Origin of the sequence: Clostridium sp. UBA6640, assembly GCF_002455975.1 — a bacterium.
Classification (GTDB): domain Bacteria; phylum Bacillota; class Clostridia; order Clostridiales; family Clostridiaceae; genus Clostridium_J.
Genome location: NZ_DKLM01000171.1, coordinates 1 through 57,671 on the forward strand (window position 1 = coordinate 1; position 57,671 = coordinate 57,671).

Sequence of the window (57,671 nt, forward strand, 5' to 3'; positions counted from 1 at the left end):
CTTAATTTCTAAGGATTTAAGTCATTTTTTAGAAAAATTATTTTCCAAAATATATTTTAAGTTTTCATATTAGTTCCATATCATAAATAGGTATGCTAAAAACATTATGTAAAAAACCATGAAAATTCATGGTTTTTATCATTTACTTTGGAAGTTCTATTTTAGGTTTTTTAGCTGATTTTCTGTATATAACTAGTTTACTTCCTATAGCTTGAATGCCTTCGCATCCTAATTCTTCACATAAAATATCAGATGCTTCTCTAGGGGTCATTCCACTGTTATTTAATGTTTTAATTTTAATAAGTTCTCTTGCTTCTAAAGCTTGATCTACTTGTTTTAAGAAATTCTCTTCTATTCCACCTTTTCCTACTTGAAATATAGGATCTATATTATTCGCTAAGCTCCTTAAATAGCTTCTTTGTTTTGTACTTATCATAAAACTCCTCCTATAATAAAAATTCAAATTCAAAATCATTAAGTCTTATAGTATCACCATCTTGTACTCCCATAGCTTTAAGTTCTTCTAATACACCTTTATTTCTTAAAACCTTATGGAAGTATCTTAAAGAATCTGGGTCATTTACATTAACACTATTAAGTAATCTATCAACAAAGCTTCCTTCTACAACAAATATACCTTCTTCTTCTTCACGTATTGTATAAGTAAATCTCTTTTCCTCAGGCACAAATCTTTCATCATTACTGATTTCAAGCTCTTGAACCGGAATATGACTCAGCATCTCCGCAGCTTCCTTCATAAGCTCATCTAACCCTTGATTTGTAGCTGCTGAAATTTTAAATACTTTATTATATCCCATTTCATTTAGTTGTTTCTTAAAGCTTTCAAATACTTCTTCATCAAATAACATATCTGTCTTATTAGCAGCTATTATCTGTGGTCTATCCCATAATTTAATACTATACTTTTTAAGTTCTTCATTTATTTTCTTAAAATCTTCAATTGGATCTCTGCCCTCTACTCCTGATATATCTACAACATGTATAAGTAACCTTGTTCTTTCAATATGTCTTAAAAAGTCTAAACCTAAGCCTACTCCTTCTGCAGCCCCCTCTATTATTCCTGGAATATCTGCAATTACAAAGTTTTGTATTCCTTTTAAGCTCACTACGCCTAGATTAGGCTTTAATGTAGTAAAATGATAGTTTGCAATTTTAGGCCTTGCTTTAGAAACTACTGAAAGCAATGTGGATTTTCCTACATTAGGGAAACCTAGAAGCCCTACATCCGCAAGTAATTTAAGTTCAAGCTTTACCCATCTTTCCTCACCAGGCATACCTGGTTCTGCAAAACTTGGGGCCTGCCTTGTTGGAGTACAGAATTTAGCATTTCCCTTTCCACCTTCTCCACCTCTGCAAACTACATATGTATCACCAGCATGAGATAAATCACACATTATTTTATCTGTTTCTACATCTCTTATTACTGTACCCATTGGCACATCTATTATAAGATCTTCACCATCTTTACCATAACATTTTGATCCTTGGCCTTTGCCTCCATCATCAGCTATGAATTTTCTATTATAGGAAAAGTCCAGTAATGTAGTCATATTAGGCTCTACTCTTAATATAACACTTCCACCATTACCTCCATCTCCTCCATCAGGACCTCCAAGCGGCACGTATTTTTCTCTTCTAAAGGAAATAGATCCATTTCCACCATTACCAGATTTAACAAAAATTTTGGCTGTATCTATAAACATACTTTTTCACCTTACCTTAAATAAAAATTATTCTAACATACATAACTATATTATTTACTAAATTCAATTTTTTATGGATAGTTTATATCACATAGATATATTACCTTAAAAATTAATTTATAGCTAGATGTGGCTGCTCTTAAATATCTCAATTTGCAACTTTAATCAATGGAGAATTGAGAATGGACAATTCTTCATTATATAAGGTAAAAATTTCAATAATTTAGTAACACAATTATATAAATCTATAAATTAAGCTTGTAAGCAGTACACCTGTATTGATAGAGTTTTTTCTATCTATATTATAATATAGCAAAAGTAATTTATTATAAAGTATCTTCTTAATTAAGAATTAAGATTTAAGAATTTTAGATACTTCTTCTCTTATATAGCTTATAATGCACATTATATATACTTCTCCCTTATGAAAGAAGCTTTGAAATGATGTCTTTTCCTATTTCATAGTTTAAAATGCTTTTAAATCATTTCTTTATATCCATAGACAGTTATAGGGATACAAGCTCGAATTTCAACTTATTCATGAACCTTAAAAATATTTCCATGCAAAATAAAGCATTGATTTTTAGATGCTCACGAGCATGCATCACTATTTTAGGTTCCGAAATTTTAAATGTATAAGTTAAACTGTGATTTTAGAACCCTATAGTCCATAATTCAATTCTCAATTCTTAATTCTCAATTTATCAGTTTAATTCATAAGTTTCTATTCTATAGATTAAAAAAGCACCCTAGCAGGGTGCTTTATCAACTATTCAGCTATTGCAACTTCTACATCGATTGGGTAAACGCTAGCTTTTTTTCTGTTTTTGCCCATTCTTTCGAATTTTACAACTCCATCTATTTTAGCGAAAAGAGTATCATCTCCACCTATTCCAACGTTGTTTCCTGGATGGATTTTTGTTCCTCTTTGTCTAACTAGGATGTTTCCTGCAAGCACAAATTGTCCATCTGCACGTTTAACACCAAGTCTTTTAGATTCACTGTCTCTTCCGTTCTTTGAGCTACCTACTCCTTTTTTATGAGCAAATAACTGAAGGTTCATAATTAGCATAATACTACACCTCCTCTATATCTATCTTTATATAATCACCGTACGTAAATGCCATACTTTGTAATCCAACATGCATAGTTTTAATCAAAACTTGACACTTTTCAATGTCTTCACTTGTTAGATTTTTTAACGTTAAATTTATAATACCATCATTTATTTCATATTCTGGCTTTAACTTTAAAACCTCTTCCATACCAAGTATGGTGGTTTGTGATATTACTGATATACCACAACAAACTAAATCTATATCTAGATTTTCAGATTGTGGAGCAGCATGACCACTAACAGTAAACCCAATATATGTATCACAGTCTTTGTAAAATTTAACCTTAGTCATAATTAAGCTTCTATCTTTTCAATTACTATCTTTGTAAAAGGTTGTCTGTGTCCTTGTTTTTTTCTGTAGTCTTTTTTTCTCTTGTATTTGAATACTATAACTTTTTTAGCTTTTCCTTGTGCTACTACTTTAGCAACAACTTTAGCTCCTTCAACTACAGGTTTTCCAATTACTAACCCTTCTTCTTTTCCAACTGCTAAAACATTATCAAATTCTACAGTTGAATCAACGTCAGCTTCAAGTTTTTCAACGAATACTACGTCTCCCTCTTGAACTCTGTATTGCTTTCCTCCAGTAAGTAAAACTGCGTACATTAAAATACACCTCCTCAATCCAGTCTCGCCATTTAAGGTACATTTAATAAAATTAAATGATTTAATAAAACCTATTCTGTGCGGTCTACAAAAGCCATTGTAGCATATCTAAATTTATTTGTAAAGGAATTTTATTCTTTTTATGACAAAGATATAAATCATAAAATAAGTTATAAAATATTAATGATTATTCATATACTTTACAATTTTCTAGATTTCTTATTTGATTTGCAAATATCAATGGTTCTATTTTAAAAGTATCTAATCCATTAATATAATTTATATATATACGTTTATCCAATGCATTTATATTTTTTATAAAAGCTATTAAATCTCTTTGGATTTCATTTTTATAGAACTCATCTACCTCAATATATATATCCTTGACATTTTGCTCACTATTTAGTCTCTTAATACTATTTCTAATCATATTTTCAATATAAGATAATTTTATTCTTACCCCTTTGCCTTTACATGATACACATTCTTCAAAAATATACTCATATATAGATCTCCCAGTTCTTCTTCTTGCAATTTGCACTAAGTTTAGCTCGGTAAAATTATATATAGTAGTCTTGTTTTTATCATCTTTAAAATATCTTTTCAGAGTATTAATAACATCTCTTTTTTCATTATCTTCTATTAAATCTATGAAATCGATTAATATTATTCCACTTAAATTTCTTAATTTTATTTGTTCAGCTATAGTTTTTGCTGCTTCAATATTTGTAACTAATGCTGTTTTTCTAAGAGATGAGCTTTTTATATTTTTAGCTGAGTTAACATCTATTACATACATTGCTTCTGTTTTTTCAATAACAATATTTCCTCCACTAGGAAGAACTACTTTATTATTTCTAAGACCTAATATTTCTTTCTCAATACCATAATAATCAAAAAGCCCTATTGACCCATCATAAATTTTTATTTCACCTTCATGGTATTCAGAATTTAAAATTTCCTTACAATAATTAAAATCTGCATTATTATTTACAATAATATTATAGTCATCACCTGATGTTTCTCTCAGTATATTCCCTAAGATTCCTTCACTTCCATACAATAAGCCTATATTTTGATAATAAGTAAATTTCTTAGCTATATTTTCATATATATTATATAGATTAGATAACTCTTCTTTCAATATAGATAAGTCTACATTTTGTCCTTTAGTTCTTATGACTACCCCTATATCTTTAGGCTTATCTAAATTATCTTCTATATATTTTATAAAATTCTTATCTTTTATTTTAGGCGAAAATTGTATTGTATTGTGACTATTAGTTACAACAATATAACTTCCTGGCACACTAATTGAATTTATAACTTTAGGACCTTTCTTACCAATTTCTTCTTTTATAACCTCAACTAATACTTCATCACCTTTTTTTATACTTTTCATATTATCATTTAAATACATGTAAGCATTTTTCTTATAGCCTATATCTATAAAAGCACATTTAATAGCAGGTACAATATTTTTAACTACACCTTTGTAAATATCAGAGATTTTAGGAAGGTGATTTTGTTCTTCTATGTAGCATCCTTTTAATACATTATCTTCTTTCACAGCAATTTTAAGAAAATCCTCTTGTCTTTCAATAAATATTTCTTTCAAAAAAACACTCCTAAAATTTATTAAAAGTACTGATTTAGAGGGAGAATCTTTTTCTCTTTATATGCATACATATCGATTCTCTCTATATCTACAAAAGAATCTTCTTCTATAGATTCTACTTTTTCTTTTATGTAATCACTAAGTAGGCTAGCAGAAAGATTTTCTCTACTACCACAAGCTAATAATGTATTTAATACTACTCTATTGGTTTCAGTGCTATAGCTAATTTCTTTTATTAATGGCTTTATATCAACTTCTTTTTCACCTTTTTTACTCTTTTTTACTATACTCCATTGGCCTTCTTTATTTAAATCCTTTATATCTTCTAATGCTTTATTCACATCTTTAGCTTTTAGCTTTATTATGTATTTAGCAGCATCAATTATAGCCATCGCTTGAGGTGCCTTAGAGTTTTCCTTGCTCTCAACCTTCTTTACATCTAGAAATCCAACACCTCTAGGCGTATTTTCGTTCAAATTCTTTAATATTTGTTTTTCATCCATTTCCTCTGCAAATACAACATCCATATACTCTCCTTTGGAATATGTACCTACTGATAAAGGTTGAGCTATAGATATAGTCATATGCGGATTAAATCCCTTAGAATATTCTATAGGCAATTTAGCTCTTCTTATAACTCTTTGAATTGTCCTCATTAAATCTAAATGAGATATAAATTTTATTTCACTTTCCTTAGTGTATTTTATTAAGTATCGCACCTTCAAAGCACTTTCCCTCCTTAAAGCTCATGTTTATACCACATTTTTCACATATTCCTCTACAATCTGGTGTAACAATGGCTTCCTTAGCTTTATTGTTTTCCTTTATTAAGAATTCTTTAGTAACACCTATATCTATAAAATCCCATGGAAGTATCTCTTCATAATCTCTTTCTCTGTAAGCATAGAAATCTCCATCTACATTACAGTCACTCATTGATTCATTCCATGTATCAAAACTAAAGTACTCTCCCCAGCCATCAAAACGAGCACCTTTTTCAAATGCCTTTATTAATACATCACAAAGCCTTCTATCTCCTCTTGCAAATACAGCCTCCATATAACTTACAGGAGACTCATGCCAATTATATACTATGGCCTTACTTTTAATTGAGTTTCTTAAAGTATAAATTTTTTCTTTAACATTAGACATAGTATCCATTGGTGCCCATTGGAAAGGAGTAAAAGGTTTAGGTACAAATATAGATGTGCTCATTGTAACTCTTAACCCTCTTTTTCTTATATGTTTTGGAACATTAAAGTATTGTTCTACTACCTTTTCACCTAGGTCTGCTATACCTATAACATCTTCCATAGTTTCATATGGCAATCCTATCATGAAGTATAATTTTAACGTTGACCATCCTGCTTCAAAAGCGTTTCTACTAGACTCTAATAAATTTTCTTCATTAACACCTTTATTTATGATATCCCTCATTCTTTGACTTCCTGCTTCTGGAGCAAAGGTAAGACCTGTCTTTCTGACCTTTTGAATTTCATTAATTAAATCTACAGAGAAAGAATCTATTCTTATAGACGGTAGAGAAACACCTATTTTTTCTCCTTCATATTTTTTAACTAAAGAAAATATTAAATTTTGAATATCTGAATAATCACAAATACTTAATGAAGTTAGTGAAACCTCTTCATATCCAGTTTTCTTGATAATTTCATCTACTTGATTTATAAGTGTATCTGTCTTCTTCTCTCTAACTGGTCTATAAATCATACCTGCCTGACAAAATCTGCACCCTCTTGTACAACCTCTAAAAGTTTCTAAGGTAATTCTGTCATGGACTATTTCTGTATATGGAACTATAAGTTTATCTGGATATACATTTTCATCAAAGTTATTTATAATTCTTTTCTTAACAGTTTTAGGTACATCATCATAAATAGGTTTAAACTCTTTAATTGTATTATCATCTTTATAAGTTACCTCATAAAGACTTGGAACATATACTCCTTCAATTTTGCATACTGCTCTTAAATAATCTTTCTTAGATTTATTTTTATATTCTTTATATAAATCTAATATTTCATGAATTACAATTTCACTTTCCCCTAAAACAAAAATATCAGCAATATCATATAATGGTTCAGGATTGTAAGCACATGGTCCTCCCATCATAATTATTGGACTTTTTTCATCCCTTTGAGATGCTCTAAGAGGTATTCCTGCCATATCAAGCATATTTAATATATTTGTATAGCTCATTTCATATTGTAATGTAAATCCTAAAAAATCAAACTCTGATAGTGAATCTTTACTTTCTAATGCATATAATGGAATATTATTTTCTCTTAATTGCACTTCCATATCAGGCCATGGAGCAAAGGATCTTTCACAAAAAGTATCTTCTCTTTCATTAAGCACATAATATAATATTTTGCTTCCTAAATGAGACATTCCTACCTCATAAACATCAGGAAAGCAAAAAGCATAACGTATATCAATTGCACTTTTATCTTTATTATAAGAATTAAATTCTCCACCTACATATCTAGCTGGTTTTTCAACTTTATATAGTATATCATCGGAAATTTTATTCATTCAAATTCCTCCTTAAGTTAATTACAATACTTTATTTTATCATAAGCTAAGAATATTTCAAAATAAATGTTGATTATATAAAAATTACTTTAATATTTAAAGTATAAGTTATTTATTCTCAAAATATTGTGCTTACTTTGGATATTAAGTTACGGTCTTGGTTCTCTATAAATATCAAAATCTCTATTGATTATAAATTGCTCTAAAGTCATGTTCCCTTGATCCTTTAATCCATTTATTACTTCTTCTTCATAAATAATCTCTAAAACATCCATATTATCGTCTAATACAGTAAAAATATTATATTTATTTTTATCCACTAAATCTAAGAGTTGAAGTAATGTTAATTTATAATGTACAGATATACTTTTATTTTCTATATAACCTCTTTTAATTAATTTTTCCCTTTTCTTTATTATATAACCCATAATTACATATACTATCCTTTCTTTTTCCTTTTTAGAAATAACTAAAATAAAAATAGCTATTAAGGCTAAGTTAATATTGGATATACCATAAAGCAAAGCAATAAAGTAAATTATGAGCAATATGTATCCTAAAATTATACTTATCCTTAAGGCTATTTCATTAGCTTTTTTATATAAAAATTTTGTTGTAAGTATATCTCTTAAAACTCTACCTCCATCTAGCGGGAAGGCGGGGAACAGATTAAATATTCCAATCGCCATATTATATCGTAAGAACAAAAGTATATAACTATTATTTATATATTTATAGACAATGTAGCTTATAAGAGCAATTATAAAATTTCCAATGGGGCCACTTAATGAAATTATTATATCCTCCATAGGAGAAGCCTCATCTAAGTCTTTTAATTTTAAGGCAGCGCCAATGGGTAATATTTCTATACAAAATCCACTATAACCTAAAATTCTAGCAGTAATGTAATGAATCATTTCATGAATTATAACTATAATAAATCCTAATAAAAGCTTATAGTTTATTCCTATAACAATTAAAAACAATAAATAGGGTATAAAGTATTTACTAAACCGTATCAACCCACTCCTCCTCCAAATTTTTAGGTTACCATATAACTATATACATCTTGCGTTTTTCCCATATATAAAATTTCAAAATAAAAGGTCTTAGGTTCTACAGCATCTCCCTTTATCTCACCTATAGTTTCATCCTTTTCTACTGATTGGCCTACATTCACATAAATATCAGATAAATTATAGTATTTACTTTCTATTCCTCTTCCATGATCTATCAATATATAATTACCAAGCTTATCATTATCTATCTTTTTAACTCTTCCATTATTACAACTTTTGATATCCATATTCTCATTAACTTGAAGTTTTAAAGCTTCATCTATACTTTTATCCCATTTATTATTACCATAAACTTTTTTTGATGACACTGGTAAAGAGTAATCACTTTGAATTTCTTCATCAATGGTTCTTCCACCTACAAAGCCTATTTTAATTTTTTCTATTACTTTTATACTCATATTTTCTATATCTTGAATATCTACACTCTTTACTTTTTCAAAAATAGATTTATAATCATAACTTTTGTTTATCATAGTTTTACTTAAATTATAAAATTTAATTGTATATTGATTTTTATATATCTTACATCCTAAAAATACTATGATTAAAAAAATTACTACAGATAGTTGCATTATAATTCTATTACCATAATTTTTACGGGACCATGCCCATATGAATCCACTTCTATTGGTCTCCTTATTAATCCTATTTTTTGGGTAATATGCAGATTTATTTCTAGTTAATGCTGAATAATATTTTTCATATTGTTCACTATAACCTCCCATTTTTCCTCCTTTATAACTTCTTGCTTTTCTATTTTATATATATTAAAATACTTGAATTTTATGAATAAAGTTTAAAAAAATCTTAACTTAGAAATAAAAAATCTTCGCCAATACTTGCATCGTCCTATTTTCATAAGAAAAGTAAATAATAAAAATAGCATATAACTTAAATTATNNATAATTTAAGTTATATGCTATTGGGTTTCTATTTTAACTCATCTATATATTTAAAATTTAAAATACTTTTTATCTGCTCTTTAAAGCCTTCATAACTACTTCAGCTGTGCCTAGGTTTGTAGCAAGAGGTATACAATGAACATCACATAATCTAATAAGAGCGGTTACATCTGGCTCATGTGGTTGAGCTGTAAGAGGATCTCTTAAAAAAATTATAAAATCCAGTTCTCCCTGTGCAAGTTTTGCACCTATTTGCTGATCTCCACCTAAAGGTCCAGATAAAAATCTATGCACTTCAAGATCTACTAAATCAGTTAATAGTTTTCCTGTAGTACCGGTAGCATAAAGTTCATGTTCACTTAATATATATTTGTATCTTCTTGCAAACTCTATCATATCATCTTTTTTCTTATCGTGGGCAATTAAAGCTATTCTCATAAAAATTCCCCCTAGAAATTTATTTTCTTTCTTCTCATACCAACATTTAATATTAAACCTAAAGATATAAAGTTAGTTAACATTGAACTACCACCATAACTAACAAAAGGAAGAGTAATTCCAGTTATAGGCATTAACCCAATGGTCATACCTATATTTTGAATTATAGAAAACATTAGCGCCCCTATTATTCCTGTACAAATTATACTTCCAGCTACATCCTTTGAAGTTTTTGCTATCTTTATTGATTTATACAGAATAATACCATATAAAATTAATAGTATTAACGCTCCCATAAGACCCCATTCTTCTCCAATTACTGAGAAAATAAAATCTGTATGGTTTTCAGGAACAAATTTGTACTGCTTACCATTTAAAAACCCAAGGCCAAAAACTCCTCCAGATCCTATAGCAATTTTTGATTGTATTAGCTGTAAGCCATGACTTAGCTCAAATTGCTCTGGATTTAAAAAAGCTACGAATCTCGATTTCCAATAAGGTTTCATAAGAGGTGAATTCCACAAGGCAACTACGGCTAAGAATATACCACCTAACCCTCCTACAATAGCTTTCCAATTCAAATTTGTTACAACAACTATTCCTAAAACCATAAAGAAGCATACCATAGTCATACCCATATCCGGTGCTATAACTATAAGCAACATTGGTATAGCTGCATATATACCAAGCTTAATAACGCTTTTTACGTTATTTACATCTCCATCCATATCTTGAATTTGCTTAGCAAGCATTAATATCATACCAAGCTTGGCAAACTCTGAAGGCTGAATTGCCCTATTTCCAATACTTATCCACCCTGTTGCTCCATTTACTTCGCTACCTAGTACAAACTCCGTTAAAATTAATAATACAACACCTGCCCAGTAAAAAAGAGGTGCATAATTTAAAATTAAAGTATAGTCAATTAACAGTATAAAATATATAGTAACAAGTCCAACTATAAGCCATGCAAATTGCAATTTTGCATAATAGCTTCCTATTGCACTATATATATTCGCAACAGAAAAAAGAACTATAATTACCACAGCTACAATTATGCCGTAGTCTATTCTTTTTAACAATTTATTATTCAGCTTTAGATTCTTTAGCATATGTATCCCTCCAACATAAATATGATTATAACATATTTGATAAAAGAACAAAAGTAATGATCCGCCTGTAAATAGCTGGTTAAACTAAAAATATTTAGAGGATGTTTTTCAATTATTACTGAGAATTTTTAATTGATTCTTTTTTGAAGTTACAATGCAACTTCAAAAAAGAACTAGCAATTGCATTGTTTATCTCCATGATGCTAGTAAAGTTCACTAATTTTCTTTCGAACTATGCCGCAGGGGAACCCTAAAGAACTTCCTGCTGTTCCCCATGGTTGTTTAATTCACAATTGTGAAATTATAAAAAAAGCTATGCATATAAATAATGCACAGCTAAAAGTTATCTATTTTTAATTTTTTTAATAGGTATACTAGCAATTAATGCTGGAGAAGCACCTTCAATTTCTTCGGCCTTTGTAAATTTAACATCCACATCGCTATCATCAATTTCTGCGTAATTAGATATAACCTTTAATAGATCTCCCTTTATCATTTCTAAAAAATCTGGGGAAAAATCAGCCCTATCATGAATTAATATCAATTTTAATCTATCTGTAGCAATATCCTTAGAAGACAATTTACTTGAAAACATTTTAAACAAATCCATATCTTCCTCCTATTTGTTACCAAAGAATTTTTTTACTGTAGCCCAGAAGCCACCTTGAGAAGAAGTTTGATCTAATTCTACAAAAGGAACCTCTTCACCTGTAATTCTTCTTGCAATATTTTTAAAGGCTTGTCCTGCATCTGCAGTATTATCTAGTACTATTGGTTCACCTTTATTTGTTGATATAGTTACCTTTCTATCATCAGGTACTACACCTATTAATTTAATAGCTAGACACTCTTTTATATCCTCGATATCTAACATATCTCCATTCTTTGTCATCTCAAAATTGATTCTATTAACTATAAGTTCACTTTCTTCAAGTCCCTTTGCGCAAAGTTTTCCTATAACTCTATCAGCATCTCTAACTGAAGTTATTTCTGGATTGACAACAACCATTGATCTGTCAGCTCCTACTACTGCATTCTCAAAACCTTGTTCAATTCCTGCTGGGCAATCTATTATAACATAATCGAAATCCCCTTTAAGTTCATTAACCACTCTTAACATCTCTTTTATATCTACGTCGTTTTTATCTCTTGTCTGCGCTGTTGGAAGTAAAAATAAGTTATTAAATCTTTTATCTTTTATTAGAGCTTGTTTTAATCTACATCTTTCTTCAATTACATCTAATAATGTAAATACTACTCTGTTTTCAAGCCCCATAAGCACATCTNNCCATTTTTAACCCTTGCAACCTCTGGATAAGCTGGTTTTATACCATCCTCTGGTGCTCTTGTCATTATATCCGCAATTCTTATAATTTGAGGTTCTAGTGAAAATGCTGCTATAAATGATTTATCATTTCCTGTGCAGCCTGCATGTACACTTCCCCTAATAGCTCCTACAACTACAATATTTCCCGCGGCATATACCTCTGCTCCTGAGTTTATATCTCCTATTATAACTAGGTTACCTGAATATTCATATACTTGTCCACTTCTTATGGTTTTCTTTAAATATTTAGTACGACCTTCATAAATGCCATTAAAAACCTTACTTTGTTTTTCATCTATATCTTGAAAAATACAATCTCTTATTAAAAATTCTTCAAATAAAAGCTCTCTTAAATTTCTTAATTCTCTATCTGTAAATTCTTTTAATTGAGTTGTAATTTTCAAAGTACATCCTCTATAAAATCTTTTTCCTTTTGATAGTTTTTCAATTAATGCATTGGTCATATCTAGAGAGTTTTTAAATTTTTTCATGTCTATAACTACATTTAATCCCTCTTTATTACCTTTTATTATTATATTGTCTGCATACATAAATACCCTCCAAAATCGAGCTATTTGATATATTTCAACACTTCTAACTAAAATCCTTCTATAATAAGGATATTTTTAAGTAAACTTTAATAATTATAAGTTTATTTTACTCTATTTTCCACATATAATCTAGAATTTTGGAATAATGTATAGAATTTATTTAGTCTATGAAAGTAAAGCTTAAAATAATGGAGAACTAATAATTATAGTTAAAATTAATTTACTATAAATTAATTTCTTAAATATATGTCATAAAAGACTTTAATTTTTAAAATAGCCTTTATGCTAAATTAGCATAAAGGCTATTCCATTATTATTGATTATCGTTATTTTGATCTAAAGCATCTTCTTGAGGATTATTCTCTTCAGCTTCATTATTTGTTGCGTTATTTTTATTAGAATTATTTTGTGTTTCAGGATACATAAACTGATAGCCTGGATTTACTTTCAATAATTCTTCTTTAAAGTATTCTTCATATATAGCTCTTACTACTGGTCCTGCATATCCTCCATGTCCTCCATCAAATATTATAACACAAGTTACTATTTCTGGGTCATCCAAAGGTGCAAATCCTAAATATACAGCATAAGAAGTTCTTCCTAATGCATCCTCTTTTTTCGGATCAGATGTAAAATTAGAAGAACCGGTTTTACCACCATGTGGTAATGGATAGTTCTCAAAAGCAGTAGCACCTGTACCTTCTGTTGAGCTAACAACGTCCTTCATACCTTCTTTCATAGCTTGTAAGTATTCTGGATTAATGTCAAATTTTTCCAGTAGTTGTGGTTCAATTACTGTCTCTTCTTCTGTTACTGGATCAATAATACTATCCACAAGATGCATTTCATATCTAGATCCACCATTAACTAAGGTTGCCATGTAATTCGTCAATTGCAGTGGAGTAAATTGATTCATTCCTTGACCAATAGCTGCATCATAAGCGTTAGCAGCAGATTTTCTATTAGATACAGCATCTGATATGGAATAGTTAATTGCTATCGCCATATTACTTATGTCTTTATCTGTATAGTTCTTTTCTTTAAATTCTGGAAAGGAATCAATCAAATCTCTAAGCAGTTTTTCCATTTTAGGAACTATATCTTGTTCTTTTCCTTTTACTTCTTTTTGCATTTCTTCCTTAATAGCATCAATTAATACAGTTTTCTTCTCATTAACTTTAGCTATTTCACTTTTTTCTTTATCACTACCAACTTCATCTTTTCTTCTTATATTAATTGGTTTATAGTGTGGTACAGTATTTATAGAATCCGTACCTTGATTTAAAAAGTCAGCTAATTGATCTATATACTCATTAGTGAACTTATTTTTACTTGATTCATAGTTATAAACTTGCCCAAAATTTTCTGGTATTTCTATACCAGTTTTAGGTTCTTTATTAGAATTTTTATCTACTCCTAATCCAAATTTCCATGCATACTTAGCTATGTAATCAAGCCCACTTGATTTTTCTCCACCCTTTGCAAAAAGTCTATCTGCTACATCATAGAAGAAATAGTTACAGGATACTTTAAGTGCCTCTCTAATATCTATACTGCCATGAGAACCTCCATTTTGGTTATATATCCAGCAAGCTCCCTGATAACTAGGGTACCTTTTATTATATTCTCCATCATCATAGATTGTAGTTGTTAAATCTATAACTCCTTCTTCAAGTCCTGCAAGCCCTGTTAGCGGTTTAAATACAGATCCTGGAGGGATTAAAGATAAGGTAGCATAGTTATATAATGATTTAGGAAATATATCATAGCTATCTTCTCTATATTTAGTATTTCCTTCTATTCTTTTATCCAATGGGAACATTATATTAACTAATTTATTTACCCTTTGTTCATAAGAAAGATTGGCTAAATCATCATCACTTAATATTCCTGACATAGAAGCAAGTCCTCTTTTTTCAATATATTCTTTACCCATCTTTTCTAAATCAGAATTATAATATTTAGCTGTAAGCTCAGGAGTAAGTGTAAATATATTAGGATCATATCCCGGTCTACTTGTTAATGCAAGTAGTTTACCAGTCTTAGCTTCCATAACTATAGCTAATCCTCTTGTGGCATTGGTAGTATCAACATCATTTACTCTACCTTTCTTTTGAAGATCCTCCATAGTGTCATCTAACGCTTTTTCAGCAACAGATTGTATATTTTTATCAATATTAAGTTTTAAAGTTTTTCCTGGATAAGCCTCAACTTCTCCAAGGGTTTTAACTTTTCTTCCCTGCTTATTAACTTCTATACTTTCTTGCCCTTTAGTACCTTTTAAAATACTTTCAAAGCTAAACTCTAAACCTGCTTTTCCTACTTTATCAGAACTTATATCATATCCCTTTTCTTCAAACTTTTCTTGTTCCCAAGAATCTATTTTTGCAGTATATCCTAGAAAAGCTGATCCAAGTTCACCATTTGGATAAGATCTAATAGGCTGAGTTTCTACCATTATACCTGGTAAATCTGGTTGAAGCTGTTCAAAGATAAATGCAACATCTTTATTTAAACTGTTAGATATAACCACTGGTTTATATCCTGAGTAACTTTGCATCTTAATACTATCTAGCACTATAATGAATCTTCTTTTATCAGCTAAACTGTAATTTTTCTTATCAATATCAATATCATAATTTTTCTTAAATTGTTCTTTATATTCGTCAAAAAGTTTATTAAAAGCCTCTTCTGCGGTAATCTTTAATAATTCTTCCTCTATGTTTTGTAATTCTGCTTTAGAAAGCTGATCTTCACTTTTTCCTTTGTAAAGCTTCTTGATTTCATCATCATCTTGAAATCCCTTGTCTTTCTTAAATCTAAGCTCCATCCATCTTCTACTTGCTTCGTCGGCAGCATTAAATTTAAATTCAAATTTTGGTTCAACAGTTATAGGAAATTCATCCACTATAGGAGTTTTATTTTCATCTAAAACTTTAAAAACTTTCTCCATAGTGTCAAAAAAAACTTCCTTACTTTCAGTAGTTTCTGTAAACATCAACGCATAACTTTGCTTGCTTGTAGCTAATATCTGTCCATTTCTATCTTTGATATCACCTCTTGGTGCTACCTTAGAAACATTTTTATAGTGCTTTTTACTTGCTTCTTCCCTATATTCTTCTACCATAACTACTTGAAGAAATAGGAGTCTTGCTACTAAAATTGTAAATATAACAGCCATAGCAATAAAAAACACCGTATATCTTGAAAATTTTTTTTCTTTTTTATTGTTTTTTACCATAATATCACTATCCTAAAATCTCCAATCTTTCTTCATAAATTTTGTTTCAGAAAGTTTGTAAACATATCTATATAAAATTATAGATAAAATCATATTATATATGCTTACATATAGTGCTGTTTGTATATTAACTTTTATCTTTAATAAATAAAACAAGCTAAACATCATAACTCCTTTTAATATACTAAGAGATAAAGTTGAAATTATTGGAACAAAGGACTTTTCCTTAAATATACTTTTACCAATTTGTGCTGCAATATAGCAAGTAAGCATATTAGTAAGCATATTAATTCCTAATCCATTAAATAAATAAAGATCTTGCAATGCACCAGCAAATATACCTAAAATAATTGCCTCTACCGGACCATTTATTATTGAGTAGGAAATTATAAAAACAAATAAAATGCTAGGATAAATAGAGTTAATAGCAATAAATGTGCTTAATGTATTATCCAACATAGTAAGTCCAATACATATAAAAAATAGTGTTGCTACTTTCTTCATTTTAATCACCTAATATCTATATTTAACTTCTGGTATAATGTCATTAGTGTCAGTTGGTACTACTATTAATACTTCTTCTAAAGTATTAAAATCTACAGTTGGCTTTATTATTGCACTTTTCATTACGGCAACTTTATCTTCCTTTACCTCTAGCACAGTGCCTATTTTTATTCCTTTAGGATAAACTAATCCTAAGTTTGAAGTTAAAATAGTATCTCCTTCTTTTATCTTAGAGCCAATTGAAAGTCTTGTAATTTCTGCAAGAAACTTTTCATCATTTCCTCTGTATCCTTTTACAATTCCATCACTTTCTTTAGTTGATAATACATGCCCTGCAACAGCTATATTTTCATTACAAAAAGACTGCACTATTGATCGGTTACTTCCTACAGAAGTGACTTGCCCTACTAATCCTTCTGCTGTAATTGCTACCATGCCTTTTTCAATCCCATCTTTGCTACCTCTATTTATAACAAATCCATCTAAAAAGTTTCCACCGCTTAATCCTCTAATATCAGCACCTACGTACTTATACTCACTTTTAGAATTAGTGAAATTTAACATATTTCTTAATCTTTCATTTTCACTAATGAGAATTTCATTTTCTGTTGACTTTTGAGATAGCTCAATATTTTCCTCTTTTAACTTCTCATTTTCTTCTTTTATATTATTTATATTAGTAATAAAACTAAAGGAGTTTTTTACTTTATTTCCTATATTATAAACTACACTTTGGATACTATCTAGGGTGTATCCAACACCATTTTCCACGAAAGACATTTTTTCTCTTTGAACACTATATCCAATAAGAAACAAAAAGCATACTGACAGTAGTATAACTATTACTGCCAGTTTATTCTTGAACTTCTTCAAAATTATCCTCTTTTATACATTATGTCTATATTATCTAGTGCTTTTCCAGCTCCTATAGCTACACAATCCAGTGGAATGTCAGCTATATTTACTGGCATATTAGTTTCGTGGTAAATTAGTGCGTCTATCCCTCTTAACATTGCGCCTCCACCAGTTAGCATTATACCTTTGTCCATAATATCCGCTGCAAGTTCTGGTGGTGTTTTTTCAAGTGTAGTTTTTATTGAATCAATTATAGAGTATACGGGTTCTTTTAATGCTTCTCTAACTTCACTTTCATTAATTTTTGCTACTTTTGGAAGTCCTGAAATTAAGTCTCTTCCTTTAATCTCCATAGTTCTTTCCTCTTCACCTAAATCGAAGGCAGAACCTAATTCTATTTTTATTGCTTCCGCTGTACGTTCACCTATCATTAAGCTATATTGTTTTTTTATGTAAGCTATTATTGCTTTATCTAACTCATCTCCAGCAACTCTTAAAGATTTACTAGTTACTATTCCGCCAAGAGAAATAATAGCTACTTCTGTAGTTCCTCCACCAATATCTACAATCATACTACCTGTTGGTTCATCAACTGGAAGTCCAGCACCTATAGCTGCCGCCATTGGTTCTTCTAAAAGACAAGCAAATCTGGCACCTGCGCTTTTTGTTGCTTCTTCTATAGCTCTTTTTTCTACTTCAGTTACTCCTGAAGGAAAAGAAACCACTATTCTTGGGCTTTTGAATCCATTCTTTGCCCCTGCTTTTTCAATAAAGCTTCTTAGCATTTTTTCAGTAACGTCAAAGTCAGCAATAACTCCATCTCGCATTGGTCTTATAGCTACAATGTTACCTGGAGTCCTTCCGATCATTTGTTTAGCCTCATTTCCTACAGCTAAAACCCTATTTGTCTTTTTATTTATAGCCACAACTGATGGCTCTCTTAACACTATTCCTTTTCCTTTTACATAAACTAATGTATTAGCAGTTCCTAAATCTATTCCCATATCTCTTGATTTGCCAAAAAATCCCATATACTTTTTTCTCCTTTCGTTTCTATAAAAATGCTCTTTCTTTTAAGCTAACATAAATACCATTCCCAATTATAATATGGTCTAAAACCTCTATGCCTAGTATCTTTCCACATTCTTTAAGTCTATTTGTAATATTGATATCTTCTTTACTTGGAGTAGGATCTCCCGATGGATGGTTATGGCAAATAATTACTGAAGCACTACTATTTTTTATAGCTTCTAAAAATACTTCTCTAGGATGAACAATAGAGCTATTTAAGCTACCAACAGATATATGCTTTACTGCTATAACTACATTTTTGCTATTAAGCATTATTAACTTGAGATATTCTTTTTTCAAATATCTCATATCTTCCATAACATATTCTGCTGCTGATCTAGCACTGGTTATTCTATATTCATCACCAGACTTAAAAGCCTTAAAACGCTTTGAAATTTCTGATAGCGCTATAAGTTGTGCTGCCTTAGCTTCCCCTATACCACACAAACTTAAAAAGTCTTGAGTATCACAGCTAAGAAGTCCATTCAATCCATTACAGTCTGATATTATTCTATTGCATAAGCTTAAAACATCTTCTTTTTGACTTCCTGTTCTCAAAATAATTGCTAAAAGTTCTGCATTAGATAGTGCATATGCACCATATCTAAAAAGCCTCTCACGAGGTCTTTCATTTTTAGGTAAATCCGTAAGTTTAAAATTGTTCAAACATAACACTTCCTTATTAAAGATTTACCCCCATCTCCATAAGTAAAGTATTTAGCCTATTTAAAGGTAAGCCTACCACATTATAACAACAGCCATTAATACCTTCTACAAATGTTGCTGCTCTACCTTGTATACCATAAGCCCCTGCCTTATCTAAAGGCTCTCCAGTTTTTACATATTTCTCTATAGTTTCATTACTAAGTTCTGAAAATTTAACCTCTGTACAAACAGCATCAAATTTCATATTATTAGTTTTTGTATCTAAAACTAATATTCCGGAGTATACTTTATGAGTTTTGTTACTAAGCATTTTAAGCATAATAATAGCATCCTCTTCATTTTTGGGTTTTCCCAATACCTTGCCTTCACTATACACTATAGTGTCACAAGCAATTACAAGAGAATGTTCATTTAGCTTTTCAAGTATATTAAAAGCTTTTCCCTTTGCTAAGTTAATAACATACTCTTCGCAATTATTATCAAAGCTTATAGTGCTTTCATCAAAGTCGCTAACAATCACTTCAAAATTCTCTGTAATTCTAGCTAAAAGTTCTTTTCTTCTTTCTGAAGCTGATGCCAGTATAATCTTCATAATTGTTCACTCCTAATATTTTCTAAATAATATTATTGCCAATATTACACAAATAATAGACATTAAGTTAATATTGAAATAGATACCAAAAGTTATCCCTATCACTTTTAAGTTTAACAAAAAAGGATCACTTAATCCAATGGAATAAGATCTTCCTAATATATCTAAAAAGCTAACGCTTTTAGATAACACTTCCCCAATGAAACTACCAGAAATGGCTGCCAGTAGTATAACAAAAATGTATTCTCTGGTTTTCCTTTCTGAATTTTTCAATTTATATCCCCCATTTATTTCTTTTTCTTATATAGTGTATCATTTAATAAAATGATTAACAAGTCTATAATATGGTTTTTTAAAAAAATTCCCGTTCCACAATTTGGATTTTAAGGTGTCAAATAGGCAAATTTTAAATGACTAAAAGCCATGTTCTCTCAATTCATGAATTCAGTCATAAAGTCACAATCATGGATTTTTTTCCCTCATAAGAAGATTTAAAACTAATTTATTTTTAAATCAATGGAGTTACTTGTTATAGAATCTAGTAATGAATTTATTAGTAAAAAAGTATACTTTAAAATTTAGTTTATAAAGAGCTAATTTCAGCTATAATTACCATTAAAATGTCTAAAAAGTTACCTATATTAAGTTTTACATTAAAATTCACATTTTTTATATTTATAAATATACAAATAGAACAGGCTATACCTGTTCTACTACTTAACTAGTTATTTTTAAATTTTATTAATTTATTATATATATATATATTCATTTCTTCTGATTTTTTCTTATCCACTTCCTCTGGAAGAGAAGCTATATAACTTTTTATTTCTTTAACATCATTATATGAATGAGTATCCTCCTTTAAATTTTCTAAAGAAGACACCCACTTTTTTAACTCAGTAGTTTTTATAGATTGAACTTGTGTATCTGATGTTTTATTTACTACCTTTAATTTAGCTTCTATGATTTTACTTAGTTCAACTATAGATAAATCTTCATAAGGCAAGGTTATTGCTATTTTATTATTAGGAATCTTATTTCCATTCAATTTTTCTATAATTTTATCACAATCATTTCCAGTATATATACCTTGATATACTTTATAAGTATTATCTTGTTCTACAATAAAAGGGCTACCAAAAGAATTTAGCTGGTTTTTTAGCTTATCAGCATTTTCTTTTACTTTAAATACACCACATTGAATTAGTATAAAATCGCTACTTTTAACATTTTTCTCTGCACCTTTAGTTTCTTCATTTTTCTTTTCTTTTTTTGTTTCTGTAATCTCTTTATTATCTTTTTTTAAATCATCATTAGAAGAAAACTTGTTAAAGAGCATAATAGTTAATAACAATGCAATTAACATTATAATTAAAAGATAAATCAAACTATTATTTTTTTTCTTAGGTTTTATATTATATCTTGTGTATTTCATTTTGTCCCCCTCCTATAACCTATAAATACTTGCTTGTCCTTAATTTATATTCATAGTTTAAGAGAATTATGATAAAAAAGGAGTTCGTTGAACTCCTTTTTCTAATTTACAATGCACAATGCTCAATTCACAATTGTGGACATTTCTCAGTAGTAACTGAGAAATTTATAATTGATTCTTTTTTGAAGTTACAAAGTAACTTTATATAAAAAACTAGCAATTATATTGCTAGTCAAAAAAATTCATTCAAATAAATTATTTTCCTAAAAAATAATTTTCTCCTTAACTGTGAATTGTGAACTGTGCATTGTGCATTATTTAAGATTGTGTATTGTTCAAAGTTATCCACAAACTTAACTTTTTATAATTTCTCATAGAATAAAAAATTGACATCACTGCCGGTTTAAATTCTAGAATATTCTTCTTGCACCTACATACCTAGTGGAATAATAGTCTTCTCCTAAATCACTTATCATTACTCTTCCATTTCCTGAAGCTGCGTGTATAAATTGACTGTTACCCATATATATTCCTACATGGGATACAGAGTATCCATCAGTATTAAAAAATATTAAATCTCCCGGCTCTAAGTCTGCTCTTGAAACTCCCTTACCATATCTTATCTGTGAACCGGTGTAATGCGGTAAATCTATACCATGATTTCCAAAAACATACTTTGTAAATCCTGAGCAATCAAAAACCTCTGGTCCAGTTGCTGCCCAAACATATGGACTTCCAAGCTTAGTACAAGCTAAATCTACTATATCATAAGCAACCTCTGGCGTAGATTCACTTCCACCTCTAGATAGCCTCTTGTTTTCCAATGTTCTATTTGGAACTTTTATTGTTTTATCTGTTGATAAATTAGCTGAACGCAATATTATTTCATTTTTCTTTTTAGGTGCTTCAGTAGCTTGTACACTTTTGCAATTTATTAAAGTAACTGCAAATATAAACAACATTAAATTTAACAGCAACCCGCAGGCTTTCTTCATATTTAACATAAACTTTCCCCCTAAAGACTAATAGCTATACATGTTAATAACCTTAAAATAATTGCCTCCAAATTAATATATAACGTTATCATATAATGTTCTAAGGTTAATTACTGTATAATATATATTATATTTAGTAAATTTTAACTTAAAGACATTATAAATTATTAAACCATATCTAGTCAACTTTTTTATTAAGACAAATATTCCTAAATAAGTATATATTTCAAAATAATGTTGTTATATTTCGCCCTATAAAAGCATATATTTATAAGTTTATTATTTTCAAACTTAATCTATAAATTCATAAAATCGTACTATTAAATTATTTAACTTTACATTAATATAAAGTTAAAAAGTAGCAATTGTATTTCTAGTTAAAAAATCCATTAAAGAAATTGTTTTGATTAAAAATAATTTCCACCACAATTGTGCATTAAAATACCACCCTCAATTTATCGTGTTATAAATTGAAATACTCAAGGATACAGCTACACTTTTAAATATGTAAAAAAATAATGAGTAGCATAATGCTACTCATTATTTTAACTATACATAAGAGTTAATCTTACAATTCTTCTCACAAAATTTCTCGCTCTCATGTATGGAACTCCTTTAGACTCTAAAAATCTAAATATACCTGGATTATTTCTTTCTATCCTGTTAACTATTCTATCAACTTTTAAATAATTATATCCAGGATATCCCTGTGCTGTTTTTATATCATCATCCAAAAGCGCTAAATCTTCATTTGCGTTTCCTCTTAAATCTTCTTCTTCGTCAAAAACTTTAAATTCATTATCTTCTTCATCCATAATCCATGGCATAGGTGTTATAAATCCCATAGGATTACCTCTTTGCATAGGCATAATTCCCATCATACAATACATAGCAATAAACTCTTCCATCTCTTTAGACATGTTCCTACTATTCATCGGCTCTATAGGAACAAACTCATATTCCTGAACTCCATCTCCATCAAGATTTCTTTCATTATCTGAATACATTATAATACCCCCATATTTATATTGGAGATCAAAAATAAATAACTAGCAAATATACCATTCCATTTTGCGAGTAGTGCCAAAACAAAACTTGTTAATATCAAGGCTATTAAGGATGCTTCCCCACATATTGATATAAAACATAATTTTATGTTCTTTCGCTAGTTATTTTATTTTAGACTCCTTACATTAAAATCTATGCAGAATCTTATAAATTAATTCAGCATTTTTCTTAATGCAACCAGCCTATTATTTACAACTCTCCAATCAATATTATTCATAAAAACCTCAATATATTTTTTTCTATCAATTCCAAAATCAATCATATATGCATGCTCATAAACATCTAAAACAAGTAATGGATAAGCATTCCATATAGGTCCACAATCATGACTATCAAGTCCATACACATGAAGTTTTTTATCTATAGGTTCATATGCAAGTACTACCCATCCTCTCATTGCTAAACCTGCATTTTTAAATAATTCTTCAAAAAAATTATAGCTACCAAAGCTTTCAACTATAGCTTCATAAACACCTGAGGATATACCCTTTCCCTCTCCATTCATGTTTTCAAAATAAAGCTCATGAAGCTTAACTCCATCTAATGCAAAACTTTGACCTAATAAAAGACTTCTATAGGGACTGAAAGTAGCATTTGTTCCTTCAAAATCCCTTTGTTCCCTTATACCACTCCATATTTTGTTAACATTTGTTACATATCCTTCGTATAATTTATAATGCTGCTCTAGTTGATTTAGGCTTATTCCTTTAATACTTTTAAAATTAAAAGTTTTAGGGGTTAATTTCTCATCCATTACACACTCTCCTAAATTATTACTTTATGCGTCAACAAGTAAATAATCAATCATTAATATTATTTAATTTTCCATATGATTAATTACTCCACTTTAGACGCTTCAATACATTATATTTAATTTATTCCTTTAAAATTCATAAAATTTACTTCTATTAGAATTGTGCTATAATTTTAATTTTTTTTATTAATAAAGAGAAAGAATTTATCATATCATTTTTATATAATTAAAGCTAATATACTTTAATTGTATATTAGCTTTAAAGAATATCTATAATATCGCCTGCATTATTTTTTAATTTATCTATAGAGTGAACATATCTATTTGTAGTTGCTAAATTTTTGTGTCCTGCAAATTCTCTTACTTTTTCTATAGTTGCTCCCTCCGTTATAGCTAGTGTTATAGCAGTATGTCTAGTAGAATGGACTTTTAAATCTTTGTTTAGATTCGCCTTTTTGCAAATTTGTTTAATTATATAATTTAAGCTACTAGGATCTAATTTTTCCTTTTTTAAGCTATTTTTCGAATGACCTAAGAATAGATATTCATCCCAATTTTTTTTAAAATCTCTATTACTCTTTTCGACATATTGTTTTATTAGATTTAATACTCCTTTTTGAATTTTTATTACATCTTTAATATTACCTTTTCTAGTTATATTAATAATATCATAGCCTCCATATGTAGTTACATCTTTTAGCTTTATGTTTATAATTTCTGATTTTCTTAAGGCTGTAGTCAATGCTAATGACATTATAGCCTTATTTCTAAGACCTATTATAGTAGAGATATCTATGCTTTGAAGCAAAATTTTACATTCTTCCTTTGTTAAAAATTCTGTGTCCTTATTATTTATAATTGGCTTTTCTTCTTTTAAATTACCAAAAGGATTATATTTTATAAGTTCACTTCTTGTACTATTATCTTGAAATTTTAATAACCACTTATAAAGTGCACTTAATGATGAAATTTTTCTATTTATAGTAGCAGAAGAAAATTTCTTAGAGCTTAATTCTAAAATGTAACTTTGAGCATCAAATATAGTTACTGCTCTAATATGATTAATTGTTATATCTTCAACATATTCTACTTTAAAAAAATCTTTAATATCTCTCTCATAGCTTTTAGCAGTATATTTGCTTTTATTGGCTTTTAAATCTAAAAAATATCTTATAAAATTTTTATCATTAAATAAATTAGTTATTCTTTGTTCATTTTTAATAATAATATCATTATTCATATTTATCACCTAATGTGTATAACTTAATAAAAACTGCTAACAAACGTCAGCAGCTTTTACTATGTTAATTATTCGAAGCTTTCTATTAAGTCACAAATATTTCCTAGCGCCTTTTCTTTATCACTGCCTTTAGCTGAAACAGTAATCTTATAATCTTTATTTATACCTAAAGATAGTATCCCTATCAAGCTTTTAGCATTAGCGCTTTTTCCATTGTACTCAATATTTATATTTGATTTGAAAGATGAAGCTACTCTAACTAACAGTGTAGCTGGTCTTGCATGTAACCCTTGTGGGTTTTTTACAATAACATCTTTTGATACCACTAGCATCACCTCTACAGTTTATTTAAAACTATCCTATGCTATTTACGAACTTTTCAATTCTATCTAATCCATTTTTAATGTTATCCATAGATGTTGCATAAGATAATCTTATAAAGTTATCAACTCCAAAAGCTATTCCTGGCACAACTGCAACTTTTTCTTTCTCCAATATTAAATCGGAGAAAGTTAAGGAATCCTTAATTACTTTTCCATCAAATTCCTTACCCAAAACTTTGCTTATGTTAACCATAACATAGAAAGCTCCTTCTGGCTTAACACAAGATAAATTGTTTATTGAGTTAATTCTATCAACCATAAAATCTCTTCTTGCTTTAAATTGTTTTTTCATATTTTCAACTTCACTTTGATCTCCATTTAAAGCTTCTACTGAAGCATATTGAGATATTGAACAAGGATTTGAAGTTGTATGACTTTGAATATTAGACATAAGCTTAGTTATCTCTTCGCTAGTTGCAGCGTATCCTATTCTCCAACCAGTCATGGCATATGCTTTAGAAACTCCGTTAATAACTATTGTTCTATTATACGCGTCTTCTGAGATACTTGCAATTGAAATATGTCCTTCTACTCCATATAATAATTTTTCATATATTTCATCTGATATTATTATTAGATCCTTTTCCTTAGCAAACTCAGCAAGTTTTACTAGCTCTTCCTTAGTATAAACAGTTCCTGTTGGATTATTAGGACTATTTAATATAAATGCTTTTGTTTTATTTGTTGTAGCTTTTTCTAATGCTTCAACTGTTAATTTGAAAGCGTTTTCTTCTTTAGTTTCTACAAATACAGCCTTACCATCAGCTAATTGAATAAGTTCAGGATAACTCACCCAATAAGGTGCTCCTACTAATACTTCATCTTCAGGATTTAGTATTGCTTGTAACGCATTTGCTAAACATTGCTTAGCTCCAGTTGAAATTACTATTTGAGAAGGTTTGTAAGTTAAATTATTATCTACTTTAAATTTGTTTACTATAGCATCTTTAAGCTCTATTATTCCTGAAGCAGCTGTATATCTTGTCAAGCCCTCTTGTATAGCTTTTATGCCAGCCTCTTGAATGTTTTTTGGAGTATTAAAATCTGGCTCTCCTGCACCAAAACCTATTACATCTATGCCATCTGCTTTCATTTTTTTTGCTTTAGCTGTTATTGCTAAAGTCAATGATGGAGAGATTTGCATAGCTTTATTTGATAATTTCATAGTTACTACCCCCAAAATTTTCTTAATTTTATAAGTTATCTGCATATGTCCCTTCATATTTCAATAAAATGAAGGATATACGTCATATCATCTATAATATATCATTTATTATACTCAGTGTAAATAATTTTATAAGGCATATTTTAACTATTTATTAAAATAAAAATTATATTTTAAAATTACATTTATATAGATACATTTTAACATGAAAATTAAAATACTATGTAAATTAGTCTTTAATTTGTAGTTATTATATAGATTTTTTAATAGAATCTAAGAATAAAGAATTATGATTAAAATTCTACTATCAAGCCTTCGAAATTTTTCATAACAAAATTTTCCTAAATTCTTCACTGCTAATTATCAATCTTTAATTCTTAATAGGTTAAGCTACTTGTATAGAAGATCTATTTTAAAGTTCTATATTGTACTCATATGTTTAAGTTAATGAATATTTAAATAAAAAAGACATGGCTTTATAATTCATGTCTTTCTTCTATGTAAATTAATTAGTTTTATCTAGGCTGAACAATTAATCTTATAGCTGTTCTCTCTTCTCCTTCAATCTCTATATCTGTAAATGCTGGAATACAAACTAAATCCACTCCACTTGGCGCTACAAATCCTCTAGCTATTGCTACTGATTTTATAGCTTGGTTAAGAGCTCCTGCACCGATAGCTTGGATTTCAGCCGCACCTTTTTCTCTTAAAACACCTGCTAATGCTCCTGCTACTGAATTGGGACTTGATTTTGCTGAAACTTTTAATACCTCCATGATTAACCTCCTATAAGTAAACATTCTATTGTGATAATATATAATTCTACAATAATCAAAAAAATCCTCTTAAATTTTGAATAAAATTAAATTTTACAAAATTTAAGAAGATTATTTTTTTCATTTTTATTTTAAATTTCTACTTTTTACTATTTTGCATACTCAATAGCACGGGTTTCTCTGATTACATTAACTTTAATTTGACCTGGATATTCAAGTTCACTCTCTATTTTCTTAACAATATCCCTAGCCACTTCAATAGCTCCTGCATCATCAATTTCTTCTGGTTTAATCATAATTCTAATTTCTCTTCCAGCCTGAATGGCATATGACTTTTCAACGCCTTCATAAGAATTTGCAATTTCCTCAAGTTTTTCTAATCTCTTAATATAAGCTTCCAATGTTTCTCTTCTCGCACCTGGCCTTGCAGCAGAAATAGCATCAGCTGCTTGAACTAATACTGCTTCTAAAGATTGAGATTCTACATCACCATGATGAGCTGCTATAGCATTTACAACTATTGGTGATTCATGATATTTTTTAGCAAGTTCTGCACCTATTAATGCATGTGGTCCTTCAACTTCATGGTCTACAGCTTTACCAATGTCATGTAATAATCCGCATCTTTTTGCCAATGTCGGATCCATGCCAAGTTCTGATGCCATAAGTCCTGCTAAATAAGCAACCTCAACGGAATGCTTTAATACATTTTGACCATAACTTGTTCTGTACTTCAGTCTTCCTAATAATTTTAATATTTCAATATGTAGACTGTGTACACCTGTTTCAAAGGTAGCTTGTTCTCCTTCTTCCTTAATATCATTTTCAACATCTTTCTTAGCTTTTTCTACCATTTCTTCAATTCTTGCTGGATGTATCCTTCCATCTACTATAAGCTTTTCTAAAGCTATTCTTGCAACTTCTCTTCTTATTGGATCAAATCCTGAAAGAATTACTGCTTCTGGAGTATCATCGATAATTAAATCTACCCCTGTAAGGGTTTCAAGAGCTCTAATATTCCTGCCCTCTCTACCTATTATTCTTCCTTTCATTTCATCATTTGGAAGAGAAACTACGTGTACAGTAGACTCTGCAACATGATCTGCAGCACATCTTTGAATAGCATATGTTATGATTTCTCTGGCTTTTTTATCAGCCTCTTCTTTAGCCTTCTGTTCAACTTCTTTAATCATAACTGCTGCTTCATGCTTAATTTCTTTTCTTACTTCGTCTAGTAAAATCTGCTTTGCTTCATCAGATGTAAGACCTGATAATCTCTCTAATTCTTCTCTTTGTTTAGTATACAAATCTTGTATACTTGCCTCTAATATTTCAACTTCTTGTTGTTTTTTATTTAGATTTTCTTCTTTTCTCTCTAATACTGCACTCTTTTTATCTAAAGATTCTTCTCTTTGAATTGTTCTTCTTTCAAGCCTCTGAATTTCATTTCTTCTCTCTCTAGACTCTTTTTCAAGGTCAGTTCTCAATCTATGAACTTCCTCTTTAGCCTCAAGTATAGCTTCTTTCTTTTTAGATTCAGCATCTTTTTTAGCTTCCTCTATAATTTTTTTAGATTCTTCTTCTGACTTTGCAATATTAGCCTGTGATATATTTTTTCTAGTATAAACAACAACAAAAATTCCAATGAAAATAACAATTAATACAATACCTATCCCTAATATCATCTTTGTATTTGTATCCATTGTATGTCAACACCTCCTTTGCTCATTTTAATATCTATTTGGATTGAAAATGAAAGCTAGAAAAGGTGTCATATTTTATTCAATTGGTAGCAATTACATTATGCTAAACCAGTATTTGTATTTATTTTATATTACTTTCTATATAATGTCAAGTTGCTTGGTATGCTACAAACAGGTAAAATATATACTTTTTTATAATATTAAAATTATATCCAATTATTCATATATATATTCAAAATTATTGAAAGATAAAAGAAGAGTTTCCAAATAATTGAACTCATTTGTTATGTATCTAGAAATGCCTCTTCATTGTTATCAACCATCTATTTGTACTATCTTTTAATATATATATATATATAACATTTTTATACAAAAATATTAGCTTTAAAATAAATTATACATTGCATCAGTATCAAAGATTCATTATTATTTTACCATATATTAATTTTTAATATAATATCATTATAAAAATTTTTTAAAAAAAATAAAAGTAGCAAGAATTACTTGCTACTTTTCATCATCTTTTTTTTCTACTAAAACTTCTTCCTTATATAAAGGTAAACTATGCTTTTCTCTTATTCTATTTTCTATTTCTAATCTTAATTCAGGATTTTCTTTAAAATAATTCTTAGCATTTTCTCTACCTTGACCTAATCTTGTATCACCATAAGAGAACCATGCACCGCTTTTTTGAACTATTTCCTCTTTAACTGCTATATCTAAAACGTCCCCTTCTTTTGAAATTCGATCACCGTACATGATATCGAATTCCGCTTGTTTGAATGGAGGCGCAACTTTATTTTTAGTTATTTTAACTCTAGTTCTATTTCCTAAAAATTCATCACCTTGTTTAATAGTATCAATTCTTCTTACATCCATTCTAACTGATGCATAAAATTTAAGTGCTCTTCCACCTGGAGTAGTTTCAGGATTTCCAAACATTACTCCAACCTTTTCTCTAAGTTGATTTATAAATACGGTAACACATTTTGATTTATTTATAGATCCTGCTAATTTTCTAAGTGCTTGTGACATAAGTCTAGCTTGAAGTCCAACATGAGAGTCTCCCATTTCTCCTTCAATTTCTGCTTTTGGTACAAGAGCTGCAACGGAGTCTACAACTACAACATCTACTGCACCTGAGCGAACCAATGCCTCAGTTATTTCAAGCCCTTGTTCTCCAGTATCAGGTTGAGAAACTATTAAATTATCTATGTCAACACCTAAAGCTTTAGCATATACTGGATCTAACGCATGTTCTGCATCTATAAAAGCTGCTACCCCTCCAGCCTTTTGAGCTTCTGCAACAATATGTAGTGCTACTGTTGTTTTACCAGAAGACTCTGGTCCAAATATCTCTATAATTCTTCCTCTAGGTACTCCACCTATGCCTAGTCCTATATCTAGACCTAAACATCCTGTAGATATTGAATCTAGATTAAGTACACTATTTTCTCCAAGCTTCATTACTGAACCTTTACCAAATTGTTTTTCTATCTGTCCCATAGCTGCTTCCAAGGCTTTTAACTTTTCACTATTCATATATCTTCCCTTAAGGGTCCACCATCCTTTCATCCACCGAACATCTGTTCTATATATATTATACAATATATCATTCAATAGGTCAACTAAAAGAATATAATAAGAAGTTCCCACTCTACAAGCAGGAACTCCTTATTTATAATTGCCATTTTAAATGTTTTTAATCACTTATCCATCTTAATTACATCTCTATTTTTGTAGAAATAATCTACACCAGATATTATAGTTATTATAACCGCTAATACCATTGATATCCTCGTTATCATTTCAATAATTGAGCTATCATAGCTTAATGTTACTAATCCTGCTATTATTGCTACTATTTGTATTACAGTTTTAGCTTTTCCCCAGTTACTAGCTGCAATTACTACACCTTCTGATGCAGCTAATGTTCTAAGGCCAGATACAGCAAATTCTCTTGCAATTATTATCATAGCTACCCATGCTGGTATTACTTGTAACTCAACTAAAGAAACCAGCGCAGAAGTTACTAGTAACTTGTCTGCTAAAGGATCCATAAACTTTCCAAAGGTAGTTACTTGATTTCTGCTTCTAGCTATGTATCCATCAAGCTTATCTGTTAATGATGCTACTACAAAGACTATGGTAGCTAAAATCGTTCCTAAAGAAGTATTTAATGCTATAAACACTAAGAATATAGGAACCAATAATATTCTTAGCACCGTAAGTTTATTTGCAAGATTCATATGACACAACTCCTATTTAAACAAAATTTTATAGAATAAATATCAATATCTTTACTGTAGAACAACTCCTATTAAATCATATTCTAATGCCCTTATAATCTCAACGTCAATAAATTGACCTATCTTTATATTATTATCATTTTCAATAAAAATTTCACCATCTATTTCAGGAGCCATTTCATAACTTCTTCCAATATACATTTTATCTTCTTTATTTTCTATCAATACAGTGTATATTTTACCTACCCTATTTTTATTTAACTCCTTAGAAATCTGTTGTTGAAGAGCCATAAGCTCATGATATCTCATTTCCTTTATTTCATCATCAATTTGTTCATCCATATCCGCTGCAGCAGTTCCCTCTTCTTGTGAATAAGTGAATACCCCCAGCTTATCAAACTTGATTTCCTTAATAAAATCTTTAAGCTCTTCGAAATCTTCTTCTCTTTCTCCTGGAAATCCTACTATAAGAGATGTTCTTAAAACTACGTTAGGAACCTTAGTTCTTAGTTTATTTATATTATCAGTTATAGTCTTATTTCTTCCTTTTCTTCTCATACTTTTCAATATTTTATCACTTATATGTTGTATAGGTATATCAATATATTTACAAACTTTATCATTGCTTGCTATTTCATCTATTATTTCATCTGTTAACTCTTCAGCATAACAATATAATATGCGTATCCATTTGATGCTTTTTATTTGAGATAGCTGATTTAATAATGTATGTAGTTTCTTCTCACCATATATATCTATACCATAACTTGTAGTATCTTGTGCAACTAAAATTAACTCTTTATAACCATTTATAGCAAGTACTGATGCTTCCTTTAAGATATCCTCTATAGTCCTACTTCTATATTTACCTCTTATACTAGGTATAGCACAATAAGCACATTTGTTATTACAACCTTCAGATATTCTTATATAGGCTGTAGTTCCTCCAGTTGTAACCACTCTTTTTCCAATATTAATATTAGAATCACTATAATTTGTATAGGCTACTTTTTTATTGTCTTTTAACACCTGTTCTATACTGTCATTTAATTTATCGTAATCATTTACTCCTAATATTATATCAAGTTCAGGTATAAGTTTTAAAAGTTCACTTCCATATCTCTGAGTTAAACATCCTGTAGCTATAAGTACTTTACAATTATGATCTTCTTTATATTTTGCCATTTCAAGTATAGTATCTATAGATTCCTGCTTAGAGCTCTCAATAAATCCACAAGTGTTTATTATTATAATATCTGCATTATTAGGTTCATTTATAACTTCAAATTTTTCTTTTATATTTCCTATAATAATTTCCGAGTCAATTCTGTTTTTATCGCAGCCTAAGTTTACTACTCCAACTTTCAATTTATCCACTAGTTTTCCTCCTATATTTTTCTTTATAGTATAAGGTTATCACTGTTCATATTCTTCTTTACTTAAAAGAACTTGCCTTGGTTTACTTCCGTTCTTTCCAGAAATAACGCCTCTCTCCTCCATCTGTTCTATTATTCTCGCTGCTCTATTATATCCTATTTTTAATCTTCTCTGCAATAGAGATGTGGATGCCTGTTCCGTATCTATAACTATTTTTATAGCCTCATTTAAAAGCTCATCACAATCATCACTTTTAGGCCTAGCTCCTTCTTCGATTTCCTCAATAATGTGATCTTCATATTGATGTTCTTCTACTTGATTTTTAATAAATGTTACTACTCTCTCTACTTCCTCCTCAGATACAAATGCTCCCTGTATTCTAACAGGTTTTGCTTCTCCTACAGGATAAAATAGCATGTCTCCTTTACCAAGTAGTTTTTCTGCCCCCGATGAATCAAGTATAGTTCTTGAATCTATTTGACTTGATACGGCAAAAGAAATTCTCGAAGGTATATTTGCCTTAATAACTCCAGTAATTACGTCTACAGACGGTCTTTGAGTAGCTATAACTAAATGCATACCTGCTGCTCTAGCCATTTGTGCTAATCTACCTATATAATCCTCAACATCATTTGGGCAAACCATCATAAGATCTGCAAGCTCATCAATTATAATTACTATCCAAGGTAGCTTTTCTTCAACAATCCCCTTATTCGCCATTTCATTATAGCCTTCAATGTTTCTTACATTATTATCTGCAAAAATCTTATATCTTCTGGTCATTTCATTTACTGCCCAACTTAATGCACTAGCTGCTTTTTTAGGATCTGTAACTACAGGAATTAATAAATGTGGTATTCCATTGTAAATATTAAGTTCAACAACTTTAGGATCTATAAGTAATAATTTAACCTCATCAGGAGAATACTTATATAGTAAGCTCATAAGTAAGGTATTTATACACACACTTTTACCTGATCCTGTTGCACCAGCTACTAGCATATGGGGCATTTTTGTCAAGTCAGAAACAATAGAATGTCCACCTATATCCTTACCTAGGCAAAAGGCTAAGTTTTTATTAGAACTTATAAATTCTTCAGATTCAATAACTTCTCTTAAATATACTGGTGTTAATTCTCTATTAGGTACCTCTATCCCTACTGCTGCTTTACCTGGAATAGGCGCTTCTATTCTAACTCCTGATGATGCTAAGTTTAAAGCTATATCATCAGATAAGTTAACAATTTTACTTACTTTCACTCCAGCACTAGGTTGAAGCTCAAATCTAGTTACAGATGGACCTTTTGTAACTTGTATAACCTTTGCCTCTACTCCAAAGCTTAAAAGAGTTTCTTGTAATTTACTTGCACTATTTAATAAATCCTTTTTATCTCCTTTTTTAAGCTGATTATGTTCATTTTTATAAAGCAAATCCACATCGGGAGATTTATATTCAAAGTTTTTATTACTATTAAAATTGCTAATGTGAATTTCTTCCTCCAATTCACTAGTGTAAGCTTTATCGGTAATAGGAGCCTTTTCTTTTTTTTCTTCTCTAATGTTATATTGTATAAAATCCTTTTCACTTTTACCAGTATCATCGATCTCTGTAGATTTTAAGAAATCTATAATTTTTATTTTATGGTTTGTATCAACTTGTGATATAGAATTTTCTTCAATGATGTTCTCTTTTAGATCTTCATTCACAAGTATCTTTTCATCAGCTTTTAATTTATTTTCTCTTAAGCTATCTTTTTTATTCACAATCTCTGAAATCATATCTTTAATAGTTATGTCTTTAATTAAAGTTATAGAGATTATATATACTGCAATAAAAATTATGTAACTTCCTAATTTCCCAAAAAGCTTATATAGTGGAACCGATAAAAAATACCCTATAATTCCACCATGAAATATACTACTAGAATTATAAATTTTTTCTACTCCTACCATAATATTATCTTTTACATAGTAATTAGATAAAATAGTCATTTGTATAAACAATAAGCTATTAATAATAAATAAAACTATTCCATAAAATCTCTTAGTAAAAGTAATATTACCACTTTTAGTTATATAACTAGCTCCTATAAATATACAAAAGACAGGCATTACATATGCACCTAAGCCTATTAATCCTACAAATAATTTATAAACAAATAATCCTATCATACCAGATAATGATGATTGATTGGAAAATATAGTAGAAGCTAAACTAAGTAACATTAATATGCCTATAGTTATAAGTATAATTCCTGAAACTTCTGAGTGGCTTTTTTCATTAGTGTATCTCTTATTAGCCTTTCCATTATCTTTAGATCTACTTCTTTTTTGAGATTTCTTGCTCTTTTCTTTATCAATGTTATTTTTAGCCACCGTATCACCTCCAAATTAATTATTTCTACAAATATGATAATATTTCCTTTTAAATAAATCCAATAAAAAATAGGTCAAAATCGACCTATTTTTTATCAATAAGTTCATTTAATTTGTGTAACGCTTGAGATATCCCTCCAACTTCATCAATAATTCCGCATTCAACTGCTTGTTTACCTATTAATATAGTTCCCATATCATTTAATAATTCGTCAGTTTCAGCCATCATACCTCTTAATTCCTCTGCACTTATTTTAGAAGTTCTTGTTATAAATCCAATAATTCGTTCTTGCATTTTTCTAAAATAGTCAAAAGTTTGAGGAACACCTATTACTAACCCATTCATTCTTATAGGATGAACAATCATAGTAGCACTAGGTGAAATAAATGAATAGCTTGAGGAAGTTGCTAGCGGAACTCCTATGGAATGCCCTCCACCAATTACTAAAGACACTGTTGGCTTTGACAGACTATTTATCATTTCTGCAATCGCTAGTCCTGCCTCTACATCTCCTCCAACAGTATTTAATATTACAAGTATACCCTTAACTTTTTCATCTCTTTCCATTGCTACTAATTGAGGTATAACATGTTCATATTTAGTTACTTTTGTTTGAGGTGATCCCATACTATGACCCTCTATTTGCCCTATTATAGGTAGTATTTGTATACTGTCATCACCACTAGCCACATTAAGTACTCCTAACTCCTTAATATTTTGAACTCCTTCATTAGGTTTTGATTCTTCTTCATTTTTAGTTATCTCTTCACTTTTTATTTTCTTTTTAGTATTTTTATCTGCCATAATCATTCCTCCTAAATATACATTTCTATTTTGTACATTTAGAGGAAATCATATACTTGATTATCATAAATTAAACTCTTTATGAAGTACATTAATAGCCGATTCTGTATATGGAGCTTCTACTAAACACCATATAGTCATGTGAGAGTCTGCTGTTTGTAGTACTTCTATTTTTTCTTTTGTTAATGTTTTTAAAATTCTAGCCATAACTCCTGGCATTCCTCTCATCTTAGAACCTATTATAGCAATCTTACTACAATTTTCAATATATGAGCATTGTAGATTTATCTCATTTGTGATTTCTTTAAACTTGTCTAAGTCACTTAATGCTATAGTAAATATTTTTTGTTTAGGAAAAACATTTATAAGATCAATACTTATACCCTTCTCTGCTATTATTTCAAACAACTCAACATAGCTATCACTATTATTATCCGGAGCAGTAATTTGAACTCTATCTTTTACATGGGTAATTCCAGTAATAATACTTTGTGAATCATCTTCTATATGATTAGTAATGAAGGTTCCGTCACAGTCACTAAGAGTGTTTTTAATAACTAATGGTATATTATACTTTTTAGATATCTCAACAGCCCTAGGATGAATAACTTTAGCCCCTTGATATGCAAATTGACATACTTCATCATAGCTTATAGCCTTAATCAAAGTAGCCTGAGATACTATTCTAGGGTCAGCAGTCATTATACCATCCACATCTGTATAAATATGGATTTCTTCCGCCTTTAGCGCAGCTCCTAATATAGCAGCAGTAACATCACTTCCCCCTCTTCCAAGAGTAGTTAAATATCCTTCTTCGCAAGTTCCTTGGAATCCTGCTACTACTGGTATTTTATCTTCATTTAAAAGTTTTAGTAATCTCTCAGTATCTACATCCGTTATTGTAGCATTTCCATAATTATTATCTGTTTTAATTCCTGCAAGTCCTCCTGTTAATGGTATAGCATTAAGATTATTATTGTATAACTCATTAGATATTACAGCAGTGCTTATAATTTCTCCACACCCTACCATCAAATCTGTAGCTAATAGGTTATTTGTTTTAAAATTTTCACTTAATAAACCTAATAATGTATCTGTAGCATAAGGCTCTCCTTTTCTTCCCATGGCAGACACTACGACAACCGTCTTATATCCTTGTTCTATGGCACTAATTATTTTCTTTGCTACTAACTTTCTATTTCTTTCACTTGAAACAGAGGTTCCTCCAAATTTTTGTATAAGTATCTTCATTACTTCTCCCCCATTTAAATACGAGATTTTTTTAGCACCTCATTATCTACATCTATTATAATAGTTCGAGAGCCAATTTTCTTTACATACTCCCAAGGCACTTCGATAAGTTCACTATTTTTAAAAAAACTAAAAGTAGCTTTACTATCGTTTAATATTAATAATTTTAATACACCACGTTCATCTATTACAATATCATTATTGCCTAAAAAATTGTATTTATCGCCATCATTAATATTTATAATCTCGTATCTTTCCATTTCGCTTAAATACTTAATATTATCTTCCATAATATCACCTCTTATTATAATTCCCATAGAAATAATTATGAGAATTAAACTGAAGTTATGCAAGAAAAAAGCATTTACATAAAACTAAAGGTATTATTTCTTTATCTCAGTTAGATTATCTTTGTAAATTTCTTTTAAGAGCCTTATATCCTTACCTACAAAAGAAGTATTTTGTATGCCTTTTCTAAAAGTAAGTTCCTTAACTCTTTCTACACTCTCCATATCAATTTTATCTATTTTCTTAATTACATCACTTGGAGTGTTTATCTTATTTAAAAATAATACTGATTTTCCATTGCTAAACATTCTGCTACTAGTGCTTTCAAGCCCTAAAATATAATTTCCTTTTAACTGCTCTTTACTTTTCTGAAGTTTTTCATTAGTAATATTCTCTTTTGAAAATTTATTGACTTCATTAAGTATAACATCAATTGCTTCTTTAATATACTTAGGATTTAATCCTGCATATACATTTACGAGTCCACTATTTACATGAGAAGACATATATAAATATATAGAATAACAAATTCCTAGTTCTTCTCTTATCTTTTGAAAGAGAATAGATGCAGCTCCTCCACCTAGCATATTAGATAATAGTATTAACGTATATAAATCATCATCACCTATTTTTAGACCAGGCATTCCTAAGTTTATGTGAAGCTGCTCTATATCTTTACGTCTAAAATAATTGTTATCTAATATTTCTGGTGTAGAATATATAGTTATATTTTTATCATCATATTGCCAATTTCCAAAATACTTTTCTACAATTTTTTCTATGTTCTTCATATCTACTTTTCCGCATATAGATATAACACAATTTTCTGGTATGTAATAAGATTTTAAGTATGAAACTATCATTTCCTTATTAAAGGATTTCACTGTATTTTCAGTTCCTAGTATAGGAAGTGAGAGACCATCATCTCCCCAAGCAGCTTCAGCATGCAAGTCCATGAGCACATCTTCTGCACTATCCTCGCTCATATTTATTTCTTCAGTTATAACGCCTTTCTCTTTTTCAATATCTTCTTCATTAAATAGACTATTAAAAAGCATATCAGACAATAATTCAAGCCCTAATTCTAAGTGAGTATCTAAAGTTTTAATATAATAGCAAGTAGCCTCTTTACCTGTAAATGCATTGATTTGGCCACCTACATTCTCGATATCCTCCGCTATTTCTTTGGAATTTCTACTCGCGGTACCTTTAAAAAGCATATGCTCTATAAAATGAGATACTCCATTATTAATACTACTTTCATTTCTTGAACCATTTTCCACCCATAATCCCACTGATACAGAGTTAAAATGCTCTATATTTTCTACTACCACTTTTAATCCATTATTTAAAGTAAATAAATTATACATTTTCTCTCTCCTTATTGAAGAAATTTCTTTTAATATTTCAATTCACAATGTAAAATTCACAATTAAAAATATTCCTAATTATAGATTTAACATTTAACGTTTACTTTTGAGCAATTGTACCACCTATTATAAACATAAGTAAAATAATCTATCATAATGACCAATTATTCTCTTTAAAATGACTCTATTTTTTTTAAAATCTATTATAGAATTAATTATTTCTTTAATTATGTATTATGAACTATTCATTACAAATTGAGTATGTTATAAATTTAAATCTAAAAAGTAAAATTTATTTTAGATTTTAGATTTAAATTCTAAGATAATAATACTTACTTATATATCTTCTTCAATTTTTCATATAAATATTAGTATACTATCAATTATTTATTAAAAAACATAGTAAAAAGTATTCAATATAAAGCAATTTAAAAATATATAGAGTTCTTTAATGAAAATTTAATTTATGNNCATGATTTTAATTTTCATAATAAAAATTCTTTTCAAAGAGCTTCTATCATAATCCTTAATCATTTATTTTTAACTTTATAAATATGCAAATTTAAAAAAATAAAAAGGCATTATGCCCTTCTATTTGTTATTAATTATCATTTTTTTCTTCTTCTTCTGTTTCTTTAATAGCATCTTTTCTTGAAAGATTAACTCTTCCTTGATTATCTATCTCTGTTACTTTAACTAATATCTCATCTCCTACGGAAACAATATCTTCTACCTTATTTACTCTTGCAGTATCTAGTTTAGATATATGAACTAAACCTTCTTTTCCAGGTAATAATTCTACAAAGGCTCCAAAAGTAGCAATTTTAGTTACTTTACCAAGATAGATTTCTCCTACTTCAACTTCTTTAGTAAGTTCTTTTATCATTTTTAAAGCCATATTTGCTCCAACACTGTCATTAGACATAATAACAACCTTACCATCATCATTAGTATCTATCTTAACACCAGTTTCAGCTATAATTTTCTTTATAGTTTTTCCACCTGGTCCTATGATGTCTCTAATTTTATCTGGATTAACGTTTATTGCATATAATCTTGGTGCATATGGTGATAATTCTTGTCTTACTTCTGGTATACATTCTTTTATTTTGTCTAAAATGTGCAATCTAGCTTTTTTAGCATTTTCTATAGCAGTTCTTATACAATAGCTAGATAATCCTTTTAATTTTGTATCTACTTGTATAGAAGTTATACCTTCTTCAGTTCCTGCAACCTTAAAGTCCATATCTCCAAAGAAATCTTCAATACCTTGAATATCTGTTAATATCTCTTCTTCTGATAAATCTTCACTAGTTATTAATCCCATAGCTATACCTGCTGCTGGTCTTTTTATAGGAACTCCTGCATCTAATAATGCTAATGTACTACCACACACACTTGCTTGAGATGTAGATCCATTTGAACTTAATACCTCAGATACTAATCTTATAGTATATGGGAACTCTTCAATTGAAGGAATTAATGGCTCTAATGCTCTTTCTGCTAAAGCACCATGTCCTATTTCTCTTCTTCCTGGTCCACGAAGTGGTTTAACTTCTCCTACACTATAAGCTGGGAAATTATAATGATGCATATATCTTTTAAATTCTTCTTCGCCAAGACCATCAATTATTTGAACATCTCCAAGTGCACCTAGAGTAGCAACAGTCATTACCTGAGTTAATCCTCTTGTAAATAATCCTGTACCATGTGTTCTTGGAAGTAATCCTGTTTCACAGCTAATTTTTCTTATTTCATCAAAACCTCTGCCGTCTGGTCTTCTCTTGTCACGAAGAAGCATATGTCTAACTATTTCTTTTTGAAGATTATAAATAGTTTCTGACACATCAGACATTTTATCCTCATATTTTTCTCCAAAGGCTTCGCTGATTTTCTCTTTAATTTCTGAAACTTTGTTATTTCTTTCATCTTTGTCAGTAGTATACATTGCATCCTTTAGCATATCATATGCAAAAATTCTTATGTCTTCTTCTACATTTTCATCAGTTTTGTGTATCTCTGGAGTTATTTTTTCCTTTCCAAACTTCGCCATAGCCTCTTCTTGGAATGCAACTATTTTTTTACACTCTTCAAATCCAAAGTTTATAGCTTCTATCATTGTTTCTTCTGGAATTTCATCTCCACCAGCTTCTATCATCATAATTCTTTCTTTAGTTGCACAGACAGTTAATGCTAATGTACTTTTTTCTCTTTGAGCTACTGTTGGGTTTATAATAAACTGTCCCTCTACAAGACCAACTGATACTGTTCCTACAGCATCAGTAAATGGTATGCTAGATAAACATAATGCCATTGATGCAGCATTCATAGCCAATATTTCTGGAAGGTTATCTTGCTCAACAGACACTACTGTACAAACTACTTGAACATCATTTCTATATCCTTTTGGGAATAGTGGTCTTATAGGTCTATCTATAGCCCTTCCATTTAATACTGCTTTCTCAGATGGCTTACCTTCTCTTTTGATAAACCCTCCTGGAATCTTTCCTACTGAATATAATCTTTCTTCATATTCAACACTTAGGGGGAAAAAATCTATTCCATCCCTTGGTGTCTCTGAAGCATTTACATTAACAAGTACTACTGTATCTCCATAGTTCATAAATAGTGCACAGTTTGAAAGCATTCCAACTTTACCACATTCAACTTTCATGGTTCTTCCTGCTACAGTAGTTTCTAATGTATTAATCATATTTTTGCCTCCTTTCGATAATTATTAATAGTATTGTCAAATATAATTAGTTATATTTACCTAGAAAATATAAGTTAAAATAATAGAGCGGCTTAGCCGCTCTAACTATTTTCTTATTCCTAACTCAGCTATTAAAGCACGGTATCTTTCGATTTCTTGCTTCTTTAAGTAATTTAAAAGTCCTTTTCTTTGTCCAACCATCATTAAAAGACCTCTTCTTGAATGGTGATCTTTCTTGTGAACTTTTAAGTGCTCAGTTAACTCTTTTATTCTCTCTGTTAATAAAGCAACTTGAACCTCTGGTGATCCTGTATCTCCTTCAGTTCTAGCGAATTTTACCATTATTTCTTGTTTTTTAGCCTTATCCATGTTAAAAACACCTCCGATTGTAATATCCCCCTATTCCAAGTATCCCGTTGGCAATTCAGCAAACTTAGCATAAGGTTCAGACCAATTATAGCAAATAATTTTCTTTTTGTAAATTATTTATTATAACTTTCTTTTTCAAAATCAACTAGCTTATATATCCAGCATATTTTGATTTTTAACAATTTTTTTATCTTTATTCAATTGTGCTATTAATTCTTCTAAAGAATCAAAACTTTTTTCTTCTCTAATTTTATGTAAAAAGAATATTTCTACAGATTCTCCATATATATCTTCATGAAAATCTAATATATTTGTTTCAACACAAAGTTTTTTTCCTTTTACTGTAGGATTATATCCTACATTAGTCATACCTTTATAAAATCTATCTTTATATTTTACCAAACTATAATAAACTCCACCTTGAGGAAGTACAAATTTTTTATCATAATCTAAGTTTATAGTAGGAAATCCTATAGTTCGTCCTATCTGCCTACCTTTAATGATCTGCCCACTTAACATAAAAGGCCTTCCGAGCATCACATTTGCCTTTTCAATTTCTCCCTCTTGTATGTAGTTTCTTATTTTAGAACTACTTATTATTTCATCTTTTAATTTAACAGGCTTAGCTATATAAAGCTTAAATCCTAAAATTTCACTATATTTCTTTAGAAGTTCAATATCCCCTAAATTCTTATATCCAAATCTATAGTTAAAACCTACAATTACACCTACTGCATTGTAGCAATTTACTAAGTTTTTGATAAAGTCTTCTGGACTTATTCTCATAAACTCGTCATCAAAGGTAATAAAATTTACCACATCTACTCCTAGTTTTTCCAAAACCTCAATTTTATGATCATTATCCATTATAAGCTTAGGTGCAACGTCCTCGTTTATAACTGTTAAAGGATGGTTCTCAAAGGTACATATCATTGTTCTAGCATTAATAAAATTTAAATTCTCTTCTTTATTTTTATTATATTTCTTGGCCATATCTATTGATTTTTTTATAAGAGACTTATGACCAAGATGAATTCCATCAAAACTCCCTAAAACTATAAAGGTAGGGAAATCTAACTTTTTATTAAAATTATCCTTTATTATCTTCATATTTATATCCTCTAGATTAAAACCTTTATCAATTTAAAACCTACATCATTTTTTCTACCTATTCCAACTAAGTTGTTTTCTTCATCATAAACTCTGTAAATTTCATCTTTCTCTATGTCTGCTGTAAAGCTTTTATCCTTTAATATGACTCCATTAAGAAGAAGAGTTTTAAATTTAATATTAGCTACTACCTTAGGGTAGTTTAAAAAAGCATTTTCTATTGGAATAATATAATCATATATATTTTCCTTATTTAAAGATTCAATATTTATACTATTTTCTTTAGTAAATTTGCCTGTAGCTGTTCGTTCTAATGCACTCATCATAGCACCACAGCCTAATTTTTCTCCTATGTCATAACATAAGCTCCTAATATAAGTACCTTTAGAGCAGTTTACTTCCACCTTTACATAAGGAAGATTAATTTCTAAAACTTTTATATCATGTATAGTTATATTTCTAGCTTCTCTTTCAATCTCTATACCTTCTCTTGCAAGTTCATAAAGCCTTTTACCATTTACTTTAAGTGCTGAATACATTGGTGGAACCTGTTTTATGTTTCCTTTAAAAGAATAGACAGCTTCTATTACTTCTTCTTCCGTAACATTCACATCACACTGTCTTATTACTTTCCCTTCAATATCATAAGTATCTGTTACTTCTCCTAGCTTTAACTCAGCAACATAAACCTTATTATTTTCCATAATATAATCAATAGCTTTAGTGGCTTTACCTATACAAATAGGTAAAACCCCACAAGCTTCAGGATCTAAAGTTCCACAATGACCAACTTTTTTTTCATTGGTAAGCTTTCTTATAATTCTAACTACATCAAAAGAAGTGATTTTTGTTGGCTTATAAATATTTAATATACCAAAAATATTTTTTTTATTAGAAATATCTTTATTTTCTCTATTTAAGTTCATTATATCAACTCTTTTTCTAATATAGTTATTAGCTTCTCTTTTATAGTTTGTATATTACTTTCTGCCACAAAACCTGCTGCTCTAATATGTCCACCACCATTAAAGCCCTCTGCAACTTTTCTTACATCAACCTTATTTTTTGAACGTAAGCTAACTTTAACACCATCTTCTGATTCCTTAATCATCACTGTTACTTCTGCACTTTCAACTTTACTTCCAAAGGCTATTAAGTCAGATGTATCAGAGCCATCTAGATTCAGTTCCTCTAGCATTTTATTAGCAAGCTCCATAAATACAACTTTTTTATTACATTCTAAAGTCATAGTTTCTATAACTTTTCCATAAAGCTTAACTTTATTAAAGCTTTTATTATCAAAAATAATTCTATGAATCTCACTAAAATCAATGCCTGTATTTATTATATCCCCTGCAATGTTATGGGTATCACTAGTAGTATTAGAATGTCTAAATGAGCCAGTATCGGTTAATAATGAAGTATATAATGCTACTCCTATTTCCTTAGTTAGGCTTATATCTAGTAGCTTCAATATTTCATATATAATTTCTCCTACTGCTGCCGCATTAGTATTTACATAGTTTACATCTCCATATAATTCATTTGACATATGATGATCCACATTAATTAACGTATAATTCCTATCTTTTAATAGGATTTCTGCATTAATTCTTTTAAAATCTCCACAATCTAATACAATGACTAAGTCTGTATCTTGTTCTACATTATAATTTTCACCAGTTATCTCTTCTGAACAAGGTAAATAAGTAAATGTTTGAGGAATAGCCTCTTTACAAAGAATAGTACAGTCTTTTCCTATACTCCTAAGTGCTAAAGCAAGTGCCGTACTACTTCCTAGAGAATCACCATCTGGAGAAGTGTGAAAGGTAATAGCAATTTTTTTACTTTCTTTAATTTTCTCAATAACATTATTTATTGTCACTGCTATTTTGCTCCTTTATTTGGTGAAGTAATGAATCTAAGTGTTGTGCTCTATCAAGAGTACTATCCAACTCTATAATAACTTCAGGTATATGTCTTATTTTAACATTTTTAGCTATTTCTTTTCTTATAAATCCTACAGAACTTTTAAGAGCTGAATAACTATCCTCTTTTTCCTTTTCACTACCAAAAATACTTACATATATCTTTGCATAGCTTAAATCTTTGCTTACATCTACATCAGTTACGCTTATCATTGCAGTTAATCTAGGGTCTTTTATTTTATTTTGTATTGTATTACTTACATCTCTTTTTATTTCCTCGTTAATTCTACCGCCTCTATACTTTGTCACGTAACTCACTCCTTATGTTTATATTTGTTTAGGTTTAATTTCCTCCATAGTATAAGCTTCAAGAATATCTCCTTCTTTTATGTCATTGAATTTCTCTATGCTTAAACCACATTCAAAACCAGCTGCAGCCTCTTTAACATCATCTTTAAATCTCTTTAATGATGCCAATGTTGATTCAAATATAACTATACCTTCTCTTAAAATTCTTACACTTGAATGTCTAGTAATCTTTCCATTTAGAACATAACATCCTGCAATTGTACCTACATTTGAAATTTTATAAACTGCTCTTACTTCTACTCTTCCTTGTATAACTTCTTTATACTCTGGATCAAGCATTCCAACCATAGCAGATTTAATATCTTCAATTGCATCATATATTATTCTATAAGTTTTAATTTCAACGCTTTCTTTTTCTCCAGCAGCTATAGCATTTCCATCTGGTCTTACATTAAATCCTATTATGATTGCATTAGAAGCTGATGCCAGCGTAACATCTGTTTCAGTTATAGCTCCAACACCACCATGAATTACTCTAACTTTAACATTATCTGTTGAAAGTTTTTCTAATGATTGTCTTATAGCTTCAACAGAACCTTGTACGTCTGCTTTTACTATAACGCTAAGCTCTTTAACTTTTCCCTCTTGAATTTGGCTATATAGGTTTTCCATAGAAACTTTGTTAGATGCAGTAAAGTTTTCTTGTCTTATTTTTTCTTTTCTCTTATCTGCCATGTTTCTAGCTGTTTTCTCATCTTTAACAACATTAAATCTGTCTCCAGCTGCTGGAACCTCAGATAATCCTAAAATTTCTACTGGTATTGATGGTCCAGCAGATTTTATTTTATTACCTTTATCATCTATCATAGCTCTTATTCTTCCATAAGTTGTTCCTACGATTATTGAATCTCCAACATTTAATGTTCCATTTTGAACAAGTAATGAAGCTACCGGACCTCTACCTTTATCAAGTTTAGCTTCTATAACTGTTCCTTTAGCTCTTCTTTCTTTATTGGCAGTTAACTCTAGCATTTCTGAAGTTATTACTACCATTTCCAGTAATGTATCAATACCTTCTCTTGTATGAGCAGATACTGGAACACATACTGTATCTCCGCCCCAATCTTCAGCAATTAATCCATGCTCAGTTAACTCTTGTTTAACTTTGTCTGGATTTGCTGACGGTTTATCCATTTTATTTATAGCAACTATCATTGGCACGTTAGCTGCTTTACAGTGGTTAATAGCTTCAGCAGTTTGTGGCATTATTCCATCATCTGCTGCAACAACTAATATAACAACATCAGTAATTTGTGCTCCTCTAGCTCTCATTGCAGTAAAAGCTTCGTGTCCTGGTGTATCAAGAAAAGTAATCTTTTCATCATTTACATCAACAGTATAAGCTCCTATATGTTGAGTAATTCCACCCGCTTCTGTAGCAGTAACTTTAGATTTTTTAATAGCATCTAATAATGAAGTTTTACCATGGTCAACGTGTCCCATAACAGTAACTACAGGTGGTCTTTTTTCAGTATCGTTTTCTTCTTCAAAGTTATCTTCTATATCCTCTTCTTCAGCAAGTTTTCCAGCTTCTTCTTCTTTTAATACTGCCATTGATCCGAACTTTTCAACAACTTGTTCAGCGATATTAAAATCTATTTCTTGATTCATATTAGCCATAACGCCTAAGAAAATTAATTGTTTAATAACTTCTACAGGTGATTTTTTAAGCTTTTCTGCTAAATCTTTAACAATTATAGTTTTTTCCATTTCTATAACTTCGTCTGGTGTTGATTCTGAATCTAAATCTTCTTCATCTCTATTTCTCATCTTGTTTCTATTTTTTTTCTTATTTAACTTATTTACATTCTCATTTTCAACATTCTCATAGTGCTCTACTGTTTCATTTGTATTTGCTTTTTGATCTGCAAATAATTCTTTAATAAGCTCAGCATCTTCTTCATCTATCATACTCATATGATTTTTAGCTTCTATACCAAACTCTTCGAAAAGCACTGTGATTAATTCTTTACTTAAAACTTCTAACTCTTTAGCTAATTCGTATATTCTTACTTTCGCCAAAGCTTTCACCTCCGAATTTGTATGTTATTATGCTACTGCCATAAATCAATGAGTTTTTCACTCATATTTTTATCTTTTACACATAATACATTTATTTCTTTTCGCCCTAAGGAAATACCTAACTGAAATTTAGGCACATTCTCCAATAAAGGAATTTCTCTATCACTACAGTATTTTCTAAATTTATCCTTAGTATTTTCTGAACACTCTAGTGATAATATTACAAGATAAACCTTTTGTTTTTTTATTATCTCTTCACATTTATTATATCCCTCTATCAAATTCCCTGACTTTTTAGTAAGTCCTAAAAATTGATAAAACTTATTGGTCATATCCCATCTCTTCCTTTAATCTTTCAAATATATCATCACTGATTTTACCTTCAAGATTTCTCTCTAATCTTTTTGCTTTTATGGACTTTTCTAAGCATTCTATACTTTTGCAAATATATGCTCCTCGTCCTGGCTTTTTCCCAGTAGTATCAATAGAGATTTCTCCTTCTTTATTTCTAACTACTCTTATAAGCTCTTTCTTAGGCTTCATCTCCATACAGCCAGTGCACATTCTTTGTGGTATTTTTTTAACCTTCATAGATATCACCTACTCTAGAATTTCATTTATCTCAGTTTCTTCATTAACGTCAATAACATCTAAAGCTGTGTAAGCTTGAGATTTGCTTTTTATATCAATTTTCCATCCAGTTAATCTTGCTGCTAATCTTACGTTTTGACCTTCTTTACCTATAGCAAGTGATAACTGGTTATCATCAACTACAACTTTAGCGCTTTTATTTTCTTCGTCTACTGTAACTTCTAAAATTTTAGCTGGGCTTAATGAATTAGCAATATACTCTTCTGGAAGCTTGCTGTATTTTATAATATCAATTTTTTCATTTTTAAGTTCATTTACAATGCTTTGCACTCTTATTCCTTTAGGACCTACACAAGCACCCATTGCGTCAACATTTTCATCTTTTGAATGTACAGCTATCTTTGTTCTTGAACCTGCTTCTCTTGATATACTTTTAATTTCTACAATACCACTATATATCTCTGGTACTTCTCTTTCAAATAATCTCTTAACTAACCCTGGATGAGTTCTTGAAACTACTACTTGAGCACCCTTTGTAGTATTTCTAACTTCAACTATATATAAACTAAGCCTTTCATTGAAGACATACTCTTCTCTAGGCATTTGTTCATTAGGTCCAAGTACTGCTTCTATTTTGCCTAAATTAATAAATACATTTCCTCTATCTTTTCTTATTACTGTTCCTGTAATTATATCATATTCCTTTGCTATAAATTCATTGTATATGATATTTCTTTCTGCTTCCTTAATTCTCTGTATAACAACTTGCTTTGCAGATTGTGCTGCTACTCTACCAAACTGTCTTGGAGTAACCTCTATTTCTGCTATATCTCCTATTGCATACCTTGGGCTTATTTCTTTAGCTTCTTCTAATAGAATTTCACAACTTTCATCGTAAACTTCATCTACAACTTCCTTTTGTGCGTAAACATGAATTTCACCAGAATCCCTATTCATTGTAACCTTTACATTTTGACCGCTATTTGGAGAATTAGCATAGTTCTTTTTGTATGCAGCAACTAATGCATCGTCAATTGTACTAAATAATACATCTTCACTTATTCCTTTTTCTTTTACAATTTCCTTAAGTGCGTCTATAAATTCTTCATTCATCTCATTATCCTCCTATAACGTCGGATTTAAATTCACTACTGATACTTTGTCTCTTGGAATCGTTACTGGAGTATTCTCAATTTCAATCACTAAATTTAAAGTATCAAAGTCTTTTAAAATTCCTTCATATTTTTTCTTTCCATTTAATAAACTGTTCAAAATAACTTTTACATCTTGATTTAAATACTTCTCAAAATGAGCTTCTGTAAATAACGTTCTAAATACTCCTGGAGAAGAAACTTCTAAATTGTATTCATCTGAAATTGGGTCTTCAATATCTAATATCTCACTAATCTCTCTGCTTACTTTTTCGCAATCAGAAAGAGAAATTCCTTTTTCATTATCTATATAAACTCTAAAAATATAGTCCCCTGCTTCTCTTACATACTCTAAATAATAAAGCTCACAATTATTTTTCTCTACTATGGGCTTTGCAAGAGCTGTAAGTCTTTCAACTAATGGGTCATTTTGCATAACTACTACCTCCTTATTTAATTTTTGTTTAGTTTAAATTTAAAAATATATAATAAAACGCAACGAATAGATGTTGCGTTTTTAATAAATAGAGAGTAGGCAAAACCTACTCTCTCCAACTAAATTTGTCATAACTCACTAAACTAACCAAAATTATATCATAGTTCCAGCTTAATTTCAAGTAAATTGCCATCCTAAAATAAGCATAATTGATTAGTTTCTGGTAAGCCTTCCAAAGCACCATGATTACCTAAAGCTTCAATTACTGTTTTAGAAACTTTACTTCTAATTCGTAAATCTTCTTTGGAGATAAATTCTCCGTTAGTTCTAGCTTCCATAATACTCTTAGCTGCATTCTCCCCAACACCTTGAAGTCCACTAATAGGAATTCTAACCATTTCTCCTTCTATGGTAAATTTAGTAGCATCAGATTTATATATATCCACTGGTAAGAATTTTATACCTCTTTTATACATTTCGTAAGATAATTCTAATATGGTGAGTAGTCCTTTTTCTTTAGGTCCTACATTGTTTCCTAAAGCGTTTATCTCATCCATTTTAGCCTTCATAGCTTCTTCCCCTTTAATCACTATGTCTCCATCAAAATCGTCTGCTCTTACAGTGAAGTAGGTTGCATAGTAAGCTTTAGGATAATACACTTTATAATAAGCTATTCTAACTGCCATCATAACATAAGCGGCAGCGTGGCCTTTAGGAAACATATACTTAATTTTTTTACAAGATCCTATATACCAATCTGGCACATCATTCTCTCTCATTATTTGTTCATGCTCCTCTGAAAGTCCTTTACCCTTTCTAACCTTTTCCATTATAGTAAATGCAGTTTTAGGAGGAAGCCCTTTATATATTAGGTATACCATAATATCATCTCTTGTAGCTATACAATCTTTAAGTGTTGTATAGCCTTCTTTGATATAGTATTGAGCATTATTAAGCCATACATCTGTACCGTGAGAAAGTCCTGAAATTCTCACTAAATCAGAAAATGTCTTAGGCTGCGTATCTATAAGCATTTGTCTAACAAACTTTGTACCAAACTCTGGTATACCATAGCTACCTACCTCACATCCTAGTTCTTCTTTAGTTAACCCTAAAGCCTCTGTAGAAGTAAATATACTTATAACTTTAGGATCTGAAAGTGGTACAGTCTTAGGATCGAGTCCAGTTATATCCTGCAGCATTCTAAGTACTGTAGGATCGTCGTGACCAAGTATATCTAATTTTAATAACCTACCACTTATAGAATGATAATCAAAGTGAGTGGTTATTATATCTGATGTGGAATCATCTGCTGGACGCTGAATTGGACAAAAATTAAATATTTCATTATCATTAGGTACAACCATTATACCGCCTGGATGCTGTCCTGTAGTTCTTTTAACTCCTGTACATCCTAATGTGAGCCTTTCAATTTCAGCTGATGTTGCATACTTTCCTTTTCCATCTAAATATTTCTTAACAAATCCATATGCAGTTTTTTCTGCAATAGTACCTATAGTACCTGCTTTAAAAGTATATCCTTCTCCAAAAAGAACCTCTGTATATCTATGAATATCACCTTGGTTATCTCCAGAAAAGTTAAGGTCTATATCTGGTTCTTTATCCCCTTCAAATCCTAAGAAGGTTTCAAATGGTATATCATGCCCATCTTTATTGTAGACAGTACCACATTTTTCACAATTTTTATCTGGAAGGTCTACTCCTGAAGCTACAGACCCATCCATAAAAAATTCACTATGTTTACAATTAGGACATACATAATGTGGTGGAAGACCGTTTACTTCTGTTATATCTGTCATAGTTGCAACAAATGAAGAACCAACTGATCCTCTAGAACCAACCAAATATCCATCAGCTATAGACTTAGCAACAAGTTTATGAGCAATTAAATAAAGTACTGCATAACCATTGTTTATTATAGAATTAAGTTCCTTATCCAACCTTTTTTGAATAACTTCTGGTAAATCTTCTCCATAAATAGCGTGAACCTTTTTCATAGTCATATTTCTTATATCATCTTCCGCACCTTCTATTTTAGGAGGATAGGTTTCATCTGGTATAGGTTTTACAGCCTGAACTTCATCGGATATTTTATTAGGATTTACTATTACAACCTCTCGTGCTTTTTTTTCTCCTAAATAAGAAAACTCCTTAAGCATCTCATTAGTAGTTTTTAAATAAAGGGGCGCTTGATTATCTGCATCAGAGAATCCTTGGCCTGCCATTAATATTCTTCTAAATACCTCATCTGTAGGATTTAGAAAATGAACATCTCCTGTGGCTACTACAGGTTTATTATACCTTTCTCCTAAATCACAAATTTTCTTATTTATATCCTTAAGTTCCTCTTCATTTTTAACATTTCCATTTTGTATTAAAAATCTATTATTATCTATGGGCTGTATTTCTAAATAATCATAAAGTTTTACTATGTTCTCCATTTCTTCTATAGATTTTCCTTGAAGTACTTCTTTATATATTTGACCTGCTTCACAGGCAGAACCTATAATAAGCCCTTCTCTATATTTTTCAATAAGGCTTTTAGGTATTCTTGGTCTTCTATAAAAATGCTCTAAATTAGAATAGGATATAAGCTTATATAGATTTTTAAGACCTTCTTGAGTTTTTGCCAGTATAATTATATGATAGGTCATTGCTTTTTTTATATCAAAACTTCCTAAAAATTCGCTATTCAAAGAATTAATATCTAATATATTTCTTTCTCTAAGCATGTTAAAACAATGCAAAACTATCTCTGCAGTTGCCTTAGCATCGTCCACTGCCCTGTGATGATTCTCTAAAGATATACCTATATGTTTACATATCACATTTAGCTTATATCTTTTTAAATCTGGAAATAAAAACTTTGCTAACGGTATTGTATCCATTATTGGGCTTTTAAATTCTAGCCCCAATCTCTTACAATTTTTCATTATAAATGATGTATCAAAAGAAGCATTATGTGCAGCCACTATACTATCACCTATAAAATCCATAAACTTAGGAAGTATAGATGCTATATTTTCAGCATCTTTGACCATGTCGTTATTAATACCTGTGAGTTCTGTTATTTGATAAGGAATAGCTCTATTAGGGTTTACAAATTCATTAAATCTATCTATAATTTTCCCATTTTCTATCTTTACAGCACCAATTTCTATAATGCTATCATTTTCACTAGAAAATCCTGTAGTTTCTATATCAAACACCACAAAACTATCCTCTAGTGTTCGCCCTTCTCCATTTAAAACAATTGGAACTCCATCATCTACTAAATAACCTTCCATTCCATATATAATTTTTATATTATTCTTTTTTGCAGTGTCCATAGCTTCTGGGAAAGCTTGCGCTACTCCATGATCTGTTATAGCAATAGCACTATGGCCCCATCTAGCTGCTGTTTCGATTAATTTTGAAGCAGAAGTTACTCCATCCATGGCACTCATAGTGGTGTGAGCGTGCAATTCTATTCTTTTTTCTTCGCTAGTATCATTTCTTTCAATTTTATGCATCTTAACTATATGCTTACCCATTATCACTATCTCTCTAGCATAGGTATCATATATAACTTCACCACTGACCTTACAATAAAGTCCTACCTTCAGATTTTCCTGTAATCTTTCAAGTTCTTGATTCTTTAAAAAACATTTTATAGTTATAGAACTTGTATAATCTGTTACATAAAAAGTAGGGATTATCCTTCCGGTTTTGGTTTCAATAATTTCTACCTTAAATACATCCCCACAGATAGAAACAAATCCTGAAGTTTGATCTAGTTCTTCGATAGGAGTTATTTCACCATTTACATGTCTACCAACAATAACATTTTCGTCTTTAATATCCGTTTTAGAACTTTCAAATTTACCTTTTTTGTATCCTCCTTGATTTGAATTTGATGGGGATTTAGGTTTTGAATTTTCCTTAGATACCGTCATAGGTTTGTCTTTCATAACTTCTTGAATTATATTAATATTTTCTTTTTCTTTTTCTTTAAAATAGTCAAATTTTTTATCAGTATCATATTGAACTTTAATATTAGCATTTATGCCATATACCTCTTTAAGAGTAGTTCTAAGATTATGTTCTATATTTTTATTACATAGTAAATCACAAATAAATCTATTTGAGATAAATATATTTAAAGCATCATCTTCCACTGTTTTTTCGCAATTTAAAAGTACTGTTCTTAAAGCTGGGCTTTTTGAGGTTACAACTGCAACAACATCAGTCCAATACATGGAGCAAACCTCTTCAAGATTAGCAGATTTCACATCTATATACCATATAAATTCTAAGTCATTAAAAGAAGGTAAAATGTTTCTTAGAAGTTTTTCTACACTTGGTTTATTTTCTTCTTTTACCCTACTATTGCCTTTAATGTGTATTCTCAATTTTCCGCTTTTTTTAAGGTACTGAACTCTCAGTACCTTAATATCATATTGGCATATTTCTTCATCTTCATTTAAATGATTTTTTAAAATATCAACTAGGCTTACGTTCATATTTCTCTACCTCCTAGTCTTAAAGTTTTTTTATTTCCTTCATGAGTTCCTCAACTAACTCACTTTCCTTAACTTTTTTTATGATTTCACCTTTTTTAAATATAAGACCTTGGCCTTTTCCACCTGCAATGCCTATATCAGCTTCTCTAGCCTCTCCTGGTCCATTTACTACACAACCCATTACTGCTACCTTAATATCTTTATTTAAATTTTCTAATCTTTTTTCTACCTCATTTGCAATACCTATTAAATCAATCTCAGTTCTTCCACAAGTAGGACAAGATACAAATTTTACACCTTCATTTATATAACCTAAAGATTTTAAGATTTCCCTTCCTACTTTAACTTCTTCCTCAACATCTCCGGTTATAGATACTCTTATAGTATCTCCAATTCCTTCAGTTAATAATGACCCTATACCTACACTAGATTTTATAGTTCCTCTCCAAGGAGTTCCTGACTCTGTTACTCCTAAGTGAAGAGGATAGTTAACTTTACTCGAAATCATTTTATAGCTTTCAATCATTTGTAATACATCAGAAGACTTAATTGAAATTACTATATCATGAAAATCCATATCTTCAAGGATTCTTACATGCCCTAAAGCACTTTCTACTAGTGCCTCTGGACATGGTTTGCCGTATTTTTGAAGCAAAGATTTCTCAAGAGAGCCAGAATTTACTCCAATCCTTATAGGAATGCCTCTCTCCTTAGAAGCCTTTACTACTTCCCTAACTCTTTCTTCACTGCCAATATTACCTGGATTAATTCTAAGCTTAGAAACTCCATTTTCAATAGATTTTAAAGCTAATCTATAATCAAAATGTATATCTGCTACTAATGGTATGTTAATTTTTTTCACTATTTCCTTTATAGCTTCTGCTGCTTCCATATCCGGTACTGCACATCTAACAATATCACAGCCAGCCTTTTCTAATCTTAAAATTTGCTCTACAGTGGAGTTAACATCCCTAGTGTCTGTATTAGTCATAGACTGTACAGATATTTTTGCATCTCCACCAATATAGGTATTTCCTATTCTTACCTTTTTTGTAACTTTTCTATCCATAACTTTCACTCCTAAAATTGCACAGGGCTAACTATATCTTTTATAAGCACTATCACCATAAGGGCCATTAATATCATGAATCCATAATAGTTTATTGTTGCAACCTTCTCTTTATTAAATTCCTTTCGAGTGATTATTTGAAGTAATAATAACATAATCCATCCACCATCTAATGCTGGGAAAGGAATTATATTAAATATAGCCAATTGTACACTTAAATATGCAATAAAGAACATTAATGTAGTTAAACCTTGCTTTGCAACCTTTCCTGTAACTTTTATTATGGTTATAGGACCACCTACATCATCTTTAGAAATTTTACCTTGAAATAACTGACCAAAGAATTTAAAGGTTTGTTTTGCCATGCTTAAAGTTTGATCCACACCATATTTTACTGATTCAGTAAAAGTTGGTGTTTTAAAAGCTCCTGCAATACCAACTAAATACTGATTTTTTTCTTTATTAAACTCTGGTTTAACCTGATAATTTTCAACTACACCCTCTCTCTCAATGGTTATAGTTACTTCCTCGCCTTTTCCTGTAATAATATTAGTTACAAAATCATCCCAAGTGACGATTTTATTGCCATCTACTTCTTTTATAATATCTCCAGCTCTTATTCCTGCAACATATGCTGGAGTATTTTTCTCTACTTTGCCTATGGTTGAAATCTGAAATCCTTGAGTTTTTCCAACTATAGAAAATAATATTATAGCAAGAATAATATTCATAATTGGTCCTGCTGATACTATTGAAAGCTTCTGCCAAGAATTTTTATTTGCATATGCTCTAGAGTCTGTAGTTGTAATATCATCCTCTTCACCATACATTTTTACATATCCACCTATCGGAAGAGCTTTTACCATATATTCAGTTTCTTTTCCTTTTACTCCAAAAAGCTTTGGTCCCATACCAATAGAAAATTCATCAACTCTAACATCATTTAATTTTGCAAGCATAAAATGTCCAAACTCGTGACCTACTACCAAAAGCCCAAAAGCTAAAAGTCCCATAATCACATAAGAAATATTTTGAAGCATTGCTCCCATAAAATTCACCCCTTATAACTTATATTTTTCTATTACATAATGCCTTACTTTACTATCTATGTCTATTATTTCTTCCAAAGTAGGCTTTTCTATGTATTCAAAATTTTTCATGCACTCTCTTATAATTTTTTCTATTTGAAGATACTCTATATCCCCTTTTAAAAACAGATCTACAGCTACTTCATTAGAAGCATTCATGATTGCAGGCATATTACCACTTTTTTCTCCTGCCTCATATGCCAGTTTTAAGCATCCAAAAGTATCCATATCAGGTTTTTCAAAAGTTAATGTTCCTAAAGTATAAAAGTCTAGTTTTTCTGTTATGGAAGTTTTTCTCTCAGGATAATTTAATGCATATTGTATAGGTAATTTCATATCTGTATTACCTAATTGAGCTATAACACTACCATCTACATACTCTACCATTGAATGAATTATGGTCTCAGGATGTATAACTACTTCTATATCTTCGTAAGGCATATCAAATAAATAATGTGCCTCTATTACTTCTAAACCTTTATTGACTAATGTAGAAGAATCTATAGATATCTTTCTACCCATATTCCACTTAGGATGTTTTAGTGCTTGCTCTGGGCTTATATTTATAAGCTCCTCTCTCTTTTTTCCTCTAAAAGGTCCACCAGAGCCGGTTAATATTACTTTATTTAATGATTTATGGTCATTTCCTTGAAGACATTGAAATACAGCGCAATGCTCAGAATCAACAGGCAGTATCTTTACCCCATTTTCTTTTGCTTCTTTCATTACAATTTCTCCAGCCACTACAAGAGTTTCCTTATTTGCAAGTGCAATATCTTTCTTAGCTCTTATAGCATTTATTGTAGGTATAAGACCTATCATTCCTACTACAGAAGTCACTACCATTTCTATATCATCTAAAGTAGAAATTCTATTTAACCCTTCTAGTCCTTCATAAACTTCAACTTCCAAACTATTTTCTCTGCAATAATCCTTTATTTTTATATAACTATCACGATCCATCATAGCAACATATTTAGGATTAAATTCTTTAATTATATCTATTACTTTATTACAGCTGGTGTTAGCAGATATTCCTATCACTTTAAACTCATCATTACTGCTTCTAATTACTTCTAGGGTCTGTGTTCCTATAGAACCTGTAACCCCT

Annotated in this window: 53 protein-coding genes and 1 pseudogene (1 of these 54 running past the window's edge); all 54 read right to left on the reverse strand. The window is 29.8% G+C overall.

Features of this window, described 5'->3' with window-relative positions; translation table 11 throughout:
* Nucleotides 1–142: 142 nt before the first annotated feature.
* On the reverse strand, nt 143–436 hold the full coding sequence (gene yhbY / locus B2W91_RS20125) for a ribosome assembly RNA-binding protein YhbY (protein WP_291584202.1): 294 nt from the start codon (nt 434–436) through the stop codon (nt 143–145).
* Between the two features lie 10 nt (nt 437–446).
* The gene (gene obgE, locus B2W91_RS20130; RefSeq protein WP_291584204.1) at nt 447–1,724 is read right to left on the reverse strand and encodes a GTPase ObgE; all 1,278 of its coding nucleotides are present in this window, start codon (nt 1,722–1,724) and stop codon (nt 447–449) included.
* A 769-nt stretch (nt 1,725–2,493) separates the two neighbouring features.
* A complete protein-coding gene (rpmA, locus tag B2W91_RS20135) occupies nt 2,494–2,796 on the reverse strand; it encodes a 50S ribosomal protein L27 (protein WP_191740017.1) in 303 nt (100 codons plus the stop codon).
* A 4-nt stretch (nt 2,797–2,800) separates the two neighbouring features.
* The gene (locus B2W91_RS20140) at nt 2,801–3,133 is read right to left on the reverse strand and encodes a ribosomal-processing cysteine protease Prp (RefSeq protein WP_291584208.1); all 333 of its coding nucleotides are present in this window, start codon (nt 3,131–3,133) and stop codon (nt 2,801–2,803) included.
* Between the two features lie 2 nt (nt 3,134–3,135).
* Complete coding sequence (gene rplU / locus B2W91_RS20145; protein WP_291584210.1) at nt 3,136–3,447, reverse strand: 50S ribosomal protein L21; 312 nt, start codon at nt 3,445–3,447, stop codon at nt 3,136–3,138.
* A 187-nt stretch (nt 3,448–3,634) separates the two neighbouring features.
* Entirely contained in the window at nt 3,635–5,065 is a 1,431-nt protein-coding gene (locus B2W91_RS20150) for a ribonuclease E/G (protein ID WP_291584212.1), read from the reverse strand.
* 20 nt (nt 5,066–5,085) lie between these two features.
* Nucleotides 5,086–5,790, reverse strand: a complete 705-nt coding sequence (locus tag B2W91_RS20155) for a TIGR03936 family radical SAM-associated protein (protein WP_291584214.1) — start codon at nt 5,788–5,790, stop codon at nt 5,086–5,088.
* The gene (locus B2W91_RS20160; RefSeq protein WP_291584215.1) at nt 5,759–7,618 is read right to left on the reverse strand and encodes a TIGR03960 family B12-binding radical SAM protein; all 1,860 of its coding nucleotides are present in this window, start codon (nt 7,616–7,618) and stop codon (nt 5,759–5,761) included. The genes B2W91_RS20155 and B2W91_RS20160 overlap by 32 nt, the downstream gene beginning before the upstream one ends.
* Before the next feature lie 149 nt (nt 7,619–7,767).
* Nucleotides 7,768–8,640, reverse strand: coding sequence for a M50 family metallopeptidase (locus B2W91_RS20165; protein WP_291584216.1), 873 nt, complete (start codon nt 8,638–8,640; stop codon nt 7,768–7,770).
* 20 nt (nt 8,641–8,660) lie between these two features.
* Nucleotides 8,661–9,422, reverse strand: coding sequence for a M23 family metallopeptidase (locus B2W91_RS20170; RefSeq protein WP_291584217.1), 762 nt, complete (start codon nt 9,420–9,422; stop codon nt 8,661–8,663).
* 246 nt (nt 9,423–9,668) lie between these two features.
* A complete protein-coding gene (gene mgsA / locus B2W91_RS20175) occupies nt 9,669–10,037 on the reverse strand; it encodes a methylglyoxal synthase (RefSeq protein WP_291584220.1) in 369 nt (122 codons plus the stop codon).
* 11 nt (nt 10,038–10,048) lie between these two features.
* Nucleotides 10,049–11,149, reverse strand: a complete 1,101-nt coding sequence (gene rodA / locus B2W91_RS20180) for a rod shape-determining protein RodA (protein WP_291584222.1) — start codon at nt 11,147–11,149, stop codon at nt 10,049–10,051.
* A gap of 343 nt (nt 11,150–11,492) precedes the next feature.
* Complete coding sequence (minE, locus tag B2W91_RS20185; protein WP_291584224.1) at nt 11,493–11,759, reverse strand: cell division topological specificity factor MinE; 267 nt, start codon at nt 11,757–11,759, stop codon at nt 11,493–11,495.
* Between the two features lie 9 nt (nt 11,760–11,768).
* Nucleotides 11,769–12,434 (reverse strand): annotated as a pseudogene (minD, locus tag B2W91_RS20190) (septum site-determining protein MinD); the annotation flags it as partial.
* Nucleotides 12,404–13,027 carry a septum site-determining protein MinC gene (gene minC / locus B2W91_RS20195; RefSeq protein WP_291584226.1) on the reverse strand — a complete coding sequence of 208 codons (624 nt, stop codon included), beginning with the start codon at nt 13,025–13,027 and terminating at the stop codon, nt 12,404–12,406. The gene minC and the pseudogene minD, both read right to left, overlap by 31 nt.
* 313 nt (nt 13,028–13,340) lie before the next feature.
* Nucleotides 13,341–16,268, reverse strand: a complete 2,928-nt coding sequence (locus B2W91_RS20200; protein ID WP_291584228.1) for a penicillin-binding transpeptidase domain-containing protein — start codon at nt 16,266–16,268, stop codon at nt 13,341–13,343.
* Nucleotides 16,269–16,280: 12 nt separating this feature from the next.
* Entirely contained in the window at nt 16,281–16,772 is a 492-nt protein-coding gene (gene mreD, locus B2W91_RS20205; protein WP_291584230.1) for a rod shape-determining protein MreD, read from the reverse strand.
* A gap of 9 nt (nt 16,773–16,781) precedes the next feature.
* A complete protein-coding gene (gene mreC / locus B2W91_RS20210; protein WP_291584232.1) occupies nt 16,782–17,645 on the reverse strand; it encodes a rod shape-determining protein MreC in 864 nt (287 codons plus the stop codon).
* A 2-nt stretch (nt 17,646–17,647) separates the two neighbouring features.
* Nucleotides 17,648–18,658 carry a rod shape-determining protein gene (locus tag B2W91_RS20215; protein WP_291584234.1) on the reverse strand — a complete coding sequence of 337 codons (1,011 nt, stop codon included), beginning with the start codon at nt 18,656–18,658 and terminating at the stop codon, nt 17,648–17,650.
* 22 nt (nt 18,659–18,680) lie between these two features.
* A complete protein-coding gene (gene radC / locus B2W91_RS20220; protein ID WP_291584236.1) occupies nt 18,681–19,364 on the reverse strand; it encodes a RadC family protein in 684 nt (227 codons plus the stop codon).
* Between the two features lie 16 nt (nt 19,365–19,380).
* A complete protein-coding gene (locus B2W91_RS20225; RefSeq protein ID WP_414633142.1) occupies nt 19,381–19,956 on the reverse strand; it encodes a Maf-like protein in 576 nt (191 codons plus the stop codon).
* A 12-nt stretch (nt 19,957–19,968) separates the two neighbouring features.
* Nucleotides 19,969–20,229: a DUF4321 domain-containing protein gene (locus B2W91_RS20230; RefSeq protein ID WP_291584237.1), complete on the reverse strand. Its 261-nt coding sequence runs from the start codon at nt 20,227–20,229 to the stop codon at nt 19,969–19,971.
* Between the two features lie 448 nt (nt 20,230–20,677).
* On the reverse strand, nt 20,678–21,391 hold the full coding sequence (locus B2W91_RS20235) for an SPOR domain-containing protein (RefSeq protein WP_291584239.1): 714 nt from the start codon (nt 21,389–21,391) through the stop codon (nt 20,678–20,680).
* 410 nt (nt 21,392–21,801) lie between these two features.
* Nucleotides 21,802–22,395: a C40 family peptidase gene (locus B2W91_RS20240; RefSeq protein ID WP_291584241.1), complete on the reverse strand. Its 594-nt coding sequence runs from the start codon at nt 22,393–22,395 to the stop codon at nt 21,802–21,804.
* Nucleotides 22,396–22,931: 536 nt separating this feature from the next.
* Nucleotides 22,932–23,393 (reverse strand): hypothetical protein, encoded by a 462-nt coding sequence (locus tag B2W91_RS20245; protein ID WP_291584244.1) that lies wholly within the window; start codon nt 23,391–23,393, stop codon nt 22,932–22,934.
* A 212-nt stretch (nt 23,394–23,605) separates the two neighbouring features.
* Complete coding sequence (locus B2W91_RS20250) at nt 23,606–24,208, reverse strand: superoxide dismutase (protein WP_291584245.1); 603 nt, start codon at nt 24,206–24,208, stop codon at nt 23,606–23,608.
* Between the two features lie 259 nt (nt 24,209–24,467).
* Nucleotides 24,468–25,448 carry a tyrosine-type recombinase/integrase gene (locus B2W91_RS20255; RefSeq protein ID WP_291584247.1) on the reverse strand — a complete coding sequence of 327 codons (981 nt, stop codon included), beginning with the start codon at nt 25,446–25,448 and terminating at the stop codon, nt 24,468–24,470.
* Nucleotides 25,449–25,516: 68 nt separating this feature from the next.
* Nucleotides 25,517–25,774, reverse strand: coding sequence for an HPr family phosphocarrier protein (locus B2W91_RS20260; protein ID WP_039632001.1), 258 nt, complete (start codon nt 25,772–25,774; stop codon nt 25,517–25,519).
* 28 nt (nt 25,775–25,802) lie between these two features.
* Nucleotides 25,803–26,996 (reverse strand): pyridoxal phosphate-dependent aminotransferase, encoded by a 1,194-nt coding sequence (locus B2W91_RS20265; RefSeq protein WP_291584250.1) that lies wholly within the window; start codon nt 26,994–26,996, stop codon nt 25,803–25,805.
* A 515-nt stretch (nt 26,997–27,511) separates the two neighbouring features.
* A complete protein-coding gene (locus B2W91_RS20270; protein ID WP_039631998.1) occupies nt 27,512–27,772 on the reverse strand; it encodes a stage V sporulation protein S in 261 nt (86 codons plus the stop codon).
* Nucleotides 27,773–27,921: 149 nt separating this feature from the next.
* Nucleotides 27,922–29,475 (reverse strand): ribonuclease Y, encoded by a 1,554-nt coding sequence (gene rny / locus B2W91_RS20275; protein ID WP_291584254.1) that lies wholly within the window; start codon nt 29,473–29,475, stop codon nt 27,922–27,924.
* Between the two features lie 507 nt (nt 29,476–29,982).
* Nucleotides 29,983–31,017 (reverse strand): recombinase RecA, encoded by a 1,035-nt coding sequence (recA, locus tag B2W91_RS20280; protein WP_291584322.1) that lies wholly within the window; start codon nt 31,015–31,017, stop codon nt 29,983–29,985.
* Nucleotides 31,018–31,181: 164 nt separating this feature from the next.
* On the reverse strand, nt 31,182–31,724 hold the full coding sequence (gene pgsA, locus B2W91_RS20285) for a CDP-diacylglycerol--glycerol-3-phosphate 3-phosphatidyltransferase (RefSeq protein WP_291584256.1): 543 nt from the start codon (nt 31,722–31,724) through the stop codon (nt 31,182–31,184).
* A gap of 51 nt (nt 31,725–31,775) precedes the next feature.
* The gene (gene rimO, locus B2W91_RS20290; protein ID WP_291584258.1) at nt 31,776–33,101 is read right to left on the reverse strand and encodes a 30S ribosomal protein S12 methylthiotransferase RimO; all 1,326 of its coding nucleotides are present in this window, start codon (nt 33,099–33,101) and stop codon (nt 31,776–31,778) included.
* 39 nt (nt 33,102–33,140) lie between these two features.
* The gene (locus B2W91_RS20295; RefSeq protein ID WP_291584260.1) at nt 33,141–35,477 is read right to left on the reverse strand and encodes an FtsK/SpoIIIE family DNA translocase; all 2,337 of its coding nucleotides are present in this window, start codon (nt 35,475–35,477) and stop codon (nt 33,141–33,143) included.
* Between the two features lie 85 nt (nt 35,478–35,562).
* Complete coding sequence (locus tag B2W91_RS20300; protein WP_414633143.1) at nt 35,563–36,288, reverse strand: ClpP family protease; 726 nt, start codon at nt 36,286–36,288, stop codon at nt 35,563–35,565.
* Between the two features lie 57 nt (nt 36,289–36,345).
* Nucleotides 36,346–37,533, reverse strand: a complete 1,188-nt coding sequence (gene dapG, locus B2W91_RS20305; protein WP_291584265.1) for an aspartate kinase — start codon at nt 37,531–37,533, stop codon at nt 36,346–36,348.
* A gap of 14 nt (nt 37,534–37,547) precedes the next feature.
* A complete protein-coding gene (locus B2W91_RS20310; protein ID WP_039631987.1) occupies nt 37,548–37,823 on the reverse strand; it encodes a YlmC/YmxH family sporulation protein in 276 nt (91 codons plus the stop codon).
* 93 nt (nt 37,824–37,916) lie between these two features.
* Complete coding sequence (locus B2W91_RS20315) at nt 37,917–39,191, reverse strand: M16 family metallopeptidase (protein ID WP_291584267.1); 1,275 nt, start codon at nt 39,189–39,191, stop codon at nt 37,917–37,919.
* A 601-nt stretch (nt 39,192–39,792) separates the two neighbouring features.
* The gene (locus tag B2W91_RS20320; RefSeq protein ID WP_291584269.1) at nt 39,793–41,904 is read right to left on the reverse strand and encodes a polyribonucleotide nucleotidyltransferase; all 2,112 of its coding nucleotides are present in this window, start codon (nt 41,902–41,904) and stop codon (nt 39,793–39,795) included.
* A gap of 105 nt (nt 41,905–42,009) precedes the next feature.
* Entirely contained in the window at nt 42,010–42,273 is a 264-nt protein-coding gene (rpsO, locus tag B2W91_RS20325; protein ID WP_291584271.1) for a 30S ribosomal protein S15, read from the reverse strand.
* A 150-nt stretch (nt 42,274–42,423) separates the two neighbouring features.
* The gene (locus tag B2W91_RS20330; protein WP_291584273.1) at nt 42,424–43,383 is read right to left on the reverse strand and encodes a bifunctional riboflavin kinase/FAD synthetase; all 960 of its coding nucleotides are present in this window, start codon (nt 43,381–43,383) and stop codon (nt 42,424–42,426) included.
* Nucleotides 43,384–43,394: 11 nt separating this feature from the next.
* The gene (gene truB / locus B2W91_RS20335) at nt 43,395–44,264 is read right to left on the reverse strand and encodes a tRNA pseudouridine(55) synthase TruB (RefSeq protein WP_291584323.1); all 870 of its coding nucleotides are present in this window, start codon (nt 44,262–44,264) and stop codon (nt 43,395–43,397) included.
* Between the two features lie 44 nt (nt 44,265–44,308).
* Entirely contained in the window at nt 44,309–45,268 is a 960-nt protein-coding gene (locus B2W91_RS20340) for a DHH family phosphoesterase (protein ID WP_291584275.1), read from the reverse strand.
* Entirely contained in the window at nt 45,255–45,620 is a 366-nt protein-coding gene (rbfA, locus tag B2W91_RS20345; protein WP_291584276.1) for a 30S ribosome-binding factor RbfA, read from the reverse strand. Before rbfA ends, B2W91_RS20340 begins: the two co-directional genes overlap by 14 nt.
* A gap of 18 nt (nt 45,621–45,638) precedes the next feature.
* Nucleotides 45,639–47,702: a translation initiation factor IF-2 gene (infB, locus tag B2W91_RS20350; RefSeq protein ID WP_291584278.1), complete on the reverse strand. Its 2,064-nt coding sequence runs from the start codon at nt 47,700–47,702 to the stop codon at nt 45,639–45,641.
* A gap of 32 nt (nt 47,703–47,734) precedes the next feature.
* Nucleotides 47,735–48,034 (reverse strand): ribosomal L7Ae/L30e/S12e/Gadd45 family protein, encoded by a 300-nt coding sequence (locus B2W91_RS20355; protein ID WP_291584280.1) that lies wholly within the window; start codon nt 48,032–48,034, stop codon nt 47,735–47,737.
* Complete coding sequence (rnpM, locus tag B2W91_RS20360; protein ID WP_291584282.1) at nt 48,024–48,293, reverse strand: RNase P modulator RnpM; 270 nt, start codon at nt 48,291–48,293, stop codon at nt 48,024–48,026. The genes B2W91_RS20355 and rnpM overlap by 11 nt, the downstream gene beginning before the upstream one ends.
* A 9-nt stretch (nt 48,294–48,302) precedes the next feature.
* Nucleotides 48,303–49,406: a transcription termination factor NusA gene (nusA, locus tag B2W91_RS20365; RefSeq protein WP_291584284.1), complete on the reverse strand. Its 1,104-nt coding sequence runs from the start codon at nt 49,404–49,406 to the stop codon at nt 48,303–48,305.
* A gap of 12 nt (nt 49,407–49,418) precedes the next feature.
* Entirely contained in the window at nt 49,419–49,880 is a 462-nt protein-coding gene (gene rimP / locus B2W91_RS20370; protein ID WP_291584286.1) for a ribosome maturation factor RimP, read from the reverse strand.
* Between the two features lie 194 nt (nt 49,881–50,074).
* Nucleotides 50,075–54,403, reverse strand: a complete 4,329-nt coding sequence (locus B2W91_RS20375) for a PolC-type DNA polymerase III (RefSeq protein WP_291584288.1) — start codon at nt 54,401–54,403, stop codon at nt 50,075–50,077.
* A 19-nt stretch (nt 54,404–54,422) separates the two neighbouring features.
* Nucleotides 54,423–55,472 (reverse strand): flavodoxin-dependent (E)-4-hydroxy-3-methylbut-2-enyl-diphosphate synthase, encoded by a 1,050-nt coding sequence (gene ispG, locus B2W91_RS20380; RefSeq protein ID WP_291584290.1) that lies wholly within the window; start codon nt 55,470–55,472, stop codon nt 54,423–54,425.
* A gap of 11 nt (nt 55,473–55,483) precedes the next feature.
* Nucleotides 55,484–56,521, reverse strand: coding sequence for an RIP metalloprotease RseP (rseP, locus tag B2W91_RS20385; protein WP_291584291.1), 1,038 nt, complete (start codon nt 56,519–56,521; stop codon nt 55,484–55,486).
* A gap of 12 nt (nt 56,522–56,533) precedes the next feature.
* A protein-coding gene (locus B2W91_RS20390) for a 1-deoxy-D-xylulose-5-phosphate reductoisomerase (protein ID WP_291584292.1) crosses the window boundary here: on the reverse strand, nt 56,534–57,671 show its 3' portion. 20 nt of this gene lie beyond the right edge of the window; only the last 1,138 of its 1,158 coding nucleotides appear in the window; its start codon lies off the right edge, out of view; the stop codon is at nt 56,534–56,536.

Excerpts from the sequence above, each read along its gene's own strand:
- yhbY (WP_291584202.1), bottom strand. The coding sequence starts at position 436 with ATGATAAGTACAAAACAAAGAAGCTATTTAAGGAGCTTAGCGAATAAT.
- obgE (WP_291584204.1), bottom strand. The coding sequence starts at position 1,724 with ATGTTTATAGATACAGCCAAAATTTTTGTTAAATCTGGTAATGGTGGA.
- rpmA (WP_191740017.1), bottom strand. The coding sequence starts at position 2,796 with ATGCTAATTATGAACCTTCAGTTATTTGCTCATAAAAAAGGAGTAGGT.
- B2W91_RS20140 (WP_291584208.1), bottom strand. The coding sequence starts at position 3,133 with ATGACTAAGGTTAAATTTTACAAAGACTGTGATACATATATTGGGTTT.
- rplU (WP_291584210.1), bottom strand. The coding sequence starts at position 3,447 with ATGTACGCAGTTTTACTTACTGGAGGAAAGCAATACAGAGTTCAAGAG.
- B2W91_RS20160 (WP_291584215.1), bottom strand. The coding sequence starts at position 7,618 with ATGAATAAAATTTCCGATGATATACTATATAAAGTTGAAAAACCAGCT.
- B2W91_RS20170 (WP_291584217.1), bottom strand. The coding sequence starts at position 9,422 with ATGGGAGGTTATAGTGAACAATATGAAAAATATTATTCAGCATTAACT.
- mgsA (WP_291584220.1), bottom strand. The coding sequence starts at position 10,037 with ATGAGAATAGCTTTAATTGCCCACGATAAGAAAAAAGATGATATGATA.
- rodA (WP_291584222.1), bottom strand. The coding sequence starts at position 11,149 with ATGCTAAAGAATCTAAAGCTGAATAATAAATTGTTAAAAAGAATAGAC.
- minE (WP_291584224.1), bottom strand. The coding sequence starts at position 11,759 with ATGGATTTGTTTAAAATGTTTTCAAGTAAATTGTCTTCTAAGGATATT.
- B2W91_RS20200 (WP_291584228.1), bottom strand. The coding sequence starts at position 16,268 with ATGGTAAAAAACAATAAAAAAGAAAAAAAATTTTCAAGATATACGGTG.
- mreD (WP_291584230.1), bottom strand. The coding sequence starts at position 16,772 with ATGAAGAAAGTAGCAACACTATTTTTTATATGTATTGGACTTACTATG.
- B2W91_RS20215 (WP_291584234.1), bottom strand. The coding sequence starts at position 18,658 with ATGGGATTTTTTGGCAAATCAAGAGATATGGGAATAGATTTAGGAACT.
- B2W91_RS20225 (WP_414633142.1), bottom strand. The coding sequence starts at position 19,956 with ATGAAGATTATACTGGCATCAGCTTCAGAAAGAAGAAAAGAACTTTTA.
- B2W91_RS20235 (WP_291584239.1), bottom strand. The coding sequence starts at position 21,391 with ATGAAATACACAAGATATAATATAAAACCTAAGAAAAAAAATAATAGT.
- B2W91_RS20240 (WP_291584241.1), bottom strand. The coding sequence starts at position 22,395 with ATGTTAAATATGAAGAAAGCCTGCGGGTTGCTGTTAAATTTAATGTTG.
- B2W91_RS20245 (WP_291584244.1), bottom strand. The coding sequence starts at position 23,393 with ATGTATTCAGATAATGAAAGAAATCTTGATGGAGATGGAGTTCAGGAA.
- B2W91_RS20250 (WP_291584245.1), bottom strand. The coding sequence starts at position 24,208 with ATGGATGAGAAATTAACCCCTAAAACTTTTAATTTTAAAAGTATTAAA.
- B2W91_RS20255 (WP_291584247.1), bottom strand. The coding sequence starts at position 25,448 with ATGAATAATGATATTATTATTAAAAATGAACAAAGAATAACTAATTTA.
- B2W91_RS20265 (WP_291584250.1), bottom strand. The coding sequence starts at position 26,996 with ATGAAATTATCAAATAAAGCTATGCAAATCTCTCCATCATTGACTTTA.
- B2W91_RS20270 (WP_039631998.1), bottom strand. The coding sequence starts at position 27,772 with ATGGAGGTATTAAAAGTTTCAGCAAAATCAAGTCCCAATTCAGTAGCA.
- rny (WP_291584254.1), bottom strand. The coding sequence starts at position 29,475 with ATGGATACAAATACAAAGATGATATTAGGGATAGGTATTGTATTAATT.
- recA (WP_291584322.1), bottom strand. The coding sequence starts at position 31,017 with ATGAATAGTGAAAAGTTAAAAGCCTTGGAAGCAGCTATGGGACAGATA.
- pgsA (WP_291584256.1), bottom strand. The coding sequence starts at position 31,724 with ATGAATCTTGCAAATAAACTTACGGTGCTAAGAATATTATTGGTTCCT.
- B2W91_RS20300 (WP_414633143.1), bottom strand. The coding sequence starts at position 36,288 with ATGATTATGGCAGATAAAAATACTAAAAAGAAAATAAAAAGTGAAGAG.
- dapG (WP_291584265.1), bottom strand. The coding sequence starts at position 37,533 with ATGAAGATACTTATACAAAAATTTGGAGGAACCTCTGTTTCAAGTGAA.
- B2W91_RS20310 (WP_039631987.1), bottom strand. The coding sequence starts at position 37,823 with ATGGAAGATAATATTAAGTATTTAAGCGAAATGGAAAGATACGAGATT.
- B2W91_RS20315 (WP_291584267.1), bottom strand. The coding sequence starts at position 39,191 with ATGTATAATTTATTTACTTTAAATAATGGATTAAAAGTGGTAGTAGAA.
- B2W91_RS20320 (WP_291584269.1), bottom strand. The coding sequence starts at position 41,904 with ATGATTAATACATTAGAAACTACTGTAGCAGGAAGAACCATGAAAGTT.
- rpsO (WP_291584271.1), bottom strand. The coding sequence starts at position 42,273 with ATGGATAAGGCTAAAAAACAAGAAATAATGGTAAAATTCGCTAGAACT.
- B2W91_RS20330 (WP_291584273.1), bottom strand. The coding sequence starts at position 43,383 with ATGAAGATAATAAAGGATAATTTTAATAAAAAGTTAGATTTCCCTACC.
- B2W91_RS20355 (WP_291584280.1), bottom strand. The coding sequence starts at position 48,034 with ATGACCAATAAGTTTTATCAATTTTTAGGACTTACTAAAAAGTCAGGG.
- rnpM (WP_291584282.1), bottom strand. The coding sequence starts at position 48,293 with ATGAAGGTTAAAAAAATACCACAAAGAATGTGCACTGGCTGTATGGAG.
- nusA (WP_291584284.1), bottom strand. The coding sequence starts at position 49,406 with ATGAATGAAGAATTTATAGACGCACTTAAGGAAATTGTAAAAGAAAAA.
- rimP (WP_291584286.1), bottom strand. The coding sequence starts at position 49,880 with ATGCAAAATGACCCATTAGTTGAAAGACTTACAGCTCTTGCAAAGCCC.
- B2W91_RS20375 (WP_291584288.1), bottom strand. The coding sequence starts at position 54,403 with ATGAACGTAAGCCTAGTTGATATTTTAAAAAATCATTTAAATGAAGAT.
- ispG (WP_291584290.1), bottom strand. The coding sequence starts at position 55,472 with ATGGATAGAAAAGTTACAAAAAAGGTAAGAATAGGAAATACCTATATT.
- rseP (WP_291584291.1), bottom strand. The coding sequence starts at position 56,521 with ATGGGAGCAATGCTTCAAAATATTTCTTATGTGATTATGGGACTTTTA.